This window comes from Nonomuraea sp. NPDC050310 (assembly GCF_040655795.1).
GTDB lineage: Bacteria > Actinomycetota > Actinomycetes > Streptosporangiales > Streptosporangiaceae > Nonomuraea.
Window position 1 is genome coordinate 222,507 of record NZ_JBFAKP010000008.1, and the last position, 55,843, is coordinate 278,349.

General features: G+C 70.8%; 53 protein-coding genes and 3 pseudogenes (1 of these 56 running past the window's edge). 31 read left to right on the plus strand and 25 right to left on the minus strand.

The window, feature by feature from the left end; all coding sequences use genetic code 11:
* The 5 genes and pseudogenes from AB0I67_RS21505 to AB0I67_RS21525 form a co-directional block, all read left to right on the plus strand.
* Positions 1–84: the 3' end of a hypothetical protein gene (locus tag AB0I67_RS21505; protein WP_357926200.1), read on the plus strand. The gene continues 225 nt to the left of window position 1, outside the view; the window shows 84 of its 309 coding nt (coding positions 226–309); its start codon lies beyond the left edge, outside the window; it ends in the stop codon at positions 82–84.
* A gap of 139 nt (positions 85–223) precedes the next feature.
* Complete coding sequence (locus AB0I67_RS21510) at positions 224–1,405, plus strand: histidine kinase (RefSeq protein ID WP_357926202.1); 1,182 nt, start codon at positions 224–226, stop codon at positions 1,403–1,405.
* Positions 1,402–2,055: a response regulator transcription factor gene (locus AB0I67_RS21515; protein ID WP_357926204.1), complete on the plus strand. Its 654-nt coding sequence runs from the start codon at positions 1,402–1,404 to the stop codon at positions 2,053–2,055. The genes AB0I67_RS21510 and AB0I67_RS21515 overlap by 4 nt, the downstream gene beginning before the upstream one ends.
* Before the next feature lie 150 nt (positions 2,056–2,205).
* Positions 2,206–4,245: an MMPL family transporter gene (locus AB0I67_RS21520; RefSeq protein ID WP_357926207.1), complete on the plus strand. Its 2,040-nt coding sequence runs from the start codon at positions 2,206–2,208 to the stop codon at positions 4,243–4,245.
* Positions 4,246–4,436: 191 nt separating this feature from the next.
* A pseudogene (locus AB0I67_RS21525) lies at positions 4,437–4,523 on the plus strand (DNA-binding response regulator); the annotation flags it as partial.
* Between the two features lie 18 nt (positions 4,524–4,541).
* On the opposite strand, the gene AB0I67_RS21530 reads toward AB0I67_RS21525, so the two are convergent.
* Positions 4,542–5,414: an aldo/keto reductase family oxidoreductase gene (locus AB0I67_RS21530; RefSeq protein ID WP_357926210.1), complete on the minus strand. Its 873-nt coding sequence runs from the start codon at positions 5,412–5,414 to the stop codon at positions 4,542–4,544.
* Positions 5,415–5,543: 129 nt separating this feature from the next.
* On the opposite strand from AB0I67_RS21530, the gene AB0I67_RS21535 reads away from it, so the two are divergent.
* The gene (locus AB0I67_RS21535) at positions 5,544–5,987 is read left to right on the plus strand and encodes a helix-turn-helix domain-containing protein (RefSeq protein ID WP_357926213.1); all 444 of its coding nucleotides are present in this window, start codon (positions 5,544–5,546) and stop codon (positions 5,985–5,987) included.
* Here the strand turns inward: AB0I67_RS21535 and AB0I67_RS21540 are convergent.
* Genes AB0I67_RS21540 through AB0I67_RS21550 form a run of 3 tightly spaced genes read right to left on the minus strand, consistent with a single transcriptional unit; the run spans position 5,982 to position 8,933 of the window.
* The gene (locus tag AB0I67_RS21540) at positions 5,982–6,416 is read right to left on the minus strand and encodes a hypothetical protein (protein WP_357926216.1); all 435 of its coding nucleotides are present in this window, start codon (positions 6,414–6,416) and stop codon (positions 5,982–5,984) included. The two genes, AB0I67_RS21535 and AB0I67_RS21540, sit on opposite strands and share 6 nt — an antisense overlap.
* A 54-nt stretch (positions 6,417–6,470) precedes the next feature.
* Entirely contained in the window at positions 6,471–7,724 is a 1,254-nt protein-coding gene (locus tag AB0I67_RS21545) for an alpha-L-fucosidase (protein ID WP_357926218.1), read from the minus strand.
* Between the two features lie 21 nt (positions 7,725–7,745).
* On the minus strand, positions 7,746–8,933 hold the full coding sequence (locus tag AB0I67_RS21550) for an ROK family protein (protein WP_357926221.1): 1,188 nt from the start codon (positions 8,931–8,933) through the stop codon (positions 7,746–7,748).
* A 93-nt stretch (positions 8,934–9,026) separates the two neighbouring features.
* Here AB0I67_RS21550 and AB0I67_RS21555 point away from each other — a divergent pair, with 93 nt between their 5' ends.
* From AB0I67_RS21555 to AB0I67_RS21580, 6 genes are read left to right on the plus strand one after another with little or no spacing between them, the layout of a single operon-like run.
* On the plus strand, positions 9,027–10,316 hold the full coding sequence (locus tag AB0I67_RS21555; protein WP_357926224.1) for an ABC transporter substrate-binding protein: 1,290 nt from the start codon (positions 9,027–9,029) through the stop codon (positions 10,314–10,316).
* Positions 10,313–11,281 (plus strand): sugar ABC transporter permease, encoded by a 969-nt coding sequence (locus tag AB0I67_RS21560; protein WP_357926227.1) that lies wholly within the window; start codon positions 10,313–10,315, stop codon positions 11,279–11,281. Before AB0I67_RS21555 ends, AB0I67_RS21560 begins: the two co-directional genes overlap by 4 nt.
* Positions 11,278–12,129, plus strand: coding sequence for a carbohydrate ABC transporter permease (locus tag AB0I67_RS21565; RefSeq protein WP_357926229.1), 852 nt, complete (start codon positions 11,278–11,280; stop codon positions 12,127–12,129). Before AB0I67_RS21560 ends, AB0I67_RS21565 begins: the two co-directional genes overlap by 4 nt.
* Positions 12,130–12,146: 17 nt before the next feature.
* Positions 12,147–13,121: a Gfo/Idh/MocA family oxidoreductase gene (locus AB0I67_RS21570; protein ID WP_357926232.1), complete on the plus strand. Its 975-nt coding sequence runs from the start codon at positions 12,147–12,149 to the stop codon at positions 13,119–13,121.
* A complete protein-coding gene (locus tag AB0I67_RS21575; RefSeq protein WP_357926235.1) occupies positions 13,118–14,083 on the plus strand; it encodes a Gfo/Idh/MocA family oxidoreductase in 966 nt (321 codons plus the stop codon). The genes AB0I67_RS21570 and AB0I67_RS21575 overlap by 4 nt, the downstream gene beginning before the upstream one ends.
* Entirely contained in the window at positions 14,083–17,721 is a 3,639-nt protein-coding gene (locus AB0I67_RS21580; protein WP_357926237.1) for a carbohydrate-binding protein, read from the plus strand. Before AB0I67_RS21575 ends, AB0I67_RS21580 begins: the two co-directional genes overlap by 1 nt.
* 39 nt (positions 17,722–17,760) lie before the next feature.
* Here the strand turns inward: AB0I67_RS21580 and AB0I67_RS21585 are convergent, their stop codons facing one another.
* The 6 genes from AB0I67_RS21585 to AB0I67_RS21610 all read right to left on the minus strand — a co-directional run bounded on the left by AB0I67_RS21585 (position 17,761) and on the right by AB0I67_RS21610 (position 24,969).
* Positions 17,761–19,296, minus strand: coding sequence for an alpha/beta fold hydrolase (locus AB0I67_RS21585; RefSeq protein ID WP_357926240.1), 1,536 nt, complete (start codon positions 19,294–19,296; stop codon positions 17,761–17,763).
* A 340-nt stretch (positions 19,297–19,636) separates the two neighbouring features.
* The gene (locus AB0I67_RS21590; protein WP_357926243.1) at positions 19,637–20,740 is read right to left on the minus strand and encodes a serine hydrolase domain-containing protein; all 1,104 of its coding nucleotides are present in this window, start codon (positions 20,738–20,740) and stop codon (positions 19,637–19,639) included.
* On the minus strand, positions 20,724–22,097 hold the full coding sequence (locus AB0I67_RS21595) for an amino acid permease (protein ID WP_357926246.1): 1,374 nt from the start codon (positions 22,095–22,097) through the stop codon (positions 20,724–20,726). Before AB0I67_RS21595 ends, AB0I67_RS21590 begins: the two co-directional genes overlap by 17 nt.
* A 9-nt stretch (positions 22,098–22,106) precedes the next feature.
* On the minus strand, positions 22,107–22,892 hold the full coding sequence (locus tag AB0I67_RS21600; protein ID WP_357926249.1) for an enoyl-CoA hydratase-related protein: 786 nt from the start codon (positions 22,890–22,892) through the stop codon (positions 22,107–22,109).
* Positions 22,889–24,397 (minus strand): AMP-binding protein, encoded by a 1,509-nt coding sequence (locus AB0I67_RS21605; RefSeq protein WP_357926251.1) that lies wholly within the window; start codon positions 24,395–24,397, stop codon positions 22,889–22,891. The genes AB0I67_RS21600 and AB0I67_RS21605 overlap by 4 nt, the downstream gene beginning before the upstream one ends.
* On the minus strand, positions 24,394–24,969 hold the full coding sequence (locus tag AB0I67_RS21610; RefSeq protein ID WP_357926254.1) for a TetR family transcriptional regulator C-terminal domain-containing protein: 576 nt from the start codon (positions 24,967–24,969) through the stop codon (positions 24,394–24,396). Before AB0I67_RS21610 ends, AB0I67_RS21605 begins: the two co-directional genes overlap by 4 nt.
* Positions 24,970–25,153: 184 nt before the next feature.
* On the opposite strand from AB0I67_RS21610, the pseudogene AB0I67_RS21615 reads away from it, so the two are divergent.
* Positions 25,154–25,348 (plus strand): annotated as a pseudogene (locus AB0I67_RS21615) (helix-turn-helix transcriptional regulator); the annotation flags it as partial.
* Positions 25,349–25,917: 569 nt separating this feature from the next.
* On the opposite strand, the gene AB0I67_RS21620 reads toward AB0I67_RS21615, so the two are convergent.
* The gene (locus AB0I67_RS21620; RefSeq protein WP_357926257.1) at positions 25,918–26,196 is read right to left on the minus strand and encodes a hypothetical protein; all 279 of its coding nucleotides are present in this window, start codon (positions 26,194–26,196) and stop codon (positions 25,918–25,920) included.
* A 276-nt stretch (positions 26,197–26,472) separates the two neighbouring features.
* Here AB0I67_RS21620 and AB0I67_RS21625 point away from each other — a divergent pair, with 276 nt between their 5' ends.
* The 7 genes from AB0I67_RS21625 to AB0I67_RS21655 all read left to right on the plus strand — a co-directional run bounded on the left by AB0I67_RS21625 (position 26,473) and on the right by AB0I67_RS21655 (position 33,221).
* Complete coding sequence (locus AB0I67_RS21625; protein ID WP_357926260.1) at positions 26,473–27,123, plus strand: hypothetical protein; 651 nt, start codon at positions 26,473–26,475, stop codon at positions 27,121–27,123.
* A gap of 306 nt (positions 27,124–27,429) precedes the next feature.
* A complete protein-coding gene (locus tag AB0I67_RS21630; RefSeq protein ID WP_357926263.1) occupies positions 27,430–27,795 on the plus strand; it encodes a metalloregulator ArsR/SmtB family transcription factor in 366 nt (121 codons plus the stop codon).
* Positions 27,792–28,445: an SRPBCC domain-containing protein gene (locus tag AB0I67_RS21635; protein WP_357926264.1), complete on the plus strand. Its 654-nt coding sequence runs from the start codon at positions 27,792–27,794 to the stop codon at positions 28,443–28,445. Before AB0I67_RS21630 ends, AB0I67_RS21635 begins: the two co-directional genes overlap by 4 nt.
* A 122-nt stretch (positions 28,446–28,567) precedes the next feature.
* The gene (locus AB0I67_RS21640; protein ID WP_357926267.1) at positions 28,568–29,998 is read left to right on the plus strand and encodes a class I SAM-dependent methyltransferase; all 1,431 of its coding nucleotides are present in this window, start codon (positions 28,568–28,570) and stop codon (positions 29,996–29,998) included.
* A 247-nt stretch (positions 29,999–30,245) separates the two neighbouring features.
* The gene (locus AB0I67_RS21645; protein ID WP_357926270.1) at positions 30,246–30,602 is read left to right on the plus strand and encodes a hypothetical protein; all 357 of its coding nucleotides are present in this window, start codon (positions 30,246–30,248) and stop codon (positions 30,600–30,602) included.
* Between the two features lie 412 nt (positions 30,603–31,014).
* A complete protein-coding gene (locus AB0I67_RS21650) occupies positions 31,015–32,523 on the plus strand; it encodes a CshA/CshB family fibrillar adhesin-related protein (protein WP_357926273.1) in 1,509 nt (502 codons plus the stop codon).
* The gene (locus AB0I67_RS21655) at positions 32,520–33,221 is read left to right on the plus strand and encodes a L,D-transpeptidase family protein (protein WP_357926276.1); all 702 of its coding nucleotides are present in this window, start codon (positions 32,520–32,522) and stop codon (positions 33,219–33,221) included. Before AB0I67_RS21650 ends, AB0I67_RS21655 begins: the two co-directional genes overlap by 4 nt.
* Positions 33,222–33,313: 92 nt before the next feature.
* Here the strand turns inward: AB0I67_RS21655 and AB0I67_RS21660 are convergent, their stop codons facing one another.
* From AB0I67_RS21660 to AB0I67_RS21670, 3 genes are read right to left on the minus strand one after another with little or no spacing between them, the layout of a single operon-like run.
* Positions 33,314–33,850 (minus strand): helix-turn-helix domain-containing protein, encoded by a 537-nt coding sequence (locus AB0I67_RS21660; protein WP_357926278.1) that lies wholly within the window; start codon positions 33,848–33,850, stop codon positions 33,314–33,316.
* Positions 33,851–33,908: 58 nt separating this feature from the next.
* Entirely contained in the window at positions 33,909–34,895 is a 987-nt protein-coding gene (locus AB0I67_RS21665; RefSeq protein WP_357926280.1) for an aldo/keto reductase, read from the minus strand.
* Position 34,896: 1 nt separating this feature from the next.
* Positions 34,897–35,682, minus strand: a complete 786-nt coding sequence (locus AB0I67_RS21670; RefSeq protein WP_357926283.1) for an SDR family oxidoreductase — start codon at positions 35,680–35,682, stop codon at positions 34,897–34,899.
* An 82-nt stretch (positions 35,683–35,764) separates the two neighbouring features.
* On the opposite strand from AB0I67_RS21670, the gene AB0I67_RS21675 reads away from it, so the two are divergent.
* Positions 35,765–36,670, plus strand: a complete 906-nt coding sequence (locus tag AB0I67_RS21675) for a LysR family transcriptional regulator (protein WP_357926286.1) — start codon at positions 35,765–35,767, stop codon at positions 36,668–36,670.
* A gap of 30 nt (positions 36,671–36,700) precedes the next feature.
* On the opposite strand, the gene AB0I67_RS21680 is transcribed toward AB0I67_RS21675, so the two are convergent.
* The 3 genes from AB0I67_RS21680 to AB0I67_RS21690 all read right to left on the minus strand — a co-directional run bounded on the left by AB0I67_RS21680 (position 36,701) and on the right by AB0I67_RS21690 (position 39,788).
* Positions 36,701–38,221 (minus strand): MFS transporter, encoded by a 1,521-nt coding sequence (locus tag AB0I67_RS21680; protein WP_357926288.1) that lies wholly within the window; start codon positions 38,219–38,221, stop codon positions 36,701–36,703.
* Positions 38,218–39,246: an acyl-CoA desaturase gene (locus tag AB0I67_RS21685; protein ID WP_357926291.1), complete on the minus strand. Its 1,029-nt coding sequence runs from the start codon at positions 39,244–39,246 to the stop codon at positions 38,218–38,220. The genes AB0I67_RS21680 and AB0I67_RS21685 overlap by 4 nt, the downstream gene beginning before the upstream one ends.
* Positions 39,247–39,341: 95 nt before the next feature.
* Positions 39,342–39,788 carry a hypothetical protein gene (locus tag AB0I67_RS21690; RefSeq protein WP_357926292.1) on the minus strand — a complete coding sequence of 149 codons (447 nt, stop codon included), beginning with the start codon at positions 39,786–39,788 and terminating at the stop codon, positions 39,342–39,344.
* 378 nt (positions 39,789–40,166) lie between these two features.
* On the opposite strand from AB0I67_RS21690, the gene AB0I67_RS21695 reads away from it, so the two are divergent.
* Genes AB0I67_RS21695 through AB0I67_RS21705 form a run of 3 tightly spaced genes read left to right on the plus strand, consistent with a single transcriptional unit; the run spans position 40,167 to position 42,338 of the window.
* The gene (locus AB0I67_RS21695) at positions 40,167–40,745 is read left to right on the plus strand and encodes a dihydrofolate reductase family protein (RefSeq protein WP_357926295.1); all 579 of its coding nucleotides are present in this window, start codon (positions 40,167–40,169) and stop codon (positions 40,743–40,745) included.
* 10 nt (positions 40,746–40,755) lie between these two features.
* Positions 40,756–41,133, plus strand: a complete 378-nt coding sequence (locus AB0I67_RS21700) for a YciI family protein (protein ID WP_357926297.1) — start codon at positions 40,756–40,758, stop codon at positions 41,131–41,133.
* Positions 41,115–42,338: a DUF6596 domain-containing protein gene (locus tag AB0I67_RS21705; RefSeq protein WP_357926300.1), complete on the plus strand. Its 1,224-nt coding sequence runs from the start codon at positions 41,115–41,117 to the stop codon at positions 42,336–42,338. Before AB0I67_RS21700 ends, AB0I67_RS21705 begins: the two co-directional genes overlap by 19 nt.
* A 50-nt stretch (positions 42,339–42,388) precedes the next feature.
* Here the strand turns inward: AB0I67_RS21705 and AB0I67_RS21710 are convergent, their stop codons facing one another.
* From AB0I67_RS21710 to AB0I67_RS21725, 4 genes are all read right to left on the minus strand, one after another.
* Positions 42,389–42,847, minus strand: coding sequence for a hypothetical protein (locus AB0I67_RS21710; RefSeq protein ID WP_357926303.1), 459 nt, complete (start codon positions 42,845–42,847; stop codon positions 42,389–42,391).
* 113 nt (positions 42,848–42,960) lie between these two features.
* Complete coding sequence (locus tag AB0I67_RS21715) at positions 42,961–43,947, minus strand: winged helix-turn-helix domain-containing protein (RefSeq protein WP_357926305.1); 987 nt, start codon at positions 43,945–43,947, stop codon at positions 42,961–42,963.
* 141 nt (positions 43,948–44,088) lie between these two features.
* Complete coding sequence (locus tag AB0I67_RS21720) at positions 44,089–44,925, minus strand: DMT family transporter (RefSeq protein WP_357926307.1); 837 nt, start codon at positions 44,923–44,925, stop codon at positions 44,089–44,091.
* 12 nt (positions 44,926–44,937) lie between these two features.
* Positions 44,938–45,795, minus strand: coding sequence for an alpha/beta hydrolase (locus AB0I67_RS21725; RefSeq protein WP_357926310.1), 858 nt, complete (start codon positions 45,793–45,795; stop codon positions 44,938–44,940).
* A gap of 92 nt (positions 45,796–45,887) precedes the next feature.
* Here AB0I67_RS21725 and AB0I67_RS21730 point away from each other — a divergent pair, with 92 nt between their 5' ends.
* From AB0I67_RS21730 to AB0I67_RS21745, 4 genes are all read left to right on the plus strand, one after another.
* Complete coding sequence (locus tag AB0I67_RS21730; RefSeq protein ID WP_357926312.1) at positions 45,888–46,373, plus strand: MarR family transcriptional regulator; 486 nt, start codon at positions 45,888–45,890, stop codon at positions 46,371–46,373.
* Between the two features lie 108 nt (positions 46,374–46,481).
* Positions 46,482–46,874 (plus strand): hypothetical protein, encoded by a 393-nt coding sequence (locus AB0I67_RS21735; RefSeq protein WP_357926314.1) that lies wholly within the window; start codon positions 46,482–46,484, stop codon positions 46,872–46,874.
* A 157-nt stretch (positions 46,875–47,031) separates the two neighbouring features.
* A complete protein-coding gene (locus tag AB0I67_RS21740) occupies positions 47,032–47,571 on the plus strand; it encodes a dihydrofolate reductase family protein (protein ID WP_357926316.1) in 540 nt (179 codons plus the stop codon).
* 117 nt (positions 47,572–47,688) lie between these two features.
* Complete coding sequence (locus tag AB0I67_RS21745; RefSeq protein WP_357926319.1) at positions 47,689–47,991, plus strand: hypothetical protein; 303 nt, start codon at positions 47,689–47,691, stop codon at positions 47,989–47,991.
* A gap of 126 nt (positions 47,992–48,117) precedes the next feature.
* Here AB0I67_RS21745 and AB0I67_RS21750 read toward each other — a convergent pair whose 3' ends face one another.
* From AB0I67_RS21750 to AB0I67_RS21765, 4 genes are all read right to left on the minus strand, one after another.
* Positions 48,118–48,597, minus strand: coding sequence for a TipAS antibiotic-recognition domain-containing protein (locus tag AB0I67_RS21750; RefSeq protein ID WP_357926321.1), 480 nt, complete (start codon positions 48,595–48,597; stop codon positions 48,118–48,120).
* A gap of 302 nt (positions 48,598–48,899) precedes the next feature.
* The gene (locus AB0I67_RS21755; protein WP_357926323.1) at positions 48,900–51,893 is read right to left on the minus strand and encodes a BTAD domain-containing putative transcriptional regulator; all 2,994 of its coding nucleotides are present in this window, start codon (positions 51,891–51,893) and stop codon (positions 48,900–48,902) included.
* Between the two features lie 214 nt (positions 51,894–52,107).
* Positions 52,108–52,449, minus strand: coding sequence for a DUF1330 domain-containing protein (locus tag AB0I67_RS21760; protein WP_357926325.1), 342 nt, complete (start codon positions 52,447–52,449; stop codon positions 52,108–52,110).
* Positions 52,450–52,574: 125 nt separating this feature from the next.
* Complete coding sequence (locus AB0I67_RS21765; RefSeq protein ID WP_357926328.1) at positions 52,575–53,738, minus strand: alpha/beta hydrolase fold domain-containing protein; 1,164 nt, start codon at positions 53,736–53,738, stop codon at positions 52,575–52,577.
* A 123-nt stretch (positions 53,739–53,861) separates the two neighbouring features.
* On the opposite strand from AB0I67_RS21765, the gene AB0I67_RS21770 reads away from it, so the two are divergent.
* The 3 genes and pseudogenes from AB0I67_RS21770 to AB0I67_RS21780 all read left to right on the plus strand — a co-directional run.
* Positions 53,862–54,410: a dihydrofolate reductase family protein gene (locus AB0I67_RS21770; protein ID WP_357926330.1), complete on the plus strand. Its 549-nt coding sequence runs from the start codon at positions 53,862–53,864 to the stop codon at positions 54,408–54,410.
* A gap of 136 nt (positions 54,411–54,546) precedes the next feature.
* Positions 54,547–55,323, plus strand: coding sequence for a CPBP family intramembrane glutamic endopeptidase (locus AB0I67_RS21775; protein ID WP_357926333.1), 777 nt, complete (start codon positions 54,547–54,549; stop codon positions 55,321–55,323).
* Positions 55,320–55,565 (plus strand): annotated as a pseudogene (locus tag AB0I67_RS21780) (hypothetical protein); the annotation flags it as partial. The gene AB0I67_RS21775 and the pseudogene AB0I67_RS21780, both read left to right, overlap by 4 nt.
* Between the last annotated feature and the right edge of the window lie 278 nt (positions 55,566–55,843).

Sequence of the window (55,843 nt, forward strand, 5' to 3'; positions counted from 1 at the left end):
GTCTATGGAGTCATCGCTGCGCTGCTGGTTCTCGTGATCCCGACAGGGAAAATGATGCCGATCGTCAGGGTGGTGGGCTTCTGAGGAGAATTCCTTAGGGGAGCTCATGCCACCATCGCGCAGAACGGCGACCTCGCCGGATTCGGACTGCTGCGCGAGGTCGAGGCCGGATACCGCGTCTGCGGTATCGCGGTGGGTGAAAGCAGCGGGTTACTGTGCCGGTGTGAAGACGTTCGCCCTGGTGTGCGGCTTGACGGTGCTGGTGGTGAGCACCGGGGTGATCGCGTACGGCAACCAGCCGGAGGCCAGGCCGATCGACGTGCTCGGCTACGCCCTGCTGGTGGCAATGTGCGCGAGCCTGCTGTGGCTGCGCGCGCGGCCGGAGCCGGCGCTGGCCGGGAGCCTCGGGGCGACGGGCCTCTACTTCGTCCAGGGGTACGCCTACTCGCTCTGGCCCGCTGCGGCGCTGCTTGCCGTACACGTCACGATCTCGTCCGGGCGGCGTCTGGCCGGGTGGACCGGGGTGGGGATCCTCGTCGGCGTGCCCGCTGTCGCGGTGCTCCTCGAGCCGGAGGTGGACAACGCGGTCGCGCTGTTCGTCTGGGTGTTGCTCGTGCTCGTCGTCGCCCAGCCCGCGGAGGTGTCGCGGGCGCGCAGGGAGTACGTGACGGCGGTGGAGCAGCGGGCGGCCGAGGCGGAGCGGACCCGCGAGGAGGAGGCACTGCGGCGGGCGCAGGAGGAACGGCTGAAGGTGGCCAGGGAACTGCACGACGTCACGTCGCACACGGTGTCGGTGATCGCCCTGCACGCGGCCGTCGCCGCCGAGGCGGTGGAGCGGGCCGGCGGGCCGCCGGAGGCGCGGGAGGCGCTGCAGGTCATCCGGACGGCCAGCCGGGAGGCGCTGGCCGAGATGAAGGCGGTCCTCGGCGTCCTGCGCCCGCCCCCTACCGAGCCCCAGACCGAGCCTCAGCCCGACACACCGACCACCCGGCTCCCGCCCGGCCCGGGGCACCCGCTCGTCACCCGGCCACTGCCCGGTTCCGGAGAGCTGCCCGACCTGCTCGCCACCGCCACGCTGCCCGTCTCGCTCGACGTGCGGGGCGAGCCGCGCCCCCTGCCGCCGGCCGTGGACCTGACCGTCTACCGGGTCGTGCAGGAGGCACTCACCAACACGATGCGCCACGCCGCCGCGACCAGCGCCTCGGTCCGCCTCGACTACGCCGACGGCAGCGTGACCGTGCAGGTGGACGACGACGGTGCGGGCGGCCACTCACCGCCCGGGCACGGCCTGACCGGCATGGCCGAGCGGGTGAACGCGGTCGGGGGCAGGCTCAGCACCGGTACGCGCCCCGGCGGCGGCTTCCGGGTGACGGCCCGGCTCCCGGTCGGGGAGGAGCACGCTTGATCAAGGTCCTGCTGGCCGACGACCAGCCGCTGGTCCGGGCCGGGCTGCGCGCGTTGCTGGGCACCGAGCCGGACCTCGGCGTGATCGGCGAGGCGTCGGACGGGGCGGAGGCGGTACGGCTGGCCGCCGAGCTGGAGCCGGACGTCGTGCTCATGGACATCCGCATGCCCCGGCTGGACGGCTTGGAGGCGGCCAGGCGCCTGGCGGGCAGCCCGGTCAAGGTGGTCGTGGTGACCACCTTCGACCTGGACGAGTACGTCTACGCGGCGTTGCGGGCGGGCGCCAGCGGGTTCGTGGTCAAGGACGCCGAGCCCGCCGAGATCCGGCACGCGGTGCGGGTGGCCGCGCGCGGCGACGCGCTGCTGTCGCCCGCCGTGACCCGGCGGCTGATCGAGCGCTTCGCCGCCCAGGAGCGGCCCGAGCTGGACGACCGCCGCCTCGGGCCGTTGACCGTCCGCGAACGGGAGGTGCTCGCCGGGGTGGCGCGGGGGCTGAGCAACACGCAGCTGGCCGAGCGGCTGTTCATGAGCCCGGCGACGGTGAAGACGCATGTCAACCGCATGATGACCAAGCTCGGCGTGCACGATCGGGCCCAGCTCGTGGTGCTCGGCTACGAGACCGGCCTGGTCCGCCCGGGCGAGCCCGCCTGACCGCACATGCGCCCGCGGCAAGGCGGAGGCCGGCTTGCCACGCTCGCGGTACGGCGGCGCCCGGCTGGTCCGGCCTGCCGCGCTCGCGGTACGGCGGGGCCCGCGCTGGGTGGACGCCTGCTCCGGGGCGCCGTTCCTAGCGTCGGCGGCATGACTCGATTCCTCCTGCGGCACCGATGGCCGGTGGTGCTGGCCTGGGTGGCCCTGGCCGCGGCGCTGGTCGCCGGCGCCGCCGCCCGCCCCGGACCGGCCGACGACGACTTCGCCCTGCCCGCCTCCGAGAGCCGGCGAGCCGCCGAGCTGCTGGGCGGCCCACCGCCCGGACCGCCGGGCACGCTGGTGGTAGCCGGTGCCGACCCGGAGCGGGTACGGCAGGCGCTCGGCGAGCTGACCACCCGCCTGTCGGCCATCGAAAGCGTGCGCGTCGCGCCGGGACCGACCAGCCAGGACGGCACGGTGGCGACGGCGTCCCTCGGCTACCCCGACCCCGCCACCGCCCTCCGCATCAAGGAGACGAACCTGTCCGTGCCCGGCGCCGAGGCCGACCTGGCCGGGAACGACTTCGCCGACTTCACGCTCGGCGGTGTGACCGAGGGCGTGGGCCTGCTCGCCGCGGCGGTGATCCTCCTGCTCGCCTTCCGCTCGCTGATCGCTATGGCGCTGCCGCTCGTGGTCGGCGTCGTCGGCGTGGTCTGCGGGGTCTCGCTCCTGTCCCTCCTGCAGAACCTCGTCCCGGCGCCGAGCTTCGCCGGCTACCTGACGATCATGCTCGGCCTCGGCGTGGGCATCGACTACGCCCTGCTCGTGGTCACCCGCTTCCGCACCTCGCTCCACGACGGGCTGGAGGTCGAACCGGCGATCGCCACGGCCATGCGGACGGCGGGGCGCTCGGTGCTGTACGCCGGCCTCACGGTGATCCTGACCGGCGCGGGGATCCTCTTCCTTGGCCCGGAGCAGGGCGGGGGCATCGCGCTGGCGGCGGGGTGCGGGGTGCTCATGGTGATGCTGGCCGCGCTGACCCTCCTGCCCGCGCTGCTGCGGGTCGTCGGCAACCGGATCGACCGCTTCGGGCTGCCGCGGCGCGAGAGCCGTACCCCGCTGGCGGCGAGGTGGAGCGCGGCGGTGCAGCGGCGGCCCTGGGGGTTCGGGCTGATCGCCCTCGGGGTGCTGACGGTGATGGCGCTTCCCGCACTCGACCTGCGCGTCGGCTGGTCGGACGCGAGCAACCGGCCGGTCACCGACACCACGCGCCGGGCGCACGACACCCTGGCCCGCGCCTTCGGTCCGGGCGCGGAGGCGCCGCTCGTCCTGGTGGCCGCAGGCGGCAGCCGTACCCCGCGAAGCAGCGGTGAGGGGTGCGCGGCGGAACTGGTGGCGGCCTGCCGGTGGGCTGAGCGTACGCCGGGGGTGGCGCGGGTGACGGCGGCGGGGGAGCGGGCCGCGCTGGTGATCCCCGCGACCGGGGCCCAGGACGTCAGGACCACCGAGCTCCTGCACCGGCTGCGGGCGGAGCTGCCCGAGAACGTCCTGGTCACCGGCTCGACCGCAGCCGCGCAGGACTACGCCGAGCACGTCAGGCAGCGCCTGCCGTGGACGGTCGGCGCGGTGCTGCTGGCCTCCTTCGTGCTGCTGACGTTCGTGTTCCGCAGCGTCGTGGTCCCGCTGAAGGCCGTCGCCGTCAACCTGCTGTCCGTCGGCGCCGCCTACGGCGTGATCGTCGCCTTCTTCCAGTGGCCCCCCGACCGGGGCGGGCCGATCGACGCGTGGGTGCCGACGATGCTCTTCGTGATCACCTTCGGCCTGTCGATGGACTACGAGGTCTTCCTGCTCTCCCGGATCAGGGAGGCCCACCTGCGCACCGGCGACAACAGCCACGCGGTGCGCGAGGGGCTGGCCGCGACGGCCAGGGTGATCTCGGCCGCGGCGGCCATCATGGTGTGCGTGTTCGCCGCGTTCGGGGCCTTCGACGACCGGGCGTTGCGGATCATGGGGGTGGGGCTGGCCGCCGCGGTGCTGGTGGACGCGACGATCGTGCGGCTGGTGCTCGTGCCCGCGGCGATGCAGGTGCTCGGCGAGCGCAACTGGTGGTTCCCGGCCCGCCTCAGCCCCCGGCGGCTCCGTACGTCGAGACGCGTACGACGGTCGCAACCGCGGGCCGACGACGGGCCGGGCCCCGGCTTTCTAGCGTGACCCGGCGCTCGGGGTGCCGCGCGTGGTCGCGCACGACCTGCGGCTAACCCGTTCCTGACGCTGCTCACCGGGGGGGGTCCACGGCGTACTGCTCGCCGTGACCCATCAGCTCCTCTGGGACGCCTCGTTCGGCGGCACGCTCGCCGGTGCGCTGCCGCCGGCCGCCGAGGGCCTGCTGCCTGCGCGGGTTCGGACGGCTGCTGGCCAAGCTCGGGGCGCGCGACCGGACGCAGCTCGTCGTGCTGGCCTACGAGACGGGCCTGATCACACCCGGCGCGCGGCCAGGGGGATGGCCTTCAGCGGCCGATGCCGTCCAGGTCGGCCACGTCCTCCGCCGAGAGGGAGAGCCCGGCCCCGGCGATGTTCTCCCTCAGATGGGCCGTCGACGAGGTGCCGGGGATGAGCAGGATGTTCGGTGAGCGCTGCAACAGCCAGGCCAACGCCACCGACATCGGCGTCGCCCCAAGCCGGGCCGCGACCCCCGAGAGCGCATCCGACTGCAGCGGCGTGAAGCCCCCCAGCGGGAAGAACGGCACGTAGGCGATGCCATCGGCGGCGAGCCTGTCGATGAGGTCGTCGTCGTGGCGGTGGGCGAGGTTGTACAGGTTCTGCACGCAGACGATCGGGGCGATACCGCGGGCCTCGATGACCTGCTCGGTGGTGACGTTGCTGACCCCGAGATGACGGATCAGGCCCTCTCGCTGGAGTTCCACGAGCGTCTCGAACGCCTCGGCGAGCGAACCGGGCTTGGGGCCTTCGGCGTCGCCCATGCGCAGGTTGACCAGGTCGAGCGTCTCGACGCCGAGGGACTGGAGGTTCTCGTAGACCTGCTTGCGCAGCTCGTCGGGCCGCCGGGCCGTGGGCCAGCCGCCTTGCGCGTCCCGGTTCGCCCCGACCTTGGTGGCGATGAGCAACGACTCCGGGTAGGGGTGCAGCGCCTCACGGATCAGCTCGTTGGTGAAGCGCGGTCCGTAGGCGTCGCTGGTGTCGATGTGCGTGATGCCGGCCGCGACGGCCTCGCGCAACACCGCCAGGGCGCCGTCGTGGTCAGCGGGAGGGCCCATGACCCAGGGGCCGGCGAGCTGCATCGCGCCGTAACCGAACCGGGTGACCGTCGTGTTGCCCAGGGTCCAGGTGCCGCCGGGCAGGGATGTTGCTGGCGCGTTCATCGTCGTGCCTTTCGCCTATCGTCGTGGGTGGCGTCTTGAGCCTTCCTGGACGAGTATTGGAGAGTTACTTCCCGCAGAGAAGTAGGCACTTTGAAGTGCGTAACTCTCCCGCAGACGAAAGCGAGATCAGTGAAGCCAGCGAAGGCTGCCCAGGTGGCCCAGGCCAAGACGGAGTACAACGCGTTCCTGGCGGCCTGCCCCAGCCGCCAACTCCTCGACCGGATCTCGGACAAGTGGGTCGTGCTGATCCTGTGCGCGCTCGGCGGCGACACAGCAGACAAGTCCGACCAGCCTGGTGCGTCGCCCGCCCCGCGAGCGATGCGCTACTCCGAGCTCTCCCGCCTGCTGGTCGGCGTCAGCCAGAAGATGCTGACCCAGACGCTACGAGCCCTCGAACGCGACGGCCTCCTCACCCGCACCGTGACGCCGACCATTCCCGTCACCGTCACCTACGAGCTGACCGACCTCGGCCTCTCCCTCCACCACCTGACCCGCGACCTCAGGCACTGGGCGCAGAGCCGCATGGACGAGGTCTTCGCCAACCGCGAGCAGCACGACGCCCGCCCTTCATGACCGGCGGCGGCACTGTTCAGGCCACGAGGTGAGCAGGTACGACTCGAAATCCGTGCCCCGGCCTTTCGCGTGGACGCGGACGCGGTAATGGCCGGGACCCCGCCAGGCGAGATTGGGCAGGTCGGTGAGGTCTCCGTCGAGCCCGAACACGTGCAGGCTCCCATGGGTGGACTCGACGGAGAGCTCGACCACTTCCTCCCACGCGTCGAGAGCAGGGGGAGGGGCTTCGTCGACGAGCTCCACCGTCACCTCCACAGGCCCCATCGAGATGCCCGTGCGAATGGTCGCGCCGTCGGCCTCGGCTGCCGCTGCCAACCCGTTGAGAAAGCTGCCGGGGTGGCTCGGCGGCGGATCTTCGAGGCCCCGCAGAACGAGCTGATGGTACGACACCCACACGGTGTCGTGGGACAACGGCATCTCGTCCTTCATGGAGTGGACCTTACGCGGGGCTGACCTCCCCGGCCGGTTCGTTTCCCAGCCCGCCTAGTCGCGGCCGCTGCCGCGGTAGAGGTCGAGTTCGCCGTCGAGTTCCAGCGCGATCACCGTGGCGTGCGGGTCGATCGTGTGGGCGGGGGGCGCGTCGATCCACAGGATGCCGGGCACCCCGTTGAGCTCGCCGGTGATCGTGTGCCCGAGCTCGGCGTCGGCGCCCACGACCCGGGCACGCAGGACGGTGTTGCGCAGCCCGCGCACGGCCACCGTGTCGCGGGGCGGGTCGAAGCAGATCAGGTACAGGGTTCGGCGGTCGGCGGACAGGGTGCTCGGGCCGTAGTGGTGGCCCGCGGGCAACCCGGCGGCCGTGCCGTACACCGCCTCCGCGTGCCGTTCGATCCAGGCGCCGAGGCCCTTCAGGCGGTCGGCCTGTTCGGGGAGGATGCGGCCGTCGGCGGTGGGGCCGACGTCGAGCAAGAGGTTGCCGCCCGCGCCGATGGCCTCGGTGAAGTAGCGGACGAGGTGGCCCACGGGCTTGTGGTTGGTGTCGCCGGGGCGGAAGCCCCAGTTGTCGTTGACGGTCAGGCACAGCTCCCACGGGCCGTCGGGCGGCGTGATGGGGACGCCCTGTTCGGGTGTCGCGTAGTCGCCGCGCGAGAGCATGCGCGCGTTGAGCACGGTCTGCGGTCGTACGGCGAGGATGCGGTCGGCGAGGCCGTCGATGCCCCACTGCTCCTCCGAGCGTTCCCACTCGCCGTCGAACCACAGCAGGTCGGGACGGTACCGCTCGACGAGCTCGTCGACCTGGCCGTCGCGGTAGGCGAGGTAGCGGGCCCACGCGGCCGGGTCCTCCTGCCCGTCCGGGGGAGTGACGTAGGGGCTCGGGTGGGCCTGCGGGCCGCGGACGCTGGGGTAGTCGGGGTGGTTCCAGTCCGAGTGCGAGTAGTACAGGCCGACCTTCAGCCCGCGCTCGCGCAGCGCGTCGGCGAAGGGGCCGATCAGGTCGCGGCCCGCTGGGGTTTTGGTGACGTTCAGCGTGCCGTACGCGCTGTCCCACAGGGCGAAGCCGTCGTGGTGCCGGGTGGTGAGCACGGCGTACCGGGCTCCGGCCTGGGCGAACAGCTCCGCCCAGGCCGCGGGGTCGTAGGCCTCTGCGGTGAATCCGTCGAGCTGGGCGAGGTAGTCCTCGCGGGAGATGTCGCCGTAGTAGAACGACCAGGACTCGGCCACGCCCTCGACGGAGTAGAGGCCGTAGTGGATGAAGATGCCGAGCTTGGCGTCGGGGAACCAGGGCTGCATGGGCATGGGGGGATCCTTCGTCGGTTCTTACCAGGTCCAGGGGGGCGTGGAGGCGCTGGAGAGGGTCTTGCCACCCAGGGCCGAGGCGTAGAGCTGTTCCATGACCGTGGTGGCGGCCAGGCCGCCCGCGCCGGTGATCGACGCGCGCTCCTTCAACGCGGAGGGGACGATCGGCGGCGCGGGCCGTACGGTGCACAGCCTCTCGACGTGGCGGCGCAGCGGGTCGAGGAAGGTGTCGCCCGCCTGGACGTTGCCGCCGCCGACGACCACGATCTCGGGGTCGATGGTGAGCACCAGCGCGGCGATGCCGATCGCGATGACGTCGGCGAACCGGTCGACGGCGGCCACGGCGAGCGGGTCGCCCGCGGTCGCGGCGTCGAACACGCCCTCCCGGCTGACCGTCCGGCCGTCGGTGAGCTCGACGTCGTGCAGGTACTGCTGGGCATGTTCCCAGCCCATCTGCGACAGCGCGCCGATCTCGCCGGCGGCGCCGTTCGCGCCGAGCACGACGGTGTTGTTCAGGACGACCCCCGCCCCGGTCCGGTTGCCGCAGTGCACGTACACCATCGACGCGGCCTCGGCGGCGCTGCCCTTCCACGCCTCGGCGAACGCGGCGAGGTTCGAGTCGTTCTCCACGGCCACGGGGCACTCGAAGGACGAGGCGAAGGCGGCGCGCACGTTCAGCCCCTCCCACTCGTCGAGGCCGCGCGTGATGACGTCCTGGTAGACCACGCCGGGGATGGACACCCCCATCGCCCACACGTCGGCGCGCTCGCGTCCTTGCGCGTCGAGGAGCTGGTCGACCGCCTGGACGGCGTCGGCCAGCACGGCCGCGGGCGGGTCGGTGACGGAGACGCCGACCGAGCGGGCGGCCCGGACCTCGCCGTTCAGATCGGCGAGCTCGACCCGGGTGGTGTGCTGGCCGATGTCGATGCCGGCGACGACGGCCGCGTCCGCGTTGAACCGGTAGCGGTTGGCCGGCCGCCCGGCTCCGGTGGGGGAGAGGGGCTCGACGCTGGTCACCCAGCCGAGGGCCACGAGGTCGCCCACCACCGTGTCGGCCGCGGTCTTCGACAGCCCGGCGACCTGGGCGATCGCCGGGATGGTGAGGGGCTCGCCGCGGATCGCCTCGATCACCGCCAGCGAGTTGATCCGGCGCAGGCGCGACTGGCCCACGGGCTGGCGCAGGAGGCTCGCTTCACGTCCGATCAGCACACGTGGACCTTTCATTCCTGGGAACGCCTTCCATTAAAACACAAAGTGTATTTATTATTGCCACCCGTGCCCCCCAGCAAGAAGGGACCATCCATGCGCAATCGCGTCATAGCCGTCGCCACCTGCGCCTCTGCCGTACTCGCCCTCGGTGCGTGCGGCCAGAAGCTCCAGGACGCCGGCTCGCCCGCCTCGACCGGCGCCGAGCCCGCGAGCCTCCTCTATTGGGGGAAGTGGGCGAAGGGCACCCCGCAGGCGAACCTGTTCGAGAGCGTCATCGCCGACTACACCAAGCAGACCGGCGTCAAGATCGACGTCCAGTGGCTCGCGCAGGGCCAGGAACAGCAGGTCAAGAACGCGGTCGCGACCGGCGCCGGTCCCGACTTCTTCGACACCGCCATCGACCACACCGCCGAGTTCCGCAACGCCGGCGTGCTCGGCGACATGGGCCCGATCTTCAAGACCAAGATCCCGGGCGAGGGCAGGAGCATCGAGGAGGTCCTGCCGAAGAGCGTGCTCAAGGCCATCAGCGACGACAAGGGGTACGGCTTCGTCCCGCACAGCGTCTTCTCCATCGGCCTCTGGTACGACTCCGCCAAGTATCCCGACTTCGCCCCCAGGTCGTTCGACGAGTTGCTGGAGATCGCCAAGAAGGAGAAGGCGTCCGGCCGCGCGCCGATCGCGCTCGACGGCTCGGTCAACGCCTACAACTCCTTCTGGATCCACCAGATGCTGCTGTCCACGGCCGGCCCCGGCATCCTGCTGAAGCTCGCCGAGGACCCGGCCGCCTGGGACCTGCCCGAGGTGAAGCGGGCGGCCGAGGCACTGGAGTCGCTGGTGCAGGCCGAGCTCTTCGAGCCCGACTACATGGCCACCAAGTTCCCGGCCGCGCAGAACGCCTGGGCGGGCGGCAAGCACAGCTTCATCCTCAACGGCTCCTGGCTCGGCAGCGAGACCGCCTCGCTGCGCGCCGCCGAGGTCAAGCCGCGCATCATCGCCTTCCCGCCGGTCGACCCGGCCAAGGGCTCGGTCGCCACCGTCGGCGCGCTCGGCTGGGGCGTGAACGCCAAGTCGAGGAACCAGCGGGCGGTCGCCGACTTCCTGGCCTTCGCCATGCAGAAGAAGTACATCGACCGGATCGCCACCGACGCGGCCAACATCCCCTCGCGCGCCGACTCGCCCGCCCCGGTGGAGCTCCAGCAGTTGCAGGCCTCCATCCGCGACGCGGAGCAGGTCACGCTCGACGGTGACGGCGTCTCGACGGTGAAGCCCAAGTGGCTGGCCGACGTCTTCCTCCCGCTCGACGACAAGTTCGTCGCCGGCAAGCTCACCGCCGCGGAGTTCCTGGCCGAGGGCAAGGCGAAGACCGCCGCCTTGAACGGATGACCGTGACCGTGTCCGACACCGTCCCGCGGGCTCCGTCCGACGACAGGCGGGCGACATCATCCCGCGGCGCGCTCCAGGGCGAGCGCCGCCGGCTGTACCTGCCGATGCTGCTTCCCGCACTGATCGCCTATCTGGTCTTCTTCGTGCTGCCCTCGCTGTTCGGCGTCGTGCTCAGCTTCGCCGAGTGGTCAGGGCTGGGGACGGAGCTCTCCTGGGTGGGTTTCGCCAACTACGTGGCGATGGCCGGCAGCGAGCTGTTCCGAGCCTCGTTCGTGCAGACGCTGATCCTGACGCTGGTCGTGGGCCTGGCGCTGTTCCTCATCGCCGGCGCCTCCATGATCGTATTGCGTACGGCACGCGGCAGCGCGTTCATCCGGGCGGCCGTCTTCCTGCCGTTCATGATCTCGCCCATCGCCGTGGGACTCGCCGTCTCCTTCCTCTTCAACCCGGACGGGCTGATCAACGCCGCGCTGGGGGCCCTCGGCCTGACCGAGCTGCGCCAGCCCTGGCTGGCCCCCGAACTGATCTTCAACGTGATCATGGCCGGAGTGGTCTGGAGCGCGGCCGGCTTCTACGTCGTGCTGGTGATGTCGGCCGTCGACGGCATCCCGCCCAGCTACTACGAGGTCGCCAGGATCGAGGGCGCGAGCGAGCTCCAGCAGTTCCGCTACGTCACGCTCCCGCTGACCAGGGACATGCTGGCCATCGCCGCCTCGCTCTGGGCGATCGCCGGCATCAAGACCTTCGAGATCGTCATCGCCTTCGTCGGTACGGCGGGCACCCCGCCCCCTGAGGCCAGAACCCTCGCCGTCGAGCAGTACCTCCGGGTCACCGGCGGCCGGGAGGGCGGCCTGGCCCAGCTCGGCGAGGCCGCGGCGATCGGCATCGTGATGACGGTGATCACCGCCGTCCTGATCGTCCTGTCGCGCAGGATCCAGCGGCGCGAACGACTGGAGCTGGCATGATCCGCGCCGGGCTCGCCCTGATCAGGGCCCTGATCTGGGCCTGGGTGCTGTTCAACGCCGGCATGGTGGCCTGGGTCCTCCTGAACTCGCTGAAGAGCTCGCGGGAGATCTTCGACAACCCGGCCGGCCTGCCCGCCACCTGGATGTGGGAGAACTTCGCGACCGCGTGGTCGGACTCCGGGCTCGGGGCCGCCGCGATCAACTCGGTCGTCCTCACGCTCGTGTCCGTCCTGCTCATCATGGCGCTGTCCGTCCCCGCCGCCTACGCGGTGGCCCGGCTGGGCGGGCGCTCCAGCGGTCCGGTCGCGACCTTCTTCGCGGTGGGCATGAGCATCCCGTTCCAGGCGTTCGCCGTCCCCATGGTCCTCATCGGGGCGGGGCTGTCCCGGTTCATGATCGACTGGGTCACCGGCGCCTGGGACACGCGGATCACCGTCACGCTCTTCTACGTCGTGCTCAGCCTGCCGTTCAGCATCTTCGTGCTCATCGGCTACTTCCGCTCGCTCCCCGGCGACGTCGAGGAGGCGGCCGCGCTCGACGGGGCGTCGCCGTTCCGCACCTTCCTGCAGATCATGGTGCCGCTGGCCAAGCCCGGCATCACGACCGTGGCGGTGCTGAACGCGCTGAGCCTGTGGAACGAGACCGTGATCGTGCTGATGCTCGTCCCCGAGCAGAGCGCGCAGACGCTCAACGTCGCCCTGCTCAACTTCTACTCCAACATGCAGTACACCTCGAACTGGGGCGGGCTCTTCGCCGGCGTCGTCATCGTGGTGCTCCCGATGATCGCGACCTATCTCTGGTTCGGCCGCCGCATCGTCAACGGCATGACGCAGGGCATCGGCAAATGACAAGAAACGGATCTCCCATGCACGCAACGGTCGGACTCATCGGCGCCGGTGGCATCGCCAACGCGCACCTCCCGGCCTGGCTCGACCTCGGCCACGACGTCGTCATCCACTCGATCGGCGGCGACGCCGAGGCGCTGACCCACCGGCACGGGGGCGGCCGGGTCGTCCCCACCCTGGACGCCCTGTTCGAGGCGGCGGACGTCGTCGACATCTGCACGCCGACGCACACCCACTACGACCTGGCGCTCGCCGCGCTCGGCCACGGCCTGCCGACGATCTGCGAGAAGCCGCTGACCCGTACGCTCGCCGAGGCGGAGGACCTGGTCGCCCGCTTCGCCGACGCCCGGGTCCCGCTCTTCCCCGCGCACGTCGTGCGCTACTTCGCCGAGTACGCCGAACTGCACCGGGCCGTCACCCGCGGCGACATCGGAAACGTCGCCGTCCAGCGGCACACCCGCCAGGGCCGCAGCCCGGCGGGCGGCTGGTTCCTGGACGAGGCCCTCTCCGGCGGCGTGCTGCTCGACCTCATGATCCACGACATCGACATGGCCCGCTGGATCGGCGGAGAGGTCGAGCGCGTCTTCGCCCGCACGCACGCGGTCGGCGGCAGCCAGAGCACCCAGGCGTTCCTCACGCACGCCAACGGCTCGATCTCCGTGCTGACGGCGACCTGGACCACCGCGCCGATCGAGTTCAGGACGCTGTTCGAGGTGGCCGGTTCGCACGGCCTGCTGCACGCCGACTCCCACGAGCGCCGCCCCTACCGCTACCAGGGCGACGCCGTGCCCGCGCCCGGCATCCTGCCCGACTTCTCCCCGCTGACCAGCCCCTACCGGGCCGAGATCGAGGACTTCGTCCGCTCGGTCGCCACCGGTGTCCCGCCACGCGTCACCGCGCTGGACGGCCTCGCCGCCATGCGCATCGCCGACGCCGTCGCCCGCTCGGCCGCCGAAGGCCGGCCGGTCGACCTCAAGCCCCTGGAAGCCGCATGAAGATCGCCCTGCTCTCCTTCGCCCACCTGCACGCCGCCGAGTACGCCGCCGCGCTCCTGCGCTGCGGCGACGTGGAGCTCGGCGCCTACGCCGACGGCTACGACGGCGTCCCCGACGGCGTCACCACCTTCGAGACCGAGGACGACCTGTGGGCCTGGCGGCCCGACGGCGTGGTCATCTGCGCCGAGAACACCCGTCACCGGGAGTTCGCGCTGCGCGCCGCCGCCGAAGGCGTGCACGCGCTCTGCGAGAAGCCGCTCGCCACCTCGCTCGCCGACGCCACCGCGATGCTGGAGGCCGCCCGCGCCGCGGGCACCGTCCTCATGACCGCCTTCCCGGTCCGCTTCGCGCCCGCCTACGCCGACCTCCGGGCCGCGGTACGGCGGGGCGACCTCGGCCGGATCGTGTCGATCGCGGCCACCAACTGCGGCGGCGTCCCCACCACCCGGGACTGGTTCACCGATCCGGCGAGCAGCGGCGGCGGCGCACTGACCGACCACGTCGTGCACGTCGCCGACCTGCTCGCCGACCTGCTGGACGACGACCCGATCGACGTCTACGCGATCGCCAACGCCATCCCCAATCCGGGCAAGGCCGTCGAGACCGCCGGGCTGGTCTCCCTGCGCTACCGCGACGGCGTGATCGCCTCCATCGACTGCTCCTGGTCGCGCCCGCCCGGCCGGCCCGACACCGGCGACCTGGTCACCCTCACCGTGATCGGCACCGAGGGCGTGGCCGACATCGCGCCCTTCTCCGGGGTCCTCACCGGCTGGAACGGCGGCCCGCTCGCGCACGGGTACGGCGCGCCGCTCGACGACCTGCTCATCCGCGCCTTCCTCGACGCCGTCCGCGACGGCGAGGCCCGCCAGCCCGACGCCGGAGCGGGCCGCCGGACCGTCGCCCTCGTCGAGGCGGCCTACCGCTCCCTGCTCGCCGCCGCTCCCGTCCCCCTGGAGATCTGATGATCCGCCACGTCCTCGGCGTCACCGCGACGACCGCCGCCTTACTGGTGGCGCCCGCCGCCTCCGCCGTCCCCGCCGCCGCTGCCGTCGAACCGGCTGCCGGCCGTACGACGGTGACCTTCTCCGACACCCACGAGATCCTGCACGGCAACCCGTACACCGGCACCGCGTTCGACGTGAACACGCACAGGACGCCGGGCACGCCCGGCTACACCTTCACCAACGACCCAGGCATCACCGGCTTCATCGAAGGCACCAGGAAGATCCCCGCCGACGCCGACGTGGTGCGGCTCCAGCTCGCCTGGGCCGACTTCGAGCCCGACGACGGCGTCTTCGTCTGGGACCGCCTCGACGCGTTCATGAAGCGGATCGGCGAGCAGGGCAAGAAGGTCGAGTTCCAGCTCCTCATGTCGGAGGCGCCCGACTACCGGAACGACCCCAACGTCTTCCCGTACGAGTACCCGCCGGCGTGGCTGTTCGACAAGGCCGGGGTGCCCTTCCGGATGGCGCCGTACAACAGCTACTTCTCCAAGCAGCCGATCTACCACCACCCGCTCTACCTGGAGCGGCTCAAGCGCGCGGTGGACGCCTTCGCCGCCCGCTACGACGGCGACCCGGGCGTGGCGTGGGTGGACCTGCGCGCCTTCTCCCTGTTCGGCGAGTGGTCCGGCTGGAACGACGCGATGAACTTCCCGTGGCCCGACAACGCCACCCGCGTCTCGACGCTCGAGGCGATCCTCAAGATCTACGACGACGCGTTCGACAAGTCGATGGTCATGATGCAGAACGCCGGCGCGGAGGTGAACAAGAACGACCCCGACGCCGACACCCAGGCCAAGCGGTTCAGCGTGTACGGCTACGACAAGGCGGCCACGTTCGAGAACTGGGGCGTGCGGTCCGACACGGTCAACGCCGGCTTCGTCTGGCACAACTACGGCGACACCTCGCAGGCCCCGTACGTCAACCGCAGGCTCCGCCGCGACATGATCCAGGTGTCTGAAGGCTCCAACTGGGACAACCCCACGATCATGCTGAACAACCCCCGGCTGTTCGTGAAGAACTCGCTGGAGGGCTACCACTCCAACCTCCAGGGCATCAACAACACCGGCTTCGAGAACTGGCAGCCGATGAAGGACGCCTACGGCGAGTGGTTCGAGACGCTGGCGCGCTACACCGGCTACCGCTTCCTCATGCCCACCGCGACCTACGACACCGAGGTCAAGCCCGGTGGCGAGTTCCGCATCTCGCACACCTGGACCAACAACGCGGTCGGCTTCAGCCCCCGGCGCTACCCGGTCGAGGTGCGCTTCGCCGACAAGTCCACCGGCGCCGTCGTGTGGCGCGGCACCGACGCCACCCTCGACCAGACCAAGCTGTTCAAGGGCGACGTCCGCCAGCTCAACTCGGCCTTCACCCTCCCGGCGGACCTGCCCGCGGGCTCCTACGACGTGGCCGTCGCCATGCTCGGCGAGGACGGCAAGCCGGCCATCGAGCTGGCGATGCCGGGCGGCAAGGGCAAGGTCTACCCGATCGGCACCGTCCAGGTCGCGGCGGGAGCCGTACAGACCGGGCGGCCGGCGACCCCGCTGACCCAGTTCACCATCCAGAACGAGGACTACACCGCGGCGGTCGGCGCCTACGGCGTCGAGGCCCCGCCCGAGGGCGGCCTCGGCGCGCTCTACATGGACGCGGCCGGCGAGTCCGCCGAGTACGACAACGTCGACGTGCCCGCCACCGGCACCTACCGGGTCGAGTTCCGGGCCTCCTCCGAGGAGGCCAACCACCTGAAGATCGAGGTCGACGGCAAGGAGGTCACCACGGTCAAGGTGCCGGACTCCGGCGGCTACAACACCTACCGGACCTTCGAGCGGCTGATCCCGCTCACCGAGGGCCGGCACACGATCAAGCTCACCCGGCCCGACGGGCGCTGGTTCTTCCTCAACTGGATGCGGTTCACCCTCGAACGGCCCGAGTCGATCACCCTCCAGGCCGAGTCGGCCACCGAGCAGCAGGGCGCCCAGCACACCGACCTCGCCGACAGCGACGACGGCACCCCCGGCGTCGACCACCTCGACGCCGGCGACTGGTCGCGTTTCGACGACGTCAGCGTCCCGGCCGACGGCAAGTATCTGCTGCAGCTCCGCTACTCGACCGCCGACGGCAAGCCGCTGAAGTTCCGCGTCGAGGTCGACGGGGCCGACGCCACCGGCCCGCTGAGCCTGGGACCCACCGGCGGCCTGCTCCGCCCGCGGACCGAGGACTTCGTCCTCCCGCTGACCGCCGGCAAGCACTCGGTCAAGGTCGTCTGGATCGAGGCGAGCCCCGGCGCCGTCTGGAACTGGATGCGGCTCGACCTGCAGGGTGCCTCCGAGCAGACCGTCGAGGCCGAGCACTGGACCATGCAGTGGAACACCGCCCAGGAGTGGAACTGGAAGGGCCCCGACACCGGCGTCGTCACCGGGGACGGCGTCGTCGGCGCCATCGACCCGAACGACTACCTGCGCTACGAGAACGTGTTCGTCCCGGCCACCGGCATGTACAAGGTGACCTTCAAGGGCTCGGCCGCCGCCGACACCACGTTCAGGTTCGAGGTGGACGGTGACCGCAACACGGTCTTCGTCCCCAAATCCGGCGACGCCGACGTGACCACCTGGGTCAAGATCCCCGCCGGCCTGCACACCCTCCGGATCGTGAGCGAGGGCAGCGGCCTGGAACTCGACCGGTTCACCCTCACCGCCTCCACCGCCGCGATCAAGGCCCTCGACGTCACCGGCCCCGGCACGCTCAAGGTCGGCGAGCCCGGCCGGCTGGCCGTCTCGACGGTCGCCGCCGACGGCACCCGTACGCCGGTGACCGAGGGCGTCACCTTCAAGAGCTCCGACCCGTCGATCGCCACCGTGGACGCCGGCGGCCTCGTCACCGCCCGCACCTGGGGCACCGCCACGATCACCGCGATCCACGAAGGCTTCTCCGGAGAGCACAAGATCACCGCCACCGACCCCCGGGTGGTGCTCACCTACGTCAACGACACCGACCAGCGCATCGTCTACCCCGCCGACGACTTCACCTACAGCCCCGACCGGGGGCTGGGCGACTACGGCGACGACGTCCACGCCGGCTGGCGCGCCGGGCAGGCCGTCCAGTTCACCTTCACCGGCACCGGCATCAGCCTGCTGACCGAGCGCTACTCCGACATGAGCACCATCGACGTCTACGTCGACGGCGAGCTCAAGGCGACGGTCGACTGTGATTCTCCGGTACGGCTGGCCGCCCAGCGGGTGTTCCAGCTCGCCGGGCTGCCGATGGGCGAGCACACCATCAAGGTCGTCAACGGCGCGGACGAGTTCATGATCATCGACGCGTTCGTGGTCGAGACGCCCAACACCTGGAACGGCGCCGAACTCGGCGTTGGCAACGTCAACGCCAAGTCGGTGACGTTGACCTGGCCGTCCGTGCCGGCCGCCACCGGGTACGCGGTCTTCAACGGCGGCACGGAGGTCATGCGGGTGACGGGGACGACGGCCAGGGTCACCGGGCTGCGTGGCCGTACGAGCTACACCTTCACGGTCCGCCCGCTGGCCGCCGACGGCACGACGCTCCCCATCGACCTGTCAGCCACGGTCCGGACCAAGGGCTGACCGAACCCGGCCGGGTCACCCGACCCGGCCGGGTTCGCTTCAGGACAGGGGCCGGGCCGCCCAGTGGTTCGAGTCGGTCGGCCAGCCCTGGGACGGTGCCTGCTGCTTGAGCACGCTCCGCTCGGCCGTGCCCACGGCGCAGCGTGTGCCGTGCGGCGGCACCTTCAGCGAGATCAGGTACTCGTCGAAGATGTCGGTCTGGCACTTGTCCTTGCCGTAGATGCGGTGCCCCCAGCCCTCGTACGTGAGCAGCACCGCCTTGGACCCGAGCTGACGGGCCGCGTTGGCGGACCAGATCCACGGGGTGGCCGGGTCGTGCAGGGAGTTCCCGAGCAGCAGCGGCGCCTCACCCGTGTAGCGCAGCGCGTGCGGGGTGTTGGTGGTCGGGTAGTTCATGCAGATAGGCAGGTCGTCGATCGGGTACGGGTGGTACCGGGTGTCGGGCGCGAGCTGGTTGGAGACGCGCATGAGCGCGGCGTACTCCGCGTAGCTCCGCAACTGGAGGTTGTAGTCCTGGCAGAGCACCGCGGTCGGGAGGTACGCGACCTCACCCTCCACGGGCTGCCGGCCGGGCAGCGGCGGCACCCACTCGGGCGTCGGCCCACCGTCCAACCAGTTGATCACCTCGCTGAGCAGCCGCCAGGCCGGTCCCTCGGTGCCCAGCGCGGCGTTGTGGATGACCTGCGACTCGGTCATCGTCTGGCCCGTGCTCGGGTACTTCAGCTCACCGCGCAGCGCCTTCTCCCGCAGGCCCTTCCAGATCGCCCGGACGTCGCGGCCGTGCAGGACGCAACTGGTGTCCTGCTCGCACCAGCCGACGAACTGGTCGAAGGCGTCCTCGATGGCCATCGCCTCGGTGGCCAGGAAGCCCGCGACACCGAGGCTGTGGTCCATGTTGCTGTCGAGCCCGAGCGCCCGGACGCGGCCGGGGAACAGCTCGGCGTACATCTGGCCGATCAGCGTGCCGTACGAGATGCCGTAGTAGGTGAGCTTCTCCTCACCCAGGGCGGCGCGCAGCGCGTCCAGGTCCCGGGCGACGTCGACGGAGTCGACGTGGTCGTACAGCGGGCCGGTGCGCGCGCGGCAGTCGGCGTGCAGCTCCTTGGTGAACGCGTTCCAGGCGTCGAAGTCGGCCTGGCTCTTCATGACGGTCTGCGGCATCCGGTTGTACACCGACGCCGAGCAGATCACCGGGTTGCTGCGCCCCACGCCCCGGGGGTCGAACCCGACGATGTCGAACCGCCGCTGCAGCTCCTCGGTGTACGACCCCGGGGCGCCGTACACGGCTTCCACGCCGGACCCGCCCGGACCGCCGGGGTTGATCACCAGCGAACCGATGCGCGCGGCCGGATCCGTGGCCTTCCGCCGCGCGACGGCGATGTCCACCTTCGCCCCGTCCGGCTTCGACCAGTCGACGGGCACGCTCAGCTTGCCGCACTCGGCGGCGGGCTCCTCCTCACAAGGCGTCCACGTGATGGTTCGGGACGTCACGACCTCGGTGTCCGCAACAGCCGCCGAGGCCGGGATGACCGTCGCCATGGCCAGCAGGGCGGCGAACCAAGAGGTTCTTCGCACGATGCTCCACTCTCTAGTCGATCTTCTGTCAGAGCGTGTGACCGTAGCAGATCGCCATATTTCGGAAGGCAGAAACGGGGATAAAAGACGGCATTATCCCCGAGTGAGTGCTTGCTGCCGCGAGTCCCGCCCGGCCCTGAGCCGCCGCGCCGGGCCCGGGTGAATCGCCGCGCTTGACCGCCACGATCGGCTGATCTTCACCAACGACGTCGACGGGAACCTGTGCACCAAGCAGGACGATCTCGCCTGCCGTGGGTGACTGGCGGGTCGTCGCGGCTCACGCCGGCATCGTGCCCCGCAGCCGTAGCCGCCCGGCGACATCATCGGGGCGAGCCACCGTTCACCGGCGGCAGGAGTCTGTTCCGGTGACGGCCAAGGTGTAGGCCTTCTGGACGAGGGCGGACAGGAGGCCCTGATCGTCGGCCTGGTTGACCGTGGTGACCAGGGACACCTTCGTGCCAGGGGAGTAGCCCATGATCGTGCCCCAGAAGCCCGGGTGGTACCAGAGGGCCGTCTTGCCGGACCCGAGCCGCTGGATGCCGAGGCCGTACGCCTCCTCGCCGCTCTGCGGGGTCGGGGTGAGCATCGTCCGCAGAGTGCCGGGCTTGGTGAAGACCTTGCCCTCGAACAGGGCGCGGACGAAGGCGGTCAGGTCGCCTGCCGTCGTCACCAGCCCGCCGCCGCCGTGCGTGTCGAAGCTGGGGTTCCAGCCACGGGTGTCCACGGTGCCGCGGTAGGCGTGGGCGACGGGTTTCGCGACCCGCGGCCGATCCTTCCCCTCCAGGTAGGTGTGCTCCAGCTTGAGCGGGTCGAGGATGAGCGTGCGATAAGCCTGGGCGAGCCGCTGGCCGGCGACCTTCTCGATCACCTTCGCTGCCAGGACGTACCCGGTGTCGGAGTAGTGGTAGCCCTTGCCTGCGGGGAAGTACGGCTTGCCGTGGTCGAGCGCCCAGCCGACGAGCTGGCCCGCGGTCCAGGTCCGTCGCGGATGAGAGCCGACGGCGGCCTGCCAGTCCGGGTCGGTGGCGTAGTCGTACAGGCCGGCGGTGTGGTCCAGGAGCTGACGGATCGTGATCTTCGGGCTGTAGCTCCTGGTCAGCCGCCTCACGAGCTTCGGGTCGAGATACTGCTGCACGCGCTGGTCCAGGCGGAGCTTGCCGCGCTCGGCGAGCTTGAGTACGGCGACCGCCGTGAAAGTCTTGCTGACGCTGGCCGTGCGGAAGGCGTCGGTCGGGCGCAGATCGCGGCCGTTGAGGGCGAACTGGCCCGCGGCTCCCGTGTAGTCGCCCCGGGGACCGCGGACCTGGAGGATGGCCCCCGGGACGGGCGGTTTGGCGGTTTGGGCGAGCAGGCAGTCGAACCCGGTTTCCGCAGCCTGGACGGGGCCGGCGGTGAGGGTGGCCATGCAGGCCACGGCGAGGAGCGTGCTAAGGACGCGGCGCAACGGGAGTCTCCGATCGGTCGATGCGTTTGCGGTGGAGCAGGCCGCGGACCGCGTAGGCGGCCAGCGTGACAGCGATGGATCCGGCGACGACGGCGACCATGGGCGCGGCGCCGGGGGAGAGGGTGACGGCCAGCAGTACGGAAAGAAGCAGCGCGACCACCGCGGACCCGAGCCACGGATGGCCCCACATGCGCACGGGGGCGGCCTCGGTGCGGGAGCGAAGCCGGAGCTGGCTGACGGCGACGAAGATGTACAGGACCAGCGTGAGCAGGCCGGAGCAGTTCATGAGGAGCGTGAAGATCTGTTCGGGGGCGATCAAGCTCGCCCCGATGATCAGGGCCAGCGCGCCACCGCTGCCGGTGATGACGGCCCGAGAGGGCACCCCCGAGGCGGTCCGCCTGGCGAGGGCGGCAGGAGCGTCGCCGCGCTCGGCGAGCGACATGAGCATTCGCGAAGCGCCGTAGAGCCCGGCGTTGAGGATCGACAGGACTGCCACCAGCACGATCACGTTCATCACCGTGGCCGCGCCCGGGATGCCGAGTCGCTCGATCGCCACCGCGAACGGGCTGGCCGTACCGTCCACCGGGATCTGCTCCCACGGGACGACGGCGACGATCAGCAGCACAGAGCCGACGTAGAAGATCAGCACCCGCCAGACGACGCGGATCGTCGCACGGGCGACCTCACGCGCGGGTTCCGCCGACTCGGCCGCCGCGATGGTGACGATCTCCGCCCCGAAGTAGGAGAACAGCACGGTGACGAGCGCGATGACCACGGCGCCCCAGCCATTCGGCGCGAACCCGCCGTGCTCGGTCAGCGCCGACAACCCCACTCCGCCGCTCGGCCACAGGCCCGTGACGTACAGCAGGCCGACGGCCAGGAAACCGACGACGAACGCGACCTTCGCCGAAGCCAGCCAGAACTCGGTCTCGCCGAACAGCCGCACCGAGACCAGGTTGGCCACGGTCAGCGCCACCAGCAGGGCCGGTGCGCCCGCCCACACGGGTACGCCGAGCAGCTTCGCGCCCGCGACCGCCTCGAAGGCGACGACCGCGACGGTGAAGTACCAGTAGCTCCAGCCGACGAGGAACCCCGCCCACCTGCCCAGAGCCAGCTCCGCGTAGCGCGAGAACGAGCCGCTGTCCGGGTGGGCGGAGGCCAGTTCACCGAGCATCCGCATGACCAGGACGACGAGCAGTCCGCCCACGGCGTAGGCGACGACGGCGGCAGGGCCCGCCGAGCCGATCACGGCGCCACTGGAGACGAACAGGCCGGCGCCGATCACGCCGCCTAACCCGATCATGGTCATGTGCCGCCCGCTCAGGGCGCGGCGCAGGGGAGTTTCAGAGTGGGACATCAGGATCTCCTACCGGCCGTGAAACTCGGGATCACGCTTCTCGGCGAAGGCGAGCAGGCCCTCGCCCAGGTCTTGGCCGCGCAGGCAGGAGAGGGAGCCCTCGACCTCCAGGTCGAGCACCTCCTCAAGGCCAAGTTCCCAGGTCCTGCGCAGATGCCGTTTGATGAGCCTTACCGGCAGCGGGGCGGCTCTCCCGATCCGCTCCGCCAGGCCGAGCGTCGTCGCCATCAACTCCGCGGCGGGTACGGCCCTGCTGACGAGCCCGGCCACGAGCGCCTGCTCGGCGCCGATCCGGTCGCCCGACAGCAGCAGGTCGGCCGCCCTGCCGTGGCCGACCAGCCGCGGCAGGAAATACAGCACGCCGTTGGTCGGGTAGAGCCCCCGGCGCGCCTCCAGGAACGCGAACTCGGCGTCCATGGCGGCGATCCGCAGGTCGGAGGCGATCGCCAGCTCGGCGCCGACGCCCACCGCGATCCCGTTCACCGCGGCGATGACCGTCTTCCGGTAGCTCACCAGCCGCCTGGTGACGTCCTGCAGGCCCTCAAGCCTGCGACGCATGTCCTGCTCCGTCACGCCGGACATGTGCTCGCGGGTCTCGGAGAGGTCGATGCCGGCGGAGAAGGCCCGGCCGTTTCCGGTGAGCACGACCACACGGACGGCCTCGTCACGCTCGGCCTCGTCCAGAGCCGTCGCGAGCTCGGCGAAGGTCCGGTCCCTGAAGGCGTTCAGCACCTCGGGACGGTCGAAGGTGATCACGGCAGCGGTTCCGTGCCGGCGCACCACAATGTCGTTCACTTGTCCTCCGCGTCGTACTCGTCCCGCCTGCCGGTGGGCAGCAGGTGCTTGGCGACCCGCTCGGACGGCGTCATCGGTAACTCGGCGACGAACTCGATGTATCGCGGCACCTTGAACGCCGCGAGCCGTTCTCGGACGAAGGCCACCAGTTCCTCCGGCGGTACGGCGCGGCTCACCTGGACGAACGCCTTGACCTCCTCGCCGCGCAACTCGTCGGGGATCGGCACCACCGCTGCCGCGCGAACCGCCGGGTGCCGGGCGAGCACCGTCTCCACCTCCGCCGCGGCGATGTTCTCGCCACTGCGCCTGATCATGTCTTTGCGCCGCCCCGCGAGGTGGAGGTGACCCCGCTCGTCCTGCCAGGCCAGGTCGCCGGTGTGCAGCCAGCGGTTTCTGATCTTTTCGGCGGTGGCCTCGGGAGCGTTCCAGTAGCCGAGCATCATCGGTTCGCCCCGGACGAGCAGCTCGCCGTCGACGATCTTGACCTCCTTGCCGCGCACGGGCAGGCCGACCGAGCCGCTCCCGACGCATCCGGCGTCTTCGCGCGGGACCGCCAGATCGACGCCGGTCTCGGTCGATCCGTAGGCCTCACGCCACGGAGCTCCCCACCGTTCCTCCAGTACGGCATGCAGCCCGGGATCGATCCCCGAGCACAGCACCAGCCGGACGTCGTGCGTTCGATCCAGCGGATCCTCTGGCTGTTTGAGCAGGTAGACCGGCATCGTGCCGAGCAGGTAGAAGAACGTCACCCGGTGCTCACGCACGGACCGCCAGAACGTCGTGGCGGAGAAGCGCGGCAGGATCACCAGGGGAATGCCGGTCATGAGGCACAGCACGGTGTTCCACTGCGGATCCATGTAGGAGAACGGCTGCGCGGTGAGATCGACGTCGCCTTCGCGGGTCCCCGCCACCGCCGCAGCCAGCTCGGCCAGCCGCAGCCAGTAGCCGTGGGTCAGCATGCACCCCTTGGGGAAGCCGGTGGTCCCCGACGTGTACTGCAGGTTGACCAGGTCATCTGGCCCCACGTCCGCCATCTCGAACGGCTCCGCTGCCGGGTCCTGCGACGTGGCACTCGCGTCGAAGACGCCGCGAACCTGGCAGCGCGCTCGGCCCGCGTCGGCGTGATCGAGCAGGCCGACCTCGATGCCCGTCTCGATCAGCGCCTCGGCCGCCTCGGCGTTTCCCGCCAACGCCAGCGACGCGCCGGAGTCATTGATCACGTGGGCGAGGTCTGCCCGGCGATAGGCGATGTTCACCGGAACCATGACCGCGCCGAGCTTGGCGAGCGCGAGCCAGGCCACCGGGAAGCCGATCCCGTTGGGCATCATCACGGCCACCCGGTCTCCAGGGGCCACGCCGCGCTCGCGAAGGAGGGCCGCCAGCCGGTCCGTCCGCCGGTCGACCTCGGCGACTGTGGTGGTGACCCCCTCGAACACGAACAGCGGCAAGTCTCCCGCCGCCGCGGCGCGCCGCCGCAGCAGATCTCCCAGGCTGCGGAAGCTCACGGCAGGCGCCTGGTCGCCAGGTCGAACATGGAGACCAGCTCGGCCGCGCATTCGGCGAGATCGACCGACTCCTCGTCGAAGACCCACTGCAGCATGACGCCGTCGATGGCGCCCTGAATCGTGGCCGCGACGGTGGCGGGGGTGAACTCCCTGAAGTCGCCCTCCTCCTGGCCTCTGCGCAGGATTCCCGCCAGGTGCCGCCGGCACGGGTCGTACGCGGTGGCGTTGAAGGCGCGCTTGGCCTCGACCGTGCCGAAACTTCCCCAGATGTCGATCATCGCCGCGAAGTTCGCTCTGTGCTCGGCCATGAACGCGAAGCTCGCCTCGATGTAGGCGCGAAGCTTGTCGGGCCCGCCTTCCACGCGATCCACCCAGGCCTTGATGAACCGGTTCGACTCTGCCAGCAGGGTGCTGATCACCTCCGTGATCAGCTCGTCCTTGCCGGCGAAGTGGTAGGAGATCACGCTCTTGCTGATCCCCACCTCGTCCGCGATGCGGGCCAAGGACGCCTGGGCCAGGCCTCGGGCGGCGATCGTGGTGATCGCACTCTGGACGATCTGCCGTCGCCGCACTTCCTCGATAAAGGACCGCTTCGGTCGGCCCGATGGCGCGTTTTTCGGCTGCATGGACGAAATTTAGGCCGTATGGTCGAAAAGTGGCAAGTGGCCAGCGACGATGCTCGGGTTTTCCCTACCGCCGGCCGCGACAGAACGGAGCAGACACGTGGACGACGAGATCAGGGGCCTCCTGCGTGACCGTGAACTGGAGGTGCTGGCGCTCATGGCGGAGGGGTGGTCGAACGCCGAGATCGCCGCGCGCCTCCACCTGACCGACGGCGCGGTCGAGAAGCACGTGACCAGTGTCTTCGCCAAGCTCGGGCTCAAGTCCGCGCCTGGTGCGAACCGCCGGGTCCTCGCTGTCCTGCGCTACCTCGGCATCAGCTCACGGTGAGGACCCCGGGTCGCTGTGCCGCCGCGGGTGGGCGGCCATGGCTTCGTCGAGCGAGGCAAGGGCCGACGGCTTGGCCTTCAGGACAGCCGACCTGATCTCCGCTCAGAAAGCGCGCCCGGCAGCCCGCACCCTCCGAGCCATCACCAGGTTCCTCATCGCCTTGGTGACCCAGTTCGCTGCTCGTCTCGATGACATCAGGGGCCTGCAGGGCGTCGGCTTGCGAGCGCAGGAAGTCGGTCTGCGAGGTGTAAGCCCGCTCGGGCGCCGGATCAACACCTGCCTGTTTGAGGATCGCTCAGACCGTGAGCGGGCGCCTATGTCGCCATCGCGGTGCACCGTGGGGCGACGTCCTACCCCCCGCCATCACGCCCATCGGGCCGCCCGCCCACCGTCGCGCCGAGGCCGCGCCCTCTCGCCGGCCGCAACATCGCGCCGACGGTCGCTGGCGTCCTGTCCTCGGGGGACTTCATCAGCAGCAGATGCCGGGCGTCACGGGACGTCGGCGAACAGCGTTACGGCGCGACCACTGACCACCCGCTCGCCCAAACGCGAGACATGCGGCTCGCTTCTCAACTGGTGAGTAGAGTGACGAATCGCCATGTAGGCAGGATGAGCGCCGCCAGGAGCCACCAAAATACGATGCGGCGGTTGAGGAGCCATTGGAAGGCGAGGATGGCCAGGAGCCCCGCCACCGCAGACGCCACGAGGCCGGGGATCGCGGCCACTGCCCTGTCCCAGCCCGGTGGGGCCGAACTGGCTTCAGCCCACCCAGCGAAGATCACTGACCAGTAGCCGAAGAACAGCAGCGCGGCCATAGCCAGGACGACGGTCACGATGCGCGATGCCATGTTGCTCTCCTCATAGGGGCCCAGGGAGTTTTCCCCGGGCCCCCGCGATGTGACGAGGCTTCACCTGTTCCTGGCTGGGCCGGGAACAGGGTTACTTGACGTACTGGTAGCGCCAGGTCCCGCAGCCCGGATAGAGGGATACGAGGCAGTAGGGGTTCTTCGCCTTGTGGGGGAAGAGCCTGCTGACAGTGCGGCTACCGTCCGACCAGATGTTCTGACGGTACATTTCGTGCGTCGGTATCTTGTCGTGGTTGCCGTAGACCCAGTGCTTGCCGCTTGCGTAGAGGTCTCGCGACCTACCGGGGCTCGGGCGAGCGGGGCACGCCGATGTTCGCGAGGGACGGTGACCTGCCCTCCCTGGTCTTCGACACCCCCGTGGACGAGATCGAGCTGGCCGGCACGGTCGTCCACTACCTGACACCCGGGTTGCGCTTCCGGAGCGGCCTCCAGATCGGTGGCCTCCACCTTCTCGACGGCGGCCAGCCGGTACGGCGGGGCCACACCCGGCAGGTCTGGAACAGCGCGGTCATCGGGCCGTCGTTCCTGCTGCCGAGCGGCGTCAGAACCGGCGACGAGCTGGTGTTCGCCGCGACGGGGATGTTCGCCGACGGGCAGCCCGGGCGAACGGGCTCGGACCTCGACGCGACGGGCACCGCCGCCCTCAGCCGAGACGGTGAGGAGATCGCCCGGACGGGCCTGTCTTCGTGCGACGTCCTCGCGTCCTCGCCGTGCGAGTTGCGCGCCGCGCTGCCCGCCGGGTCAGGCGCGTACACGCTGACCGCGTCGCTGAGCCGTACGTCCCAGACGTTGTCGACCGGAGTAACGTCGGCGTGGACCTTCCGCTCCACGACCGGGCAGGGGGCGCTCCCGCTCATGGCCGTCCGGTACCGCCCTGACGGGCTCGACCGCTCCAACCGCGCCGCGTGACGCGCCTGCCGTTGTGGGTCGAGCGCAACCCCGGCTCCGGGCAGGGGCGGGTCACCGCGATCCGCGTGGAGATGTCCGCTGACGACGGCGCCACCTGGGATCCGGTCCCGACCGCCCGGACCGGCGCGGAGTGGACCGCGGTGCTGCTCAACCCTGCGAGGGCGGGTTCGTGTCCCTGCGCGCGACGGTCACCGATGACGCGGGCAACGGGCTGGTCCAGGCGATCACCCGGGCATACGCCGTCGGCTGACCCCTCATTGATATAGGTGTTGGCTTATATAAGCAAAAGCCGGTATAGTCGCCGGCGTGCACGCCTTCGACATCCTCGGTGACCCCGTGCGCCGGCGCATTCTGGAACTGCTCGCCGACGGCGAGCAGACCTCCGGGGCGATCACGGAGATCATCCGGGCAGAGTTCGCCATCTCCCAGCCGGCTGTCTCCCAGCATCTGCGCGTGCTGCGAGACAGCGGCTTCGCCTCGGTGCGAGCCGAGGGCACCCGCCGGTTCTACGCCGTCGAGCCCGAGCCGCTGACCGAGATCGACGCGTGGCTGGACCGGTTCCGCCGGTTCTGGGAGCAGCGCCTCGACGCCCTGGGAACCGAGCTGGCCCGGGGCAGGCGTGCAGGTGGCGGCGGGCGAGACCGAAGCGCGACTGAAGGAGACAGGCCATGAAAGATGTTCTCGACGAACTGGCTGCCGTGCGCCGGACGATGGGCACCGGCAGCGTCCCCGCCGGGGAGGCGTACACCGTCGAGCTGCGACGCCGGTACGACGCGGAGATCGACGACGTCTGGGACGCCATCACCGACCCTGAGCGGCTGCGGCGCTGGTTCCGGCCGGTCACCGGGGACCTCCGGCTCGGCGGGCAGTTCGCCCTGGACGGGGGAGAGCACGGCGAGATCCTCCGGTGCGAGCCGCCGCGGCTGCTCAAGGTGTCCTGGCTCTACGGGCCGGACGCCGACGCCTGGCCCGGCACCAGCGAGGTGGAAGTCCGCCTGGCCGCGGGCCCGGCCGGCGACACCGAGTTCGAGCTGATCCACGCGGCGGTCGTGGGGGAGCCCATGTTCCCCATCTACGGCCCCGGCGCCGGAGGGGTGGGCTGGGACCTGGCCCTCCTCGCCCTGAGCCGGCTCCTGTCCGGCGGCGAGATCACCGGCCACGAGGAGTTCGAGAAGTCGCCCGAAGGACGCGAGTTCGCCCGCTGCAGCGCCGCGGCCTGGGGTCAGGCCCACCTGGCCGCTGGCGGCGAACCGGACCACGTGGCGGCCGCGGTCGAGGCGACGACCAAGTTCTACGTGCCCGACTCGGGCGACACCCCATGAAGTACACGATCGCCCTGCTCCGGGAGACGGTGGCCCAGCAGAGGTTCGAGGGACGCGATCACAAGTCAGATGCAAGTCCGATCATCTAGCTTCGCCCTGACTCGTCAGGAGGGGCTGCGGAAGTGGATCACAGCAGGGAGCCGGAAGCGCGCTGGCTGACGTGGGACGAAGCCGGGGAGGCGATGCTCGACCTGCGCAGGCGCGTGTTCCTGGGCGAGATGAACTGGCCCGAGAAGAGAATCCATCGCGACCGGGACCCGGAAGGGCTCCACCTCTGCGCCGTGTCCGGGGGAGAGATCGTCGCGGCGATCTCCGCCTACGTCTACGAGCCGGGCGCTCCCGAGCTGGCCGCCCTGGAGCTGGCGGCCACCGACGGGCCGTCCGTGGCCATCGGCATGCGGGTGGAACTCCCGGAATACCGCGGTCGCCTGGTCACCGCGCAGATCGGCACCTCCATGCTGCGCCAGATCTGCGAGGTGCTGTTACCGTCGCGCTTCTTCGTCTACGTCCACGCCGATTCGCTCCTGCACCTCGTCGACCGGTACGCGAGAAGGAACTTCACCTACCACGCCCAGGTCGGCTCGGGACCGGACACGGTGGTGGTGATGAAGGTCGAGGGCGAGGAGGAACTGGAGGAGTTCTATCTGAAGCACCGGGACCTCACCAGGAAGTACGCCGCCGAGGGCGGTATTCCGGTGCCCTCGCTGGCCCGCTTTCTCGCCGAGCAGAAGAGGGAGGACCTCTTCGCGGCGTCCGGCCTCGGAGCGGAGAACCACTACCTGGGCCAGTTCCGCCTCGACACGGAGGCGCCCCGCCTGGCTTCCCAGGGGCGGCTGATCCTCGGCGAGCAGCGGCAGCGCCTGACGATGACGCCCTTCCCGCCGGCGCCCGCGTCGCTCCTGGACCTCGGCAGCGGGCCGGGGGACTATCTGGCCGCGGTCGCCGGGGAGCCGCCCTTCGCCGGTTATCGGGTGCGCGGCATCGAGCCCGCTCCCGAACTGCTCGCCAGGGCCCGATCGGTCTACCCGGACGTCGACATCCGCCCAGGCACCGCGTACGCCACGGGGGAGCCGGACTCGTCGCAGGACGTGGTGACCGCGAACTTCGTCTTCGTCCATCTCCGCAGCCCTGATCTGGCGCTGCTCGAGATCCGCCGCATCCTCCGCCCCGGCGGGCTGCTGTACGTCGTGGACGTCAACGACGCCACCCTCGTCGGCCCCGAGATCATCCAGCGGATGATGGAGACCTACAACCGCAGGTACGCCGGCGACCGGCTGCTGCTGAACGACCTGCCGGCGCGGGCCGAGGAGTTCGGCTTCGAACTCGTCCGGCGTTTCTCGACGACGCTGCGGGACGGCGCGGACGGCCCACCCGTCTTCGGCGAGGACGAGATCCGGCTGGGGAAGGCGGACGCGTGGAGCCTGCTCTCCTTCGTCCGCACACAGAGCGGTTGCGAGGAGATCTTCGACGCAGCGCGGGACCACTTCTTCGCCGCGCCCGACGGCCGGATCAGCCTGAGCTTCGAGACCCACGTCTACCGCCTCAGGCCCTGAGCCCTCGGGCTTCCCGGAGGGCGGAAACGGCGCTGATCGTTATCCTGGGGGCGTGAGCTCTCGTGATGATCTCCACTCGGCCGACACCCGAGTCTCCGTCGTCTCGGCAGCTCGCGCTCAGGGATTGGCACCCGTGGCAGACATCCGAGCTGCCGACACGCAGATCTCCGGTTTCTCGCCGGTCAGAGAGCCGGCCGTTCCTCCGCCGGCGACGGGTCGGCCGGCCGTACGGTGTGGCCGAGAGACCATGATCGCGGGTGTCCTCCTCGGCCGTGCTCCTCGCACGCTGAGCTCCCACCGTGCGAAGGCCTGGGCCACCAGCATGTTGCGGACGCGGTTGTTGCCCTGGACGGAGATCGAAGAGGACGGCTGGCACACCACCAGCGACCTGCTCGTCCAGCAGTACGCTCTCTTCCCCGACCGCGACTGGATCCTGCTGGGCGAGGTCGTCCGGACGCCCCGGCCGCCTGCGGCCACGGACGCCTACATGCTGGCCTGGGCTGAGGAGGCGCTCGGTTTGGCCGATCCTCCGGCGTGGCTGCCCGGACCGGAACATGACGGCACGTGGTACGCGGCCCTGCCTGACCGGCATCCCCAGGAGTAGGCTCCCTCGACCGTCGGCGTCCGGCGAAGCAGGGCCACGCCGGCAGGACAACGATGGCGCCGGTCGTCTAGATCAGCCAGCTCGGCCAGGGCTCGCCCGGTCGTGCTCGGAGGGGTCCCGCAGGAGGGCGATCACCGGGCTCCGGCCATCGCATCACGGCCTCGGTGACGGCTGAGCTCAAGCCTGATGACGATGGGTCGCACACGAAGGCCTGGCTGAACGGAGCGACGTGGGTGTCGCCGGCGGCGATGGGTGACGGCCAGGCCGTGCTCGACTGAGCGACGCGGGGTGAGCAAATGGCCATAGAAGAGTCGAGGTCCCCCATAGCCCGGCATGTCAGCAAGCGAGACGTGTCAGCCCGGGGTTAGCCAAGAAGGGATCACCTGGACAGAACAAGGCGAGGTCAACGACGATGATGGTTCGTACGGCACTGCTGGCGGTCCTCGGACAGACGCTGGTCCTGACCGCCCCGAGCGAAGCGGCCACCGGCCAGCCGCAGGGGTGCGGCTTCGGCACCGCAGGCCCGAGCGCCTCGACGATCTGCTGGCTGGACATGTCGGGACTCGATCAGGCTCTGGCGCGGACGCCGGCCGGGCAGCCGATGACGGTCCGCCTCACCGACGCCTACTCGATCTCCTTCCGGGTGCGGATCAGCCCCGGCGCCGACGGCAGCCGCGACCTGTCGGCGGTGCCGTTCCCCACCTACGCCGAGACGCCGATCGGCAACACGGCCTACGTGGGCACGCCGGGTTCTCCGGCGCTCTACCAGGAGCTGGGCGCCGCGGGCGGCGACCAGGGCACCGTCTCGCTCAAGGACATCGTGGTGACCGGCCCCGACGGGGCGCCGCTCGACGGTTACGGGCTGGTCGTGGCCGACGCCGAGACGACCCACCGCGACGAGGCGCTGGAGTTCTTCTCCGACAAGCCGTTGCAGCAGCTGGCCCAGGTGGTCCCGCCCGGCTACGCGCGGCCGTGCGAGGGCGGCCTGGCCGGCCTCGGGAGCACGGCGGTCAGGTGCGTCGGCGCGGGCGCGGGCCCGCACGGCGACCTGGTCGCCTACGCGCTGGCCCCGTCCCGGATGACCGCGCACTTCGTCAACCGCAACCCGCGCACCCGGCAGGGCGTCGCCTTCGGGGTCCTGGTGTCGAAGGTCGCCCTCACCAAGCACGTCGCCGGCCGCGTCGACTCCGATGACTCCTTCGCCGTCCGGATCCGCGACAACGCGGGCAACGTCGTCGCCTCGGCCGCCACCGGCACCGCCTCCAAGGCCGCGACCGGGTCGCACAGCGTGCTGGCCGGCCTGCCGTACCTGCCGTATGTCTTCGAGGAGGCGCCCGGAGCCGGCACGAACCTGGCCGACTACACCGTCAAGTGGGCGTGCACCGACCGGGGCAAGCCGGTCCGGGCGACAGGTGACGACCGGAGCAGGACCGTGCCGGTGACGGTCGGCGCCGACGTGCACTGCGTGGTCACCAACAGCGCGCCCGCGCCGCGGGTGAAGGTGAGCAAGTCGGTGAACACCACGGTGGCCCGGCCGGGCCAGAAGGTCACCTACACCTTCCGGGTCGCCAACATCGGCAAGAGCGTGGCCACCGGCATCAGCGCCGTCGACCGGCTCGCCGACCGGCTGCGCCTGGCCCGCTACAACGACGACGCGCACGCGAACACCGGTACGGTGACCCGCACCGGCGAGCAGCTCGTCTGGCAGGGCGCGCTCCAGCCCGGACAGGTGGCCGTCGTCACCTACTCCATGACCGTGCGCAGGCCTCTCCCCGCCGGCGGCCCGCACCGCCTGCGCAACCTCGTCACCGTGACCGCGCCCGGCTCCAACTGCGTGGCCGGATCCGCCGACCAGCGCTGCCGTGACACGACGACGACCAAGACGTTCAGGGCCGGCAAGGGCGTGAAGGGCGTGAAGTGATCGCCGGTCCAGCGCTCGTCCTGCGCCTGGTGACCGCCGCGGCCGTGGCGGTCACCGTGACCGCCTCGGCCGGTACGGCTGCCGCGTCCGGCCGGGGCGGTGCGCCGGTGGAGATCCGCCCCGGCGACCGCGGGGAGCAGGTCGCCGGCCTGCAACGGGTGTTGCGCCGCCACCGGTACTACTTCGGTCCGGTGAACGGCCTCTACACCGAGGACCTGATCCCGGCGGTGTGGGCCTTCCAGCACGTCAACGGCATCGAGCCGGCCGCGACGATCCGCGAGGACACCCTGCGCGCGCTGGACCGTCCGCGGCGCCCGCCCCGCATCACCGGCCACCGCGGCAAGCGGGTCGAGGTCGACCTCAGCCGCCGGCTGCTGGTCATCCACCAGCGGGGAGTCGTGCTGGTCAGCCACATCTCCACCGGATCGGGGAGGCGCTACTGCGTCGACGGCGAGTGCGAGCGGGCCCGCACCCCGCCCGGCGACTTCCGCGTCCACCGCCGCGTGAACGGCTGGCACCGCAGCTCGCTGGGCAGCATGTACCGGCCCCTGTACTTCCACGCCGGCTACGCCATCCACGGCTCCTTCGAGGTGCCTCGCCGGCCGGACTCGCACGGCTGCGTGCGGGTCCCCATGGCGCTGAGCGACCGCATCTTCCGGATCGTGCGCAACGGCTGGCCCGTCTACATCCGCCGCTAGTACCGCGACCGGAGGTGTTCGCGAGGCGAGCGGTCGACCGGTCCGGCGAATGCCCTTCTCGGCCCGCTTCGTTCTGTACGGCAGGCGAGCCCCTAGCCGGCGGCCGCCTGGGCGACCGCGCGGAGTCCGGCGGCCAGTTCCTGGGCGGTCGGGGCGTTGTCCGGGTCGATCTGCCAGCGGACCAGCAGGCCGATGAACAGGGTCAGCAGCACCTGCCCGCCCGCCTCGTCCTGACCGGGCAGGCGCCGGCTCAGCTCACGCTGGGCGAGCGCCTGCCCCTCGGCCAGGCGGGTGCGCACGTCGGGCAGGTGCGGCGCCTGGGCCAGGGTCTCGACGTTGGCCCGCCAGACCATCGGGTTGGCCTGGAACGACTCGATCAGCCGGGCCCAGAACTCCTCGAACCAGCGGGCCGACTCGTCCGGGAAGGCCTTGAGCACCTCCGCGACCGCCTCACCGGTGACCTCGATCATCGCCTGGGCGAGCAGGGCGTCCTTCGAGCGGTAGTGGTAGTTGATCGCGGCCAGGTTGCTGCCGGAGACGGCCACGATGTCCCGGACCGTCGTGCGGGCGTAGCCGCGCTCGGACAGGCACTGTTTGGCCGCGGCCAGCAAATCCTCAGGGACTCCCATTCAGGTGATCTTACCAGCGCCGCGAACAAGCGTTTCAAACAACCGCTTGGCACTCCTCTCAGGGCAGGACTCGGGCGATTTCTTCCAGGTCGGCTGGGGTCAGCCGCACCTCTCCCGCCGGAAGCCACCCGTCCACCTGTGCGGCGTTGCGAGCGCCGACGATGGCGCCGGTGACGCCGGGCCAGGCCAGCGTCCAGGCGACCGCCACCGCGGCGATGGACACGCCGTCGCGCTCGGCGATCGGGCGGAAGGCCTCGACGACGGCGAGCCGCTCGGCCAGCCCGGTGGTGAAGCTGGGATGGTGCTTGCGCCAGTCGTCCTCCGGCAGCGCGGCCACCCGCTCGGCGGAGAAGGCCCCGGTGAGCAGGCCCGACTCCATGGGCGAGTAGACGATGACGCCGGTGCCGTGGGCGTCGGCCCAGGCGATCTCGGGCGCCGCGCTCCGGTTCAGCGCGGAGAACTGCGGCTGGATCGCGTCGACGTGCGCGATCCGCTCGGCGATCTCCAGGTCGGCGACGCCGTGGTTGGACAGCCCGATCGCCCGGACCTTGCCCTCGGCCTTCAGCTCCGCCATGACCTGCCAGTACTCCCCGACCGGCGTGGCGTTCGGCGAGCGGCCGCCGCCGTTCCAGTCGAGGGGTTCGCCGGTGTCGGGCCAGTGCACCTGGTACAGGTCGATGGTCTCGACGCCGAGCCGGCGCAGCGACTCCTCGACCTCGCGGCGGACGTGCTTCATGGTACGGCGGGGCGTCGCGTCGGGCTCGGCGGGATCCCACACCAGGCCGCCCTTGGTGAAGATCAGGGGCCGTTCGTCGTGCGGCAGGTCCGCGATCGCCTTGCCGACCACCTCTTCGGAGTGGCCGTAGCCGTAGACGGCGGCGGTGTCGATCCAGTTGACGCCCTTCCGGACCGCATGCCGTACCGCCTGGATCGATTCGGCGTCGTCCTGCGCGCCCCAGCTCCAGCGCCAGCCGGCGCCGGCGATGCCCCAGGAGCCGAACCCGGTACGGCTGATGCGCAGCCCGCTGCTGCCCAGCTCGATCATGTCAGGCCTGCCGGGTCGGGTAGACGACGACCTGGGAGAGGTTGACGTGCGCCGGGCGAGAGGTGAGGTAGGCGACCGCGTCGGCGACGTCCTCGGGCGCGAGCCACTCGAACGCCTCACGGGCCTGGGCGACCCAGGCGTTGACGCCCTCGTCGGTGACGTGGCCTTGCAGTTCGGTCGCCGTCATGGCCGGCTCCACGACGCTCACCCGGACGCCCTGGGGACCGAGCTCGGTGCGCATGGTGCGCGACAGGTGGCTGACCGCCGCCTTGGTGGCGTTGTAGACGGCCATGTAGGGGAAGACGACGTGCGACACCATCGACGACATGTTGACCAGGTCCGCCGGGCGGCCGGCCTCGGCGGCGGCCAGCAGGCCGGGCAGGAACGCGTCGATGACGTTGAGCACGCCGCTGACGTTGACGTCGATCTCGCGCTGCCAGTCGGCGCTGTTGCGGGCCTGGATGGCGGAGGGCAGCATCACCCCGGCGTTGTTCACCACCAGGTCGGCCGCGCCGTACGTCTCGGTGATCCGGTGCGCCGCCGCCGCCAGCGAGGCACGGTCGGTGGTGTCGGCGGCGACGGCCAGCGCCTGCCCTCCGGCGAGCTTGATCTCGTGGGCGAGCTCGCCGAGGCGGTCGAGGCGGCGGGCCAGGACCGCCACCTTCGCGCCCCGGGCGGCCAGCAGCCGGGCGGTCGCCGCCCCGATGCCGCTGGAGGCTCCGGTGACGACGGCGACGCGGGTGGCGAGAGTCATGGTGTGGTCCTTCAGGTTGTCGGTCGTTCTCACACGTCCGACTCTCGCGGCTGATCGATTCGGGAAAAATGCCAGATTTCCGAATAATTGATCGGCCGGAGTGAACAATCGGGAGGTGGGGGCGGTGGCCCTGGAGCGCAACGAGATCGAGACGTTCCTGACCCTCGCGCAGGAGCTGCACTTCGGCCGCACCGCCGACCGGCTCCTGGTGTCGCGCGCCCACGTCACGCAGACCATCCAGAAGCTGGAACGGCGGGTCGGCGTCCCGCTGTTCGAGCGCTCCACCCGCCAAGTGCGGCTGACCCCGATCGGCGTCCAGTTGCGCGACGGCCTGGCCCCCGCCTACGCCCAGATCCAGTCCACCCTCACCACGGTGATCGAGGCGGCCCGGGGCATCACCGGCTCCCTCACCGTCGGCTTCCTGACCGCCGCCACCGGGCAGCTCGCGCTCAGGACGGCCGAGGTGTTCCGCGAACGGCACCCCGACTGCGCCGTCGAGATCCAGGAGGTCCAGATCGGCGCCGTCCTCGACCCGCTGCGGGAGGGGCGGGTGGACGTGATGCTGAGCTGCTTCCCCGTCCAGGACGCGGAGCTGACGCAAGGGCCGGTGCTGTTCTCCGAGCCGACCGTGCTGGCGGTGCCGGCGCGCCACCCCTTCGCCCGCCGCGCCTCGGTCTCGATCGAGGACCTGGCCCGGGACAAGGTCATCCAGGTGCCGGCGTCCATTCCCGAATACCTGCGGGCCGCCCGCCACCTGCACACGACACCCGCGGGCCGGGAGATCCCCGTCGGGGCGGTGGCCGGCACCTTTCAGGAGGTGCTCACCCTGGTGGGGGCGGGCAAGGGCGTCTTCCCCTGCGGGGCGAAGGGCGTCCGGTACTACTCCCGCCCGGACGTGACCTACGTCCCCATCCACGACGGCCCGGTGCTGGAGTGGGGACCGATCTGGCGCACCAGCGCGGCCACCACCCGGATCGCGGCGTTCGTCCGGGCCGCCCTCGACACCCTCGGCCACGACTGATTCGGCCTGGGCTACGCCCGTCGGTGGGGACTAGTGCACCTCGTGCCTCGCGGAGTGGCGTGGGCGAGGGTCCGGCCGGTTCGCCTGCCGTACGGCACGCAGCATGACCGGCGCGGCGAGCGCCATCAGGACGAGGGCCACCGCCGCGGTGATCATGGCGTAGTGCTGGCCCTGGGTGAAGGCCTCGCGGGCCGCGGCGGCCAGGGCGGTCCCCGCCGGCTCCGGCAGGTGACGCGCCGACTCCAAGGCTCCGCCGAGAGTGTCCAGCGCCGGGGCCGGAGCGCCGGCGAGGTCCGCCCGGTAGACGGCGGTGCCGATGCTGCCCAGCAGCGAGATGCCGAGCGCGCCGCCGAACTCGGTGGCCACCTGCGACAGCCCGGCGACCGAGCCGGCCCGCTCCGGCGGGGCGGTGGCGATGATCAGGTCGGAGGAGACCGTCAGGACGAGCGTGACGCCGCCGGCCATGAGCATGATCCCGGCGATCAGCAGGCCGCTCTGCCCGGTCACGTCCAGCCTGGACAACATCGCGAAGCCGCTCGCGCCGATCAGCAGTCCGACACACACCACCAGGCCGGGGGGCACCCTGCGGACCAGGACGGGGGCCAGACCCGCCGCGAGCATCGCCATGCCGGCCGAGGGCAGTGCGTACAGGCCGGCGATGAGGGGCCGGGCGCCCATCACCATCTGCAGGTACTGGGTGGTGAACAGGCTGGAGCCGACCATGGCGAAGACGCCGAGCGTGTTGGCGCCGATGGCGGCGGTGAAGGCCCGGCTGCCGAACAGGCGCACGTCCAGCATCGGATCGGCCGCCGCCCGCTGGCGGCGCACGAAGGCGACACCGAGCGTCAGGCCGACGGCGATGGCCAGCACCGGCACCCAGCCGAAGCCGTCCTGGGCGAGGTGCTGGATCCCGTAGATCGCCGGCAGGATCGCGCCCAGCGACAGAGCCACGCCGAGCAGGTCGAACCGTCCCGGCCGCGGATCACGCGACTCGGGCAGCAGCAGCGGCGCCAGGACCAGCAGCAGGGCCATCACCGGCAGGTTGACCAGGAAGACCGAGCCCCACCAGAAGTGCTCCAGCAACGCGCCGCCCATCAGCGGGCCCAGCATCGCGCCGCCGGCGAAGGCGCCGGTCCAGATGGCGATGGCGACCCGTCGCTGGCCGTCGTCGTGGAACATGTTGCGGATCAGCGACAACGTCGAGGGCATCAACGTGGCGCCGCCCACGCCGAGCAGCGCCCGGGTGACGATGAGCAGGTCCGCGCTCGGTGAGAACGCCGCGACCGCCGAGGCGGCGCCGAACGCGACGGCTCCGGCCACCAGCAGCCGCCGCCGTCCGACCCGGTCGCCCAGGGTGCCCATCGGCAACAGCAGCCCGGCCAGCATGAACGGGTAGATGTCGATGATCCACAACAGTTGGGCGCCGCTCGGCGCCAGGTCGGCGCTGATGAACGGCAGCGCGTACGACAGCACGTGCAGGTCGACGGAGATCAGGAGCACGGGCAGGACCAGGACGGCCAGCCCGATCCACTGCTTGCGTCCGGCTTTCATGAACGGCCTTTCTCGCGGAGGGGCGCACCGGCGTGGTGCAGGTGACGCAGGGCCTCGCCGTGCGAGGCCGCGAAGCCGACCTCGTGGTACGGCAGGCCGAGCTGCCGGCAGTAGGCCCGCACGATGGGCTGGGCCAGGCGGAGGTTCGGGGCGGGCATGCTCGGGAACAGGTGGTGCTCGATCTGGTAGTTGAGCCCGCCCATGGCCAGGTCGACGAGGCGACCGCCGCGTACGTTGCGGGTGGTGAGCACCTGCTTGCGCAGGAAGTCCAGCTCCGCCGTACCGGTCAGGGTGGGCATGCCCTTGTGGCCGGGGGCGAAGACGCAGCCCATGTAGAGGCCGAACAGCCCCTGGTGCACGGCGAGGAAGACCAGGGCCTTGCCGGGCGACAGGACCCACACCAGCGCAGCCACGTACAGCACGAAGTGGGCGAACAGCAGCGTGCCCTCCAGGACGCGGTGCCTCATCCAGGGCCGGCGCAGCGCGCGGACGCCGCCCAGATGCAGGTTGAGCCCTTCCAGCAGGAGCAGCGGGTAGAACAGCAACGCCTGCCTGCCGCCGATGAGCCGGGCCGGCCCGCGGCTGGCGCGTGCCTGCTCCTGTGACCACACCAGGACGTCGGGGACGACGTCGGGGTCGAGGTCCTCATGGTTGGGGTTGGCGTGGTGGCGGGTGTGCTTGTTCATCCACCAGCCGTAGCCGAGGCCGATTCCCAGGTTGCCGCCGAGCCGGCCCAGGATCTCGCTCGGCCTCCTGCTGAGGAAGATCTGCCGGTGCGCCAGGTCGTGCATGACCAGGGCGACCTGGGCGAAGACGATCGCGAAGCCGGCGGCCAGTGGCACCTGGAACCAGGAGTCGCCGAGCAGGAAGAAGGCGGCCACGCCTGCGAGGTAGAGGGCTGTTACGGCGCTGATCCGCGCGAGGTAGTGGCGGGGGCGTCGGTCGAGGAGGCCGGCCTGTCTGACGCGTTTGGACAGGCGGCTGAAGTCGCTCACGGCTGCGGCCGGTGCGGGTGCTTGTGCCATGCCTGGCACCATACACACGTTTGGTACACTTGTGCAAAACATATGTTTGTGACAGATGTTTGGCTAGGATGGCGGCATGATCGAAAGCGCTCGAGTCATGCGCCACCTCGGCGGACCAACCGGGCGAGCGGGACGAGTTCCGCCCCAGCGCCGACACGCCGACAGCGGCCCTGCCCGCGCCCAGGAGTGTGCCGCCGCATGCCTGCCCTCACCCGCTCTCGGCCGGCCTGGAAGCTTCCCGCGGGATGAATGAGCAGCGGGAAGGAGAGCGTGTGGAACAGGTCAGCCGGCGTGAGCATCGAGTCGTCGGAGAAGGTGACAGGACGGCCGAAGAACGCCTCGTTGAGATAGCCGTCGAGGTTGTCGCGCACGACCGCGGTCCGATAGAAGGCCAGGATGCCGGAGTTCACGATGACCGCGCCCATCGCCGACTGTCCCGACCGGTCCACGAGCTGGAAGGACACGAGCCACAGGTCGTAGATCCGTGACGACAGCCCCCGGCGGTTGCTGGCGACCAGGCAGACCCCCGCTACCGGCATCACTCGTGGCGAGGCGAACGGCGCCAGTCCCGGCCCGAAAGCCACGGCAGGTTCCGCGGCGAGCTCGCCTCGTTCGACGTGACCGCGAGGCGGTCACGAGCAGAAGACGTCCGCATCCACCACGGTGGTCGGGAAGGTTCACCCTCCGTGGTTCACGCCAGAACAGAGCTCAAGGGCTTGAGATCACCCGACGACGGTTCCGTGGCGGATCGGCCGTAGCGGGCCGTTTGTTCGGCAGAAAGTGCCTCAACAGGCATGTCGTCGCTGATTTCCAATCGGGCACTCCCGAAAGCCACGGCAGTGTCTGTCCGTCCCCGGTGACCTCGTCATAGCTGTGTCGGGCCGCGAAAGGGCGGCCCGGTGCGAGACAAGGAGCACACCATGGGCAAGATCAGCGTCTTCGAAAGCGTCAGCCTGGACGGCGTCATGCAGGGACTGGGCCGCCCGGACGAGGACACCAGAGGAGGCTTCCGCCACGGCGGCTGGGGCGAAGGGTACGGCGATCACGTGATCGGGCAGTTCGCCGGGGCGGGCATGGCGAACACGACGGCCATGCTCTTCGGCCGCCGCTCCTACGAAGACCTGCTGGCGCACTGGACGTCGGTCACCGAACCCAACCCGTTCACCGACACCCTGGTCAACCAGCGCAAGTACGTCGTCAGCCGCGACCGGCGAACCCGTCTTTGCTACCCCAACTCCACCCTGCTGGCGGGCGAGGCCGCCGAGACCGTCACCCGGCTCAAGCGCGAGCTGGACGGCGTGATCACCGTGATCGGCAGCGGCGAACTGGTCCGCTCGCTCCACGCGGCCGGGCTCGTCGACGAGTACGTCCTGCTGATCCATCCGATCGTGCTCGGATCGGGCACCCGGCTCTTCGGCGACGGCGACCGTAGCGACCTGAAGCTTGAAGAGTCAGTAACGTCCACCACCGGCGTCGTCATCGCCCGCTACCAGGTGTAAGGATCGGGACATGCGCTACGTTCTGTCGTTTTACTACTCGGAGGAGAGCGACGAGTCGATCGGCGAGGAGACGATCGACGAAGGGATGAGGGCGTTCGCCAGCTACGCCGCGACGCTGGAGCAGGCGGGGATTCTGGTGGGCGGGCAGGTGCTGCAACCCTCGTCCGCCTCGACCACGCTGACCGCCGCCGGAGGAGAGCTACGCATCCAGGACGGGCCGTTCGCCGACACCAAGGAGCAGCTCGGCGGCCTGATCATCATCGACGTGCCCGACCTCGACACGGCACTGGAGTGGGCGCGGCAGGCGCCGCCGGTCTCCTGGGGCACGGTCGAGGTCCGGCCGGGCGCGGTGCACCTGGAGGCCGGTGCATGGGTCTCATCGTCGTGACCGGCGACACGGCCGCCGTCGCCGAGCGTACCGCCAGGGCCTCTTACGGGCGGCTGGTTGCGCTGCTGGCCGAGCCGACGGGCGACCTGCAGGTGGCCAAGGACACCCTAGCGCACGCCTTCGAGCAGGCGCTGACCACGTGGCCGCGCGACGGCGTGCCGGACAACCCGGAGGGCTGGCTGCTGACGGTCGCGCGGAACCGGCAGCGCGACCACTGGAAGTCCGCCGCGCACCGCCGCTCCGTCCCGCTGGACGACGCGGACGAGCACGCCGACCGGCATGGGGCCGACGATCCGCTCGACGGGCTCGATCCGGACGCGATCCCGGATCGGCGGCTGGCGCTGCTCTTCGTCTGCGCCCATCCGGCCATCGCGGCCAACGTCCGCACGCCGCTGATGTTGCAGGCCGTACTCGGGTTCGACTCCGCGGAAATCGGCCGGGCGTTCGCCGTACCGGCCGGGGCGATGCAGCAGCGGCTGGTACGGGCCAAGCGCAGGATCCGCGACGCGCGGATTCCGTTCGTCGTGCCGGGGCGTGCGGCGATGCCGGAACGGCTGGCGCCTGTGCTGGAGGCGGTGTACGGCTGTTACGCCCTGGCCTGGCCAGGGCGCGGCGACGGGGAGGCGCGGTATCTCGCGGTCACCGTGGCCACGCTGCTCGACGACCAGCCGGAGGCGTGGGGGTTGGCCGCGCTGCTCACCCTGAGCTCCGCGCGGGCGAGGAAGCCGGGCCGGCCGTTTCTGCCGCTCGACGAGCAGGACCCGGCCGACTGGGACCGGGGCCTCATCGACGAGGGGGAGACGTACCTGCGCAGGGCCGGGCGTCCGGGTCAGGCGCCCGGGCGATTTCAGCTGGAGGCGGCGATCCAGGCCGTCCACTGCGACCGGGCGCGGACCGGCGAGACGGACTGGCCGGCGCTGCGCACCTTGTACGCGGCGTTGCTTGCCGTCGCGCCCAGCCTCGGCGGGAAGGTCGCCCACGCGGCCGTCGTCGGGCGGAGCGAGTCACCCGGGCAAGCGCTCCGGCTGCTCGACGGGCTTCCGCCGGAACGTGAACGCTTCCAGCCGTACCACGCCACCCGGGGAGACCTGCTGGCCCGGCTGGGACGGCACGAGGAGGCGGCCGTGGCGTATGCCACGGCCGCCGAGCTCACCGCGGACCCGGAGGTGCGGACGTTCCTCGAGCAGCGCGCCGCATCCCGGTGACGCGCTGATACCGGAACACATCACCAGGACTCCTGCCAGCCAGCCTTCATCTATCCGATGAGAACACCTATCAGCAGCAGTGCTGCGCAGCCGCCCAGAACGCCCAACCACGCGAAGAGGGAGGAGGCCGCGGATCGGCGCTGGTAGGACACTGCCGCCAGCCCGAACAAGAGGGCCGGGACTCCGAAGACGACCCAGACGGCTGCAAAGTTGAACCAGCCCGTCGCCGACATGTTGCTGATGCCTTTGCCGAGCGCAATCGGGACGCCCGCCAGGATGAGCAGCTTGACGATGAGCTCCAGCGCCGGATAGACGAATTGGGCGGCGGCCGAACCCCAGAGCCCGCCCAGAACGAGCCGGCCCGGCAGCCGCCTGCCCCAGGGGCGGACACTGGCCAGCGCGAGCGCGACCGTGAGGATCCTGAGCCCGACCGAGCCCAGGGCGACCCAGCCGTCCCCTTCGGGCCAGGCACCTTCGGCGAACGCATTGGCAACGGCCAGAACGAGCACGACCGCGCAGAAAAGGCCGACGAACCCGGCGGCGGCGTACGCAGGCCAGAGAGGAGCCCAAGGCCGGTCCCTCTGATCGGTGGATGGCAACGCGAGATCCTTCCGGCAAGGGGTCAAGTCAGGACGGCGAGGAGTTCGTCCCCCCGCTCCGTGATCCGGACATGGACGTGGCGGCCGTGACGGTGGCGGCTGAGCAGGTCGGCGGCCTGAAGCTGGTCACAGTGGTAGCTGGCGGTGGAAGGCGAGCAGTTCAGAAGGGCGGCGAGCCGTCCGATGGGGATGGACGTCCCAGCCAGCCGCAGGATGGCGGCTCGAGTGGGACCGAGAGCGAGAGCGAGCTTGTCGGTGTCGTCGCGGGCGGCCTGGCAAGTGCCGCCGGACCACAGGAGGCCGACCGCGGGCAGGGGGTATCCGATCCACGCGGGGCCGGGCTGGTCGAAGGAGAACAGGCACGCGCCCTGACCGGAGACGACCGGAACGAAGGTGAGCCGCCGACCGCCGAGATCGAAGGACCTGCCCTGCTGGTCCGGCAGCCGGATGGAGGCGCCGTCGCAGATCAGGCGTGGGCTGAGCCCCGGCAGAAGAACGGGCAGGCTGCGCGTCACCGCGGCCAGGCCGATGCGTTCCTGCTCCTTACGGAGAAGGGTGTCGGCCTTCTTCCAGACGGTGCGGAACTCCTCCCACAGCCGGTTCATGACACCGGTGTAGGCGCGTATCCAGGTTCCCGGACGGTCGGCCACCCGATGCCAGTGCCGGGGGAGGACGGGGCCGAACTCGGCCTCGAGTTCGCGGACGAGGATGACGCCGTCGAGTTCGGCCAGGGCGCTCAGGTAGGCGTCCATGTCGGCCTCCGCCATCGTGGAGGTAGCGGTCAGGCAGTCGGGGATGACCGAGTAGTGCGGGTCGAACAGCGGGTGCAGGACCACGGCGTCGTCGCCGGTGACAGCCGCGACGGCCCGCTGCCAGTGGCGGGGGACACCGTGCGGCCGGCCGCCGAACGTGCCCGCGATCAGTGACAGGAGCGTCGCGCCGGGATGCAGGGAAACGGTGACGTTGACCTCGTCGAGCTCGCCGGTCCGTAACTGTGAGTACCCGTGCATGGTCTCTCCTCTCGCGGGTCTCACGCCGTTCGGTACGCCTGCTGTCGGGGGCAGTGAGTGGTGAGCGTAGAACCTGACGCAACGTGAGACTCAAGCGGTCATCGGCTCCCTCGTTCTCGCAGGGCGCCTCACCGGCCGTGACTAGGCCAGCGAGAGGATCAGGACGCCGGCGAGAACCACTCCGACGCCGATCGCCTGTAGACGGGAGAGTCGCTCCTTCAGGATGATCCGGGCGAGCGCGATGGTGACAACGGTGTGCAGGGAGCCCAGGACGGCTGCGACGCCGACCGGACCGAGAATCGAGGCGAAGGCGTATTGGGCGTCTGCCGCGACGATGAGGACGCCGATCGCGGCCAGCGCCGGCAGATCGCTTCTTCGTACGGCGACGCGGTGACGGCGGAGGACGATGACGGAGGCGATCACGGTCACGGTGGTGAGCCGAGCGGTGAGCAGCGACCACCCGATGTCGGCTTGGCCGGCGTTGTGCAGGGTGAGGAAGAAGGCGCCGAAGCCGAGCGCCGCCAGCATGCCGTACAGGATGCTCACCTGCGGACGCGTCCCTGCTTCGGCGGTGGGGCGGCGTGAAGTGATGATCAGTCCGAGTACGGCAAGCGCCATACCGGTGAACTGGAGTGACCCCGGAACCTGCCCCGCGGCCAGCCCGGCGAGCAGCGGGACGAGCGGTGCAGCGGCCGCGACAGGGGCGACGATGCTCATCGTCCCGACGGCGAAGCCGCGGTAGAGGGCGGCGATACCCAGCGTCTCTCCCAGCCCGGCGATAGCTGCCTGGCCGAGGAAGTCCAGGCCGGGCGGCCCGGAGCCGCGTACGGCGGTGGCGGTCGCGAGCAGGGCGAGCGCGGTGGCCTGTGAGAGCAGCAGGACCGACGGCAGTGGGAGAGCGCGGCTCTTCAGCCCTCCCAGGAAGTCGGAGGTGCCCCAACCGAGCCCCGCGCCGAGGGCCAGTGCGATGGCGAGCACGAGTGTGCCCGGTCAGCGGTGGGCGGTGTGGCTGAGGATCGCGGGAACGACCGTGTCCCAGTGGCGCCGGGGGAAGGTCTCGTGTCCGGTCCGCTCCATGGCGATGAAGCGGGCGCCGGGGATCTCCGCGGCCAGGGCGCGGCCGTGGCCGAGGGGGAGGAAGGGGTCGTCGGTGCCGTGCAGGACGAGTGTCGGTGCCTTGAGCTGGTCGAGCCGGTGCCGCCAAGGCTCGCCGGCGTCCAGGAGGAACGGGTTGATCAGTTGTGCGGCGAGGTCGATCGTGCGATCGGCGACTCGCTCGGCGAGCTTCCGCACGGCCGGCTCGTCGAAGTGGCCGGCCGCGGCGAAGGGCCGCTCGGCCTCGACGAGGTAGTCGATGACGGCGTCCCGGTCCTGCCAGTTCGGCTCCGGGGCTTCAACCGCGAGTACGGCCCGCAGTTCGGCCGTCATGTCCGGCAGGTCGTCGTAGGCGTGGCCCGGGCCGCCGGGGGTGGAGGAGGCGAGGGTGAGCGTGGCCACTCGATCGGCGTAGTCGAGTGCCGTGAGCTGGGCGACCGCAGCGCCCTGTGACATGCCGACCAGGTGGGCCCGCTCCAGTCCGAGCGCCCCGATCAGGGCGGCGGCGTCCGCGACGAGGTCCCGCAGGGCATGCGGGGGAGCTCCGGCGGGGGAGCCGGTCGAGCGGCCGGCGTCCCGGCTGTCGTAGCGGACGACGTAGCGCTGACCGGCTGCCAGGCGCCGGACGAACTCCTCCTCCCAGTTCAGGAGGCAGTGCCCGCCGCCGTGGATCAGCAGGATCGCGGGATCGGCGGGGTCGCCGAAGGTCTCGGTCGCCAGGTCGATCCCGTTCACGTAGAACATCCGCTCCATGATGGTCACCCTCTCGGCAGGTCCGTTACATGTAACGAAGAACCTAGCACGCGGTTTCGTTACATGTAACTTGTTTCGGGTAGGCTGGGCCCATGACGCGACCCGGCCCTCCAGCTCAGGCCGTGCAAGACGCCTGGGCCGCCTACCGGAGGCTGCAGCTCCTGGTGGACCCCGAGATCGCCCGCGACCTGGAGAAGAACTCGGGTCTGTCGATGCCCGACTACGAGGTCCTGTCCGCGGTGACCACCTTGGCGCGCGCGGAGACGTGCGTGCGGGTGGGCCGCCTCGCTGATCATCTGCAGTGGGCGCACAGCCGGCTGTCCCGCCAGCTCGGCCGCATGGAACAGCGCGGACTGATCGCGCGCGAGGCCTGCGAGCTGGACGGCCGTGGCGATGACGTCCTGCTCACGCCGGCCGGGCGGCAGGCCTACGAGGAAGCGACTCCCGCCCACCTGGCGTCCATCGACCGGCACTTCGGCCGGGCGCTGGACGGACGCCAGTTGGCGGCCTTGATCGACATCGAGCAGGTCATCTCCGCCGGGCACCGGTCATCCACCGGCCCGGTTCCGTCCGACTGACGTACGGCCGGCCTTCGGGCGCGTGATGGCGACCTGGCGATGGAATGAAGGGGATCTGTGGCAGGTCGTCGCCACACTGGCGGCGCGCCCACAGACAGGAGAGAGTTCATGATCACCCCGCCCCGCCCCGTGGGGCTCACCTTCCTCAAGCGCGTCCTCGTGCTTGACGCGGCGGTCACCGCCGCCAACGGGCTCGGGTACGTGACGCTGAGCGACTTCATCGGCCAGTTGCTGGGCCCGGACACGGCGACGTTGCGCTGGCTCGGCGGCTTCCTGGTGGTCTACGGCGCGGCGGTGGCCTACCTGGCGGTACGCCCCAGCGCGCCCGCGCTGATCGCGGTGGTGGCGGTCAACGCCGGGTGGGCTGCGGGCAGCGTGCTCATCGTGCTGACGGGGCTGCTGAACCTCACGCCCCTCGGCGCCGCATGGACGCTCGTTCAGGCCGTCGTCGTCGGGACCTTCGCCGCTCTGCAACTGGCAGGGCTACGCCGGCTCAGGTGACGGAGTCTCTCGTCCCTCGCTCCGAACGGCGCGGCCGTACGGCGTCAGCTCGCGAGGTATCGGGGCTGTCGGTGCGGACACCTCGATCGCCCTGGGAATCTCGCTGTCCACGCCGTTTCACTTACACCTATCCCAACTGAACAACTCAGGAGCGCGCATGCGCAATGTAGTGCTGTATCACCTGATGTCGCTGGACGGCGTCGCCTATGAGGAGCCCGGTGACTGGCTCGGCGATGAGGGCGACCACCTGATCGACTATCTCGGCCGGGTCATCTCTACCCAGGACGATGTCCTGATGGGACGGGGGAACTACGACTACTGGGTCAAGCACTGGCCTGCGTCGGACTTCGAGCCGTTCGCCCCCTTCATCAACGGCGTGCGCAAGCATGTCTTCACTTCCAGTGCACTCACCGCGGACTGGGCGAACACCATCGTCGTCGACCGGCCCGCGATCGACTACGTCGCGGACCTCAAGCAGGGGCCGGGCGCCGACATCGGCGTGCACGGCAGCCTTGGCCTGGCGCGCTCCCTCATGCGCGCCGGGCTCATCGACCGGCTACGCCTGGTCGTCGCGCCTGCCGTGGTGGGGCAGGGCAGGCGCGCCTTCGAGGCGGAGGACACCGTGCGGTCCTGGGCCCTGACCGGCGTCCATCAGGGGCGGAGCGGGACGCTGTTCCTCGACTACTCCAGGAAATAGCACGGCGTGCCTACCACTAGGACCTCTGAGCCGGCTGGTCTGTTCTGCGCGGCCCTGCACAGGCGGCCTTTTCGGCGCTGGGGATCGGGACGATCGACACGAAGGGAGCACATGGATATGCGCCGGATACTGATCGGTGTACTGCTGGCGACCGGTCTCACCGCCGCAACCACCGGCGGCGTCAGCGCCGCGACATCGGCGACCGCGGACTGCAATTGGAACAAGGCGCGACTCACCGTGGATAAGACGGTGTACCGCACCCTGAGAGGCTGGACTCCTAAGGGCTCCATCAAACGCGGGACGATCGTCACTTTCTATTACGCCGGGACAGGCGCGGATCGGGTGCGCGTTCCCGCGTGGAACGGCTATATCAAGAAGGGCGGAATGACCGTTCTCGATGGCGGAACCTGCCCTTCCTGAGCAGGACGGAGTAACCCGGCTATCGGGCTTGACGCTCCCACAACGATCGAGCCGGCCCCGGACGGACACTGACCGTCGACCCCTCCATGCCATGCGTCCGGCCGGCGGGGTGGAGGCGCCGGGTTTCTAGCTCCCCGGTTCGAGTGACGTCTGGGCTGCGCGGGCGGCGTTGGCCGCGATGGCCGCCCGCAGCCACTCGGCCGCGCCGGGGCGGGTGTTGTCCTCGATGCCGGCCCGGTAGCGCGGATCGTCGACGTACAGCCGGCTCTTGAGCACGTGGAACTCGTGGCTCATGTCATAGAACCAGCGGCTGACATGCGCGCGCTGGGCCTCGGCCACATCCATGGCCGCCTCGCTCAGCGGGTCGGCGTCCATGTCCATGAGGGCACGGATTCGCGCCTCGATCTCGGCGTTGCCCGCATTGATCTGTTCCCACTCGAGCTTGCCGTAGGCGGCCACTCGCCTGGCCGTCTGCCTATAGGCATCGGAATCACCCCAGCGTTGCTCCACCTCCTGAAGATGTTGGTCTTCCTTCTCCGCCCACTCTCCCCACACCTCGCGCTTGTCGGCGTCACTCAGAGGAGACCGGATTCGCTTGTCGCTCATGACGGCGACGATAAAGCCTCACGTTGCGTCGGGTTCAACCCGCGAGAAGACGGATGAGACTCATCGATGGCGGGACGAAAACGCGTTGACCTACGCTCCCGGAAAACGAGGGCTGCGTCGATCATTGCGATGAGCGGGAGCGCCCAAACAGATCCGGACAACTGCTCGACCACGCCTCAGACCCAGGCTCCGGGGGAGGGACAGGCGGTCAGCCGCTCGGGCCGGCTCGTCGAGCCGGCCCGAGCCGTCGATGTCCCGGTGCGCCTTCTCACCACGTTCGGCACCGTCGAGGACAGCGCGTTTCAGGGGGTGATGTTGTGGTTGTGGCGGAAGACGTTGTCCGGGTCCCACGCCCGCTTGAGCGCCCGCAGCCGCTCCATGCGGGGCTGGTCGTACACACGGCCGATCCCGTTGTCGTCGTCGGACAGGACGTTCACGTAGGCGCCGGACGCGTGAGGGGCCAGCTTCGCCGCGAGCAGCCGGGCCGCGGCCATCCGGGTCTCATCCTCGGCCGGGTCGCTCCACTTGGCCGCGGCGACGTACTCGAACGCCGCCGAGCGGTGGGCGAAGGCCGAGTCGTTCCCTTCGGCGATGGCGCCGCCGTACTGCTGGATGCTGGCGGCGACGCCGTGCCCGCCGATCCCGTGCAGCAGGATGGCCTCGATCGCCTCGTCGGTCAGCTCGGCGAAGTAGTGCCCCTTCCAGTAGCGGCGGAAGGTGTGCCCTTCCGCGCTGTCCTCGCGACGTTGCAGGTCGAGGTAACTGATCTCGTGCGCGCGTACGGCCAGCGGCCGGCCGAGCGACTCAAGAGCGGCCAGGTGGTGCCGTGCCTGGCCGGGGTCGCCGACCCAGACCCAGCCGAGCGTCGCCACCCCGTCGGCGACGGTGGCGGTGAAGGTGGCCTCACGCGGAGCCCCGGCACTGAGGTCGCGCCAGGCGCGCATCGCCGCGCCGGCCGTGGCGGCGTCGAAGTCGTGCTCGGCGACGAAGGCCCGGGTGCCCACCTCGTGCAGGACGAACTCGAACTCGGTGACCACACCGAAGTTCCCGCCGCCGCCCCGCAGGCCCCAGAACAGCTCGGAGTTGATCTCCGGCGTGGCCCGCACCAGGTCGCCATCCGCGGTCACCACCTCGAAACGGGTGACGTTGTCGCAGGTCAAGCCGTAGCGTCGGGCCAGCCAGCCCATCCCTCCGCCGAGGGTGAGCCCGCCCACGCCGGTGTGCGAGACGTTCCCGGCTGTGGTGGCCAGGCCGTACACCTGGCCAGCGGTGTCCAGGGCGCCCAGCAGCGCGCCGCCCTGCACCACCGCGCGGCGCGCGACCGGGTCGACCCGCACCGACGCCAGCGGGGTCAGGTCGATCATCAGGCCGTCGTCGGGCACGGCGTGCCCGACGATGCTGTGCCCGCCGCACCGCACGCCGACCGTCAGGTCCCGTTCACGAGCGACGCGTACGGCGGTGCGCACGTCGGCCACGCTCGCGCACCGCATGATGACCCTGGGCCGCCGGTCGACCATGGCGTTCCAGACCGAGCGGGCCTGGTCGTACCCCTCGTCTCCGGGCAGGAGCACCTGCCCGTCCAACCGGGTGTCCATCGGCATGATCCTTTCGTCTGGTGAGATCGCCGCGTGGGTGCGGACGAGGTGTGGCAGCCGGTAGCGCTCCGGCGCGGTCTGTTCGACCAGGTGGTCGGCGCTCAGCAGGTCCAGGTGCCGCCGGACGTGGCCGGGCGGCATCTGGACGAGCGCGGCGAGCGGTTCGGGTTCCAGCACGGGGCCGGGGTGGAGGACCGCTGCCAGCCGCAGGGTCCGCCGGGCCGCCGGGCTGAGCCGCTCGTAGGACCACGACAGCGCGTGCCGGATGTCCGGGTCGCCGTCGCCGGCCCGCAGGGCGGCCAGGCCGTCGCGTTCGATGTCCCGCACGAGCGTCCCGGCGGACAGTCCCGGCACGCGGGCCAGGCGCTCTCCGACGATGCGCAGCGCCAGGGGCAGGTGCTCGCACGACGCTGTCAGGTTCCTCATCTGGGCGGGTTCGCGGCGCAGCCGGTCGTGACCCACGTGCCGGGCGAGCAGGTCCAGCGACTCCTGTGGCGGCAGGGGGCCCAGCGCGATCCGCGCGGCGGCGCCGCCGGCGACCAGGCCGCGCATCTGGTTGCGGCTGGTGACGATGACCGACGGGCCGGTGCCGGGTAGCAGGGGCCGCACGTGACGGGTGTCGCGGGCGTTGTCCAGGATGATCAGCATGCTGCGGCCTGCCGTACGCGATCGGAACAGGGCGGCGGCGGCCTCCTCGTCCGCCGGGATGTCGGCCGGCCGCACGCCGAGGCCGTGCAGCAGGGCGCGCAGCGCCTGGCGGGGAAGGCGGGGCGGCAGCGCGGCGAACCCCCGCAGATCGAGGTAGAGCTGCCCGTCGGGGAAGGACTCCGAGGCGGAGGCCGCCCAGCGCACGGCCAGCGCGGTCTTGCCCACACCCGCCCTGCCCACGACGACGGTGACTCCCGGGCGCGTCAGGGTCTGGTCCAGGGTTGCCAGCTCGGCCGCGCGTCCCACGAAGCCGGCGACGGGGGCGGGCACCTCACGCGGCGGGTACGGCTCGGCGGCCTCTACCGTCGCGGGCGCGGGCGATCCGGCGAGGATCGTCTGGTGGAGGTCACGCAGCTCGGGGCCGGGCTCGACGCCCAGTTCCTCGCGCAGGTGGACGAAGGCGGCGCGGTAGGCGTCCAGCGACTCCGCCCGTCGCCCGGCCTGGTGCAGGGCGCGCATGAGCTGCGCCCAGTGCCGCTCGCGCAAAGGATGCTCCAGGGTCAGCATCCGCAGTTCGGGAATGAGGGTATGGGAGGCGTTCCCCGAGGACAGATCCAGATCGATGCGGCGTTCGACGGCCTGCCTGCGCTCCTCCTCCAGGACGGCGACATCACGCTGGTGCAGGATCTCCGACGCGACGTCCTCACAGGCGGCGCCGCGCCACAGGCCGACCGCGCGGCTCAGCAGCGCGCCTTCCACGCCGGGTGAGTCCGCCCGCGCGGCCTCGCGGAGCAGCCGGCGGAACTCCAGCAGGTCCAGTCGGTCGGCGGCGAGCTGGATCGTGTAGCCGCCCGCCCGCGTCTGGATGACCGTGCCGTCGTCGCCGAGCCACTGCCGCAGCCGCGCGACGTACGTCTGCACGACGCGCCGCTCGTCCCGGGGCGCATGATCCCCCCACAGCCGCCGCGCCAGGCCCGCGACGGACACGATCTGGTTGACGCGCAGCAGCAGGCAGGCCAGCAGGATACGGTTCTTGGCTCCCGGCACAGGCACCCAAGCGCCGCCTCTGAGGTTGACGGTCAGCGGGCCCAGAACGGAGAAGCGCGGAGATAACGCACGCCCTTGCGCCGAGCCGGCGTTCGTCACCGGTCCGAGCTCGCGAACCACCAGGAACCCCCCGCCTTCGAAGTCGTGCTTCGGCACCAGACTTGATCTGCGTCACGGCGTCGGCAACCCTTTCGAAGGCTCTCGAAACGTCGGGCGCCGCTCACGAGGCCGCCGCGCGCAGCGCGGCCGCGAGCCCGGCCGCGCTGTGCCCGGGCGAGACCCCCTCCACCAGTACGGCGGCGCCCGGGACGTGCCCGGTGCGCAGCGGCAGGATGTCCTGGTACGCCGCCGATTCGTACCAGCCGACGACATGATCCATGTCGGGGAACTCGATGACCACGACGGTGCCGGGCCACTCGCCTTCCCGGACGTCGACCTCGGGCCCGTGGACCAGGAAACGCCCCTGGAAGGGGTCCATGGTGGCCTGGACGCGTTCCATGTACTCCAGGACGTCGGGGTGCGCGGACGGCGTCCTGAGATGGGCGATCGCGTAAGCGGTCATGGGATGAGCCTTTCGTGATCAGATGGTGGGCCGGCCGGCCGAGGCCAGGCTGGCACGGCGGCTCACCGCGGGGGAAAGGCCGAACGCGCATGACCGTGATGCGCGGGACGCATGAGCCCGCTCGATCAGTCCCCGGGCCGGTGGAAGGTGGCGGCCCGGGTCAGAGCCTGGGCGGCTTCCGGGAGGAAGGACCAGAACATGTGGAAGACGTGGGCGTCGATCGGATAGAGGTCGAGTTCCGCCTCCACCCCGTGCTCCGCCGCCCGCTTGGCGAGCAGTCGCGTTTCGTGCACCAGCGCGTCGCCGGTGCCGACCTGAAGGAGCATCGGCGGATATCCGGTCAGGTCCGCCTCGAACGGGTTGAGCACCGGGCCGCGCACCGGATGGCCCTGAAGGTAGTCGCGCGTGGAGTCGCGGCTGAGCGTCAGCAGCGGCACCGACGCCGTGTCGGCCATCAACTCGCAGGTCAGGTCCACCCACGGGCACAGCAACAGCACACGGCCAGGCATCGGCAACCCGCGCTGCCGCAGCACCGCCAGCAGTGACAGGGCCAGCCCGGCGCCGGAGGAGTCGCCCGCCACGGCCAGCGTCGAGGGGTCCTCGGTCCGGTCCAGCAGCCACTGGTAGGCGCGGATCACGTCATCGAGCGCGGCCGGGTAGGGGTGCTCGGGGGCCAGCCGGTACTCCGGCAACAGCACCGACGTCCCGGCCGCCACGCAGAACGCGCCCACCAGCGAGCGGTAGCCGTACGCCGACCCCATCGTGTATCCGCCGCCATGCAGGTAGAGCACCGTGGGAGGGCGCTCCGCGCCCGGCGTCAGCACGAACGACGGCACCCCGCCGGCGCTGAGCGGGCGCACGTCGATCTCCGTGGGCACGGGGAACTCGGCCAGCAGCGACTCGAAGGCCTCGCGCAACTCCTGCCGGTGCGCGGTGCCGACCAGCGCGTGCCGCGGGTCCATCAGGCGCGCGATCCGGCCGGCCATGTCGTCGCCGGCCGCACGGGCCGCCGCCACCGCGCTGTCGACGTCGGCGAGGATCGCGCGGGCGCGCTCCAGCATCGCGCCTCCGGCGGACGTCAGCTCGACCCGATGGGTGCTGCGGCGTAGCAGCTCGTAGCCGATCAGCCGTTCCAACGCCCGGATCTGGCGGCTCAGCGCGGGCTGCGACAGATACAGCCGCCCGGCCGCCCGGCCGAAGTTCAGTTCGTCGGCCACCGCGACGAACGCGCGCAGATGGCGCAGCTCGATCGCCTCCGGCGCCGGAGGCAAAGGCAGGTTCTCCCTCACGCCGCCATTGTGGGTCATGCGGCTATTGGTCATGCGTCGCCCGCATCGCGGTCATGCACGTTCGGCCTTTCCGCCGGCAGGAACGGCCATGCCAGTCTGACCGCGTCGAAAGGAACACCCATCATGGGCTTGCTGATCAATTCCACCTACATCACGCTCGACGGCGTCATCGGCGACCCACAGGACTGGCCGTCCACGGGCGACGACGACGGCAGCGCCGAGAAGATCCAGACCGATCTGCTGCTCTCGTCCGACGCCCTGATCATGGGCCGTCGCACCTATGAAGTGTTCGCCGCCACCTGGCCCGAACGCTCCGGCGACGCCTACAGCGACCACATCAACACGATGCCGAAGTACGTCGCCTCCACCACGCTCACCGCCCCGTCCTGGCCGGCCACCAGCGTCCTGGCCGAGCGGGTGGCCGAACGCGTCGCTGAACTCAAGGCCGACGGCGCGCGGCTGGTCCAGTACGGCTTCGGCTCGCTCTCCCGCACGCTGCTGGAGCACGGTCTCATCGACGAGCTGCGGCTGTGGCTGCATCCCTTCCTTGTCGGTGGGGGCGACCTGCTCTTCCACCAGGGCCTGACCGCCCGCTTCGCCCTCGCCGACGTCAGCGTCCTGCCGTCGGGCCTGGCCGTACTGACCTACCGGACGGACCACGCGCGTGCTTGATCCTTGCGTGGGGTAGCCATCCGGTTAGTCACCTCGCCTCCAGCGATCCTCGAGCGGGACAGGGTGTACCTGGATCCACCCCTGCCCGGTTGACGGGTGCAGTGATCGCGGGCGGTTCAGACGGAATCGTCGACCCATGCTGAAGACAGAAACACGGACGACCTTCGGCGTCCTGGCGGCTGCGGGGGTGTTCGCCGCCGTCGCCTTCGTGGCCTCCGGCGTGCTGGGCGCGACGCAGGCCGGCACACCGATTCCTGCCGAGGTCATCCAGTTGACCCAGTTCGGGCCGGCCCTGGCGGTGGGGATGGTCGCCCTGGTGTGGCCGGGGCTCGCCCGGTCGGCGCTGTCCGGTGCCTGGGGTCGGGGCGGAGGGGTGGATGGTCAGGGGCTGCTACTGCTCGTCACCGCCCCTCTGATCGTCGCCCTCTGCGCCGGCGGCTATGGCGTGCTCACGGGCGATGCCCGCTACACCGGACCGGAGACGCTGAGCAACCCGTTCGCGCTGATCGTGGCCGCGCAGCTGATCGGCGCGTGCGCGGAGGAGATCGGCTGGCGCTGCCTGCTGCAGCCGCTGCTGCGCCGCCGGTACGGCCCGCTGACGGCGTCGATCGTGGTGGGGCTGCTGTGGGGGCTGTGGCACGTCCCGGTGTTCGGCAAGCCGCCGGCGTACACGGCCGCGTTCCTGGTGGCGACGGTGTCGATGTCGGTCGTGATGGGCCTGGCGATGGAGCGGGTACGCGCCCACCGGCTGTTGCTGGCCGGGGGCTTCCACACGCTGATCAACCTCGGCCTGCTGCTGTTCATGGACGAGGAGAGCGGGGCAGTCGTGCCGATGGCGCTGTTCGGGACGTCGTGCGCGCTGGCGGCACTGCTGTGGACGTGGAAGGCCCCCAGTAGAATCCACCACCGATGAGGGCGAAGAGGGCGCTGGCCGCGGTGGGGCGCTGCCAGTTGGCGGGGCTGCAGGCGGTGGCGGTGTCCGCGGTCGGGTCGCTGGTCGTCCTGGCCCTGCTGCTCTTGCCGATCGGTGCCGGATTCCGGTTGCTCGTGCCCGCGGCGTCGGCGCTGCGGGCGCTGTCGGACCGCTCCCGCGCCCGCGCCGCCCGCTGGACGGGGACGCGGAGCAGCGCGCCTGAGCCGCTCGCCGGCGATCCTTCGTGGAGCAGGCGCAAGAGAGCGGGCGCGATCCTCGCCGACGAGGGATTCTGGCGGCACGCCCAGCGCGGTGAGCAGCCGCGACAGCGCGGTCCCCGGGTCGAGCGGGACCGGGTCCATGCCGCGCAGGTCCAGGGAGAAGCGGCCGTCGGGGAACAGGTCCGCCAGTTGCCCGGCGGCCCGTACGGCCAGGGCTGTCTTGCCGATCCCCGCGGTGCCGGAGATCGCGGCCACGACAGCGGTCCCCGCGTCCGATTCGATCGCGGTGTCGTGGTCTG

What these genes read in the sequence shown, in the direction of transcription:
- AB0I67_RS21620 (WP_357926257.1), bottom strand. Translation starts at nt 26,196, where the DNA reads ATGGCATCGCGCATCGTGACCGTCGTCCTGGCTATGGCCGCGCTGCTG.
- AB0I67_RS21520 (WP_357926207.1), top strand. Translation starts at nt 2,206, where the DNA reads ATGACTCGATTCCTCCTGCGGCACCGATGGCCGGTGGTGCTGGCCTGG.
- AB0I67_RS21730 (WP_357926312.1), top strand. Translation starts at nt 45,888, where the DNA reads ATGACGCGACCCGGCCCTCCAGCTCAGGCCGTGCAAGACGCCTGGGCC.
- AB0I67_RS21680 (WP_357926288.1), bottom strand. Translation starts at nt 38,221, where the DNA reads ATGAAAGCCGGACGCAAGCAGTGGATCGGGCTGGCCGTCCTGGTCCTG.
- AB0I67_RS21560 (WP_357926227.1), top strand. Translation starts at nt 10,313, where the DNA reads ATGACCGTGACCGTGTCCGACACCGTCCCGCGGGCTCCGTCCGACGAC.
- AB0I67_RS21775 (WP_357926333.1), top strand. Translation starts at nt 54,547, where the DNA reads ATGCTGAAGACAGAAACACGGACGACCTTCGGCGTCCTGGCGGCTGCG.
- AB0I67_RS21530 (WP_357926210.1), bottom strand. Translation starts at nt 5,414, where the DNA reads ATGAACGCGCCAGCAACATCCCTGCCCGGCGGCACCTGGACCCTGGGC.
- AB0I67_RS21745 (WP_357926319.1), top strand. Translation starts at nt 47,689, where the DNA reads ATGCGCCGGATACTGATCGGTGTACTGCTGGCGACCGGTCTCACCGCC.
- AB0I67_RS21650 (WP_357926273.1), top strand. Translation starts at nt 31,015, where the DNA reads ATGATGGTTCGTACGGCACTGCTGGCGGTCCTCGGACAGACGCTGGTC.
- AB0I67_RS21740 (WP_357926316.1), top strand. Translation starts at nt 47,032, where the DNA reads ATGCGCAATGTAGTGCTGTATCACCTGATGTCGCTGGACGGCGTCGCC.
- AB0I67_RS21660 (WP_357926278.1), bottom strand. Translation starts at nt 33,850, where the DNA reads ATGGGAGTCCCTGAGGATTTGCTGGCCGCGGCCAAACAGTGCCTGTCC.
- AB0I67_RS21565 (WP_357926229.1), top strand. Translation starts at nt 11,278, where the DNA reads ATGATCCGCGCCGGGCTCGCCCTGATCAGGGCCCTGATCTGGGCCTGG.
- AB0I67_RS21635 (WP_357926264.1), top strand. Translation starts at nt 27,792, where the DNA reads ATGAAAGATGTTCTCGACGAACTGGCTGCCGTGCGCCGGACGATGGGC.
- AB0I67_RS21705 (WP_357926300.1), top strand. Translation starts at nt 41,115, where the DNA reads ATGGGTCTCATCGTCGTGACCGGCGACACGGCCGCCGTCGCCGAGCGT.
- AB0I67_RS21570 (WP_357926232.1), top strand. Translation starts at nt 12,147, where the DNA reads ATGCACGCAACGGTCGGACTCATCGGCGCCGGTGGCATCGCCAACGCG.
- AB0I67_RS21540 (WP_357926216.1), bottom strand. Translation starts at nt 6,416, where the DNA reads ATGAAGGACGAGATGCCGTTGTCCCACGACACCGTGTGGGTGTCGTAC.
- AB0I67_RS21715 (WP_357926305.1), bottom strand. Translation starts at nt 43,947, where the DNA reads ATGCACGGGTACTCACAGTTACGGACCGGCGAGCTCGACGAGGTCAAC.
- AB0I67_RS21725 (WP_357926310.1), bottom strand. Translation starts at nt 45,795, where the DNA reads ATGGAGCGGATGTTCTACGTGAACGGGATCGACCTGGCGACCGAGACC.
- AB0I67_RS21575 (WP_357926235.1), top strand. Translation starts at nt 13,118, where the DNA reads ATGAAGATCGCCCTGCTCTCCTTCGCCCACCTGCACGCCGCCGAGTAC.
- AB0I67_RS21750 (WP_357926321.1), bottom strand. Translation starts at nt 48,597, where the DNA reads ATGAGCGACAAGCGAATCCGGTCTCCTCTGAGTGACGCCGACAAGCGC.
- AB0I67_RS21580 (WP_357926237.1), top strand. Translation starts at nt 14,083, where the DNA reads ATGATCCGCCACGTCCTCGGCGTCACCGCGACGACCGCCGCCTTACTG.
- AB0I67_RS21555 (WP_357926224.1), top strand. Translation starts at nt 9,027, where the DNA reads ATGCGCAATCGCGTCATAGCCGTCGCCACCTGCGCCTCTGCCGTACTC.
- AB0I67_RS21695 (WP_357926295.1), top strand. Translation starts at nt 40,167, where the DNA reads ATGGGCAAGATCAGCGTCTTCGAAAGCGTCAGCCTGGACGGCGTCATG.
- AB0I67_RS21595 (WP_357926246.1), bottom strand. Translation starts at nt 22,097, where the DNA reads ATGTCCCACTCTGAAACTCCCCTGCGCCGCGCCCTGAGCGGGCGGCAC.
- AB0I67_RS21645 (WP_357926270.1), top strand. Translation starts at nt 30,246, where the DNA reads ATGATCGCGGGTGTCCTCCTCGGCCGTGCTCCTCGCACGCTGAGCTCC.
- AB0I67_RS21760 (WP_357926325.1), bottom strand. Translation starts at nt 52,449, where the DNA reads ATGACCGCTTACGCGATCGCCCATCTCAGGACGCCGTCCGCGCACCCC.
- AB0I67_RS21700 (WP_357926297.1), top strand. Translation starts at nt 40,756, where the DNA reads ATGCGCTACGTTCTGTCGTTTTACTACTCGGAGGAGAGCGACGAGTCG.
- AB0I67_RS21665 (WP_357926280.1), bottom strand. Translation starts at nt 34,895, where the DNA reads ATGATCGAGCTGGGCAGCAGCGGGCTGCGCATCAGCCGTACCGGGTTC.
- AB0I67_RS21685 (WP_357926291.1), bottom strand. Translation starts at nt 39,246, where the DNA reads ATGGCACAAGCACCCGCACCGGCCGCAGCCGTGAGCGACTTCAGCCGC.
- AB0I67_RS21770 (WP_357926330.1), top strand. Translation starts at nt 53,862, where the DNA reads ATGGGCTTGCTGATCAATTCCACCTACATCACGCTCGACGGCGTCATC.
- AB0I67_RS21545 (WP_357926218.1), bottom strand. Translation starts at nt 7,724, where the DNA reads ATGCCCATGCAGCCCTGGTTCCCCGACGCCAAGCTCGGCATCTTCATC.
- AB0I67_RS21735 (WP_357926314.1), top strand. Translation starts at nt 46,482, where the DNA reads ATGATCACCCCGCCCCGCCCCGTGGGGCTCACCTTCCTCAAGCGCGTC.